This is a genomic window from Streptomyces sp. NPDC056486, from assembly GCF_042795295.1.
GTDB lineage: Bacteria > Actinomycetota > Actinomycetes > Streptomycetales > Streptomycetaceae > Streptomyces.
In genome coordinates, this window is record NZ_JBHTSF010000016.1 from 1 (window position 1) to 54,903 (window position 54,903).

Annotated in this window: 56 protein-coding genes (1 of these 56 only partly in view); 27 read left to right on the forward strand and 29 right to left on the reverse strand. The window is 69.3% G+C overall.

Going from position 1 to position 54,903, the window contains the following annotated elements; all coding sequences use genetic code 11:
- Nucleotides 1-359 precede the first annotated feature (359 nt).
- Complete coding sequence (locus ACFQ7F_RS09500) at nucleotides 360-788, reverse strand: ATP-binding protein (RefSeq protein ID WP_383268589.1); 429 nt, start codon at nucleotides 786-788, stop codon at nucleotides 360-362.
- A 340-nt stretch (nucleotides 789-1,128) separates the two neighbouring features.
- Here ACFQ7F_RS09500 and ACFQ7F_RS09505 point away from each other — a divergent pair, with 340 nt between their 5' ends.
- Nucleotides 1,129-1,980, forward strand: coding sequence for a helix-turn-helix domain-containing protein (locus tag ACFQ7F_RS09505; protein WP_383268592.1), 852 nt, complete (start codon nucleotides 1,129-1,131; stop codon nucleotides 1,978-1,980).
- 14 nt (nucleotides 1,981-1,994) lie between these two features.
- Nucleotides 1,995-2,201 carry a DUF397 domain-containing protein gene (locus ACFQ7F_RS09510; RefSeq protein ID WP_383268595.1) on the forward strand — a complete coding sequence of 69 codons (207 nt, stop codon included), beginning with the start codon at nucleotides 1,995-1,997 and terminating at the stop codon, nucleotides 2,199-2,201.
- Here ACFQ7F_RS09510 and ACFQ7F_RS09515 read toward each other — a convergent pair.
- The 4 genes from ACFQ7F_RS09515 to ACFQ7F_RS09530 all read right to left on the reverse strand — a co-directional run bounded on the left by ACFQ7F_RS09515 (nucleotide 2,191) and on the right by ACFQ7F_RS09530 (nucleotide 7,015).
- Nucleotides 2,191-3,318, reverse strand: a complete 1,128-nt coding sequence (locus ACFQ7F_RS09515; protein WP_383268597.1) for a hypothetical protein — start codon at nucleotides 3,316-3,318, stop codon at nucleotides 2,191-2,193. The two genes, ACFQ7F_RS09510 and ACFQ7F_RS09515, sit on opposite strands and share 11 nt — an antisense overlap.
- Before the next feature lie 69 nt (nucleotides 3,319-3,387).
- Nucleotides 3,388-4,317 carry an N-acetylneuraminate synthase family protein gene (locus tag ACFQ7F_RS09520; protein WP_383268821.1) on the reverse strand — a complete coding sequence of 310 codons (930 nt, stop codon included), beginning with the start codon at nucleotides 4,315-4,317 and terminating at the stop codon, nucleotides 3,388-3,390.
- A gap of 26 nt (nucleotides 4,318-4,343) precedes the next feature.
- The gene (locus ACFQ7F_RS09525) at nucleotides 4,344-5,630 is read right to left on the reverse strand and encodes a cytidylyltransferase domain-containing protein (RefSeq protein ID WP_383268599.1); all 1,287 of its coding nucleotides are present in this window, start codon (nucleotides 5,628-5,630) and stop codon (nucleotides 4,344-4,346) included.
- 44 nt (nucleotides 5,631-5,674) lie between these two features.
- A complete protein-coding gene (locus tag ACFQ7F_RS09530) occupies nucleotides 5,675-7,015 on the reverse strand; it encodes a DUF6716 putative glycosyltransferase (protein WP_383268601.1) in 1,341 nt (446 codons plus the stop codon).
- Nucleotides 7,016-7,213: 198 nt separating this feature from the next.
- Between ACFQ7F_RS09530 and ACFQ7F_RS09535 the strand changes: the two genes are divergently transcribed.
- From ACFQ7F_RS09535 to ACFQ7F_RS09545, 3 genes are read left to right on the forward strand one after another with little or no spacing between them, the layout of a single operon-like run.
- Complete coding sequence (locus ACFQ7F_RS09535) at nucleotides 7,214-8,191, forward strand: glycosyltransferase family 2 protein (RefSeq protein ID WP_383268604.1); 978 nt, start codon at nucleotides 7,214-7,216, stop codon at nucleotides 8,189-8,191.
- Nucleotides 8,191-9,540 carry an alpha-2,8-polysialyltransferase family protein gene (locus tag ACFQ7F_RS09540; RefSeq protein WP_383268607.1) on the forward strand — a complete coding sequence of 450 codons (1,350 nt, stop codon included), beginning with the start codon at nucleotides 8,191-8,193 and terminating at the stop codon, nucleotides 9,538-9,540. Before ACFQ7F_RS09535 ends, ACFQ7F_RS09540 begins: the two co-directional genes overlap by 1 nt.
- On the forward strand, nucleotides 9,537-10,700 hold the full coding sequence (locus tag ACFQ7F_RS09545) for an acyltransferase family protein (protein ID WP_383268610.1): 1,164 nt from the start codon (nucleotides 9,537-9,539) through the stop codon (nucleotides 10,698-10,700). Before ACFQ7F_RS09540 ends, ACFQ7F_RS09545 begins: the two co-directional genes overlap by 4 nt.
- Here ACFQ7F_RS09545 and ACFQ7F_RS09550 read toward each other — a convergent pair.
- Together ACFQ7F_RS09550 and ACFQ7F_RS09555 are read right to left on the reverse strand one after the other, a co-directional pair.
- The gene (locus ACFQ7F_RS09550; RefSeq protein ID WP_383268612.1) at nucleotides 10,684-10,848 is read right to left on the reverse strand and encodes a hypothetical protein; all 165 of its coding nucleotides are present in this window, start codon (nucleotides 10,846-10,848) and stop codon (nucleotides 10,684-10,686) included. The two genes, ACFQ7F_RS09545 and ACFQ7F_RS09550, sit on opposite strands and share 17 nt — an antisense overlap.
- 9 nt (nucleotides 10,849-10,857) lie before the next feature.
- Nucleotides 10,858-11,523, reverse strand: a complete 666-nt coding sequence (locus ACFQ7F_RS09555) for a TetR/AcrR family transcriptional regulator C-terminal domain-containing protein (protein WP_383268823.1) — start codon at nucleotides 11,521-11,523, stop codon at nucleotides 10,858-10,860.
- A gap of 28 nt (nucleotides 11,524-11,551) precedes the next feature.
- Here ACFQ7F_RS09555 and ACFQ7F_RS09560 point away from each other — a divergent pair, with 28 nt between their 5' ends.
- Nucleotides 11,552-13,021 carry an FAD-dependent oxidoreductase gene (locus ACFQ7F_RS09560; RefSeq protein ID WP_383268614.1) on the forward strand — a complete coding sequence of 490 codons (1,470 nt, stop codon included), beginning with the start codon at nucleotides 11,552-11,554 and terminating at the stop codon, nucleotides 13,019-13,021.
- A 33-nt stretch (nucleotides 13,022-13,054) separates the two neighbouring features.
- The gene (locus ACFQ7F_RS09565; RefSeq protein WP_383268617.1) at nucleotides 13,055-13,519 is read left to right on the forward strand and encodes a MarR family winged helix-turn-helix transcriptional regulator; all 465 of its coding nucleotides are present in this window, start codon (nucleotides 13,055-13,057) and stop codon (nucleotides 13,517-13,519) included.
- Between the two features lie 29 nt (nucleotides 13,520-13,548).
- Here the strand turns inward: ACFQ7F_RS09565 and leuE are convergent, their stop codons facing one another.
- Complete coding sequence (gene leuE / locus ACFQ7F_RS09570) at nucleotides 13,549-14,202, reverse strand: leucine efflux protein LeuE (protein ID WP_383268620.1); 654 nt, start codon at nucleotides 14,200-14,202, stop codon at nucleotides 13,549-13,551.
- A gap of 81 nt (nucleotides 14,203-14,283) precedes the next feature.
- Nucleotides 14,284-15,870 carry a methylmalonyl-CoA mutase gene (locus tag ACFQ7F_RS09575; RefSeq protein ID WP_383268623.1) on the reverse strand — a complete coding sequence of 529 codons (1,587 nt, stop codon included), beginning with the start codon at nucleotides 15,868-15,870 and terminating at the stop codon, nucleotides 14,284-14,286.
- A gap of 133 nt (nucleotides 15,871-16,003) precedes the next feature.
- Between ACFQ7F_RS09575 and ACFQ7F_RS09580 the strand changes: the two genes are divergently transcribed.
- Entirely contained in the window at nucleotides 16,004-16,900 is an 897-nt protein-coding gene (locus tag ACFQ7F_RS09580) for a L,D-transpeptidase family protein (protein ID WP_383268626.1), read from the forward strand.
- A 202-nt stretch (nucleotides 16,901-17,102) separates the two neighbouring features.
- Here ACFQ7F_RS09580 and ACFQ7F_RS09585 read toward each other — a convergent pair whose 3' ends face one another.
- The 5 genes from ACFQ7F_RS09585 to ACFQ7F_RS09605 form a co-directional block, all read right to left on the reverse strand.
- Nucleotides 17,103-18,194, reverse strand: a complete 1,092-nt coding sequence (locus ACFQ7F_RS09585) for a hypothetical protein (RefSeq protein WP_383268628.1) — start codon at nucleotides 18,192-18,194, stop codon at nucleotides 17,103-17,105.
- Nucleotides 18,194-18,859, reverse strand: coding sequence for an RNA polymerase sigma factor (locus ACFQ7F_RS09590; RefSeq protein WP_383268631.1), 666 nt, complete (start codon nucleotides 18,857-18,859; stop codon nucleotides 18,194-18,196). Before ACFQ7F_RS09590 ends, ACFQ7F_RS09585 begins: the two co-directional genes overlap by 1 nt.
- A gap of 463 nt (nucleotides 18,860-19,322) precedes the next feature.
- A complete protein-coding gene (locus ACFQ7F_RS09595) occupies nucleotides 19,323-19,607 on the reverse strand; it encodes a hypothetical protein (RefSeq protein ID WP_383268633.1) in 285 nt (94 codons plus the stop codon).
- Nucleotides 19,608-19,620: 13 nt separating this feature from the next.
- Nucleotides 19,621-20,250 carry an RNA polymerase sigma factor gene (locus tag ACFQ7F_RS09600; protein ID WP_383268636.1) on the reverse strand — a complete coding sequence of 210 codons (630 nt, stop codon included), beginning with the start codon at nucleotides 20,248-20,250 and terminating at the stop codon, nucleotides 19,621-19,623.
- Between the two features lie 129 nt (nucleotides 20,251-20,379).
- Entirely contained in the window at nucleotides 20,380-21,132 is a 753-nt protein-coding gene (locus tag ACFQ7F_RS09605; RefSeq protein ID WP_383268639.1) for a hypothetical protein, read from the reverse strand.
- A 295-nt stretch (nucleotides 21,133-21,427) separates the two neighbouring features.
- Here ACFQ7F_RS09605 and ACFQ7F_RS09610 point away from each other — a divergent pair, with 295 nt between their 5' ends.
- On the forward strand, nucleotides 21,428-24,151 hold the full coding sequence (locus tag ACFQ7F_RS09610) for an FG-GAP-like repeat-containing protein (RefSeq protein ID WP_383268641.1): 2,724 nt from the start codon (nucleotides 21,428-21,430) through the stop codon (nucleotides 24,149-24,151).
- Between the two features lie 102 nt (nucleotides 24,152-24,253).
- Here the strand turns inward: ACFQ7F_RS09610 and ACFQ7F_RS09615 are convergent, their stop codons facing one another.
- The 4 genes from ACFQ7F_RS09615 to ACFQ7F_RS09630 all read right to left on the reverse strand — a co-directional run bounded on the left by ACFQ7F_RS09615 (nucleotide 24,254) and on the right by ACFQ7F_RS09630 (nucleotide 28,154).
- Nucleotides 24,254-24,847 (reverse strand): hypothetical protein, encoded by a 594-nt coding sequence (locus ACFQ7F_RS09615; protein ID WP_383268644.1) that lies wholly within the window; start codon nucleotides 24,845-24,847, stop codon nucleotides 24,254-24,256.
- Between the two features lie 61 nt (nucleotides 24,848-24,908).
- Entirely contained in the window at nucleotides 24,909-25,415 is a 507-nt protein-coding gene (locus ACFQ7F_RS09620; protein WP_383268646.1) for a hypothetical protein, read from the reverse strand.
- 145 nt (nucleotides 25,416-25,560) lie between these two features.
- The gene (locus ACFQ7F_RS09625) at nucleotides 25,561-26,427 is read right to left on the reverse strand and encodes a DUF4328 domain-containing protein (protein WP_383268648.1); all 867 of its coding nucleotides are present in this window, start codon (nucleotides 26,425-26,427) and stop codon (nucleotides 25,561-25,563) included.
- Nucleotides 26,428-26,549: 122 nt separating this feature from the next.
- The gene (locus ACFQ7F_RS09630; protein WP_383268651.1) at nucleotides 26,550-28,154 is read right to left on the reverse strand and encodes a glycoside hydrolase family 20 protein; all 1,605 of its coding nucleotides are present in this window, start codon (nucleotides 28,152-28,154) and stop codon (nucleotides 26,550-26,552) included.
- 233 nt (nucleotides 28,155-28,387) lie between these two features.
- Between ACFQ7F_RS09630 and ACFQ7F_RS09635 the strand changes: the two genes are divergently transcribed.
- The 6 genes from ACFQ7F_RS09635 to ACFQ7F_RS09660 all read left to right on the forward strand — a co-directional run bounded on the left by ACFQ7F_RS09635 (nucleotide 28,388) and on the right by ACFQ7F_RS09660 (nucleotide 33,332).
- Nucleotides 28,388-28,930, forward strand: a complete 543-nt coding sequence (locus tag ACFQ7F_RS09635; protein WP_383268654.1) for a 2-oxo-4-hydroxy-4-carboxy-5-ureidoimidazoline decarboxylase — start codon at nucleotides 28,388-28,390, stop codon at nucleotides 28,928-28,930.
- 149 nt (nucleotides 28,931-29,079) lie between these two features.
- Nucleotides 29,080-29,460 carry a succinate dehydrogenase, cytochrome b556 subunit gene (gene sdhC / locus ACFQ7F_RS09640; protein WP_283779093.1) on the forward strand — a complete coding sequence of 127 codons (381 nt, stop codon included), beginning with the start codon at nucleotides 29,080-29,082 and terminating at the stop codon, nucleotides 29,458-29,460.
- An 8-nt stretch (nucleotides 29,461-29,468) separates the two neighbouring features.
- Entirely contained in the window at nucleotides 29,469-29,966 is a 498-nt protein-coding gene (locus ACFQ7F_RS09645; RefSeq protein ID WP_383268656.1) for a succinate dehydrogenase hydrophobic membrane anchor subunit, read from the forward strand.
- A 16-nt stretch (nucleotides 29,967-29,982) separates the two neighbouring features.
- Nucleotides 29,983-31,737: a succinate dehydrogenase flavoprotein subunit gene (sdhA, locus tag ACFQ7F_RS09650; RefSeq protein ID WP_383268659.1), complete on the forward strand. Its 1,755-nt coding sequence runs from the start codon at nucleotides 29,983-29,985 to the stop codon at nucleotides 31,735-31,737.
- Complete coding sequence (locus ACFQ7F_RS09655) at nucleotides 31,737-32,507, forward strand: succinate dehydrogenase iron-sulfur subunit (protein ID WP_383268662.1); 771 nt, start codon at nucleotides 31,737-31,739, stop codon at nucleotides 32,505-32,507. The genes sdhA and ACFQ7F_RS09655 overlap by 1 nt, the downstream gene beginning before the upstream one ends.
- A 189-nt stretch (nucleotides 32,508-32,696) precedes the next feature.
- On the forward strand, nucleotides 32,697-33,332 hold the full coding sequence (locus ACFQ7F_RS09660) for a Uma2 family endonuclease (protein ID WP_383268665.1): 636 nt from the start codon (nucleotides 32,697-32,699) through the stop codon (nucleotides 33,330-33,332).
- Nucleotides 33,333-33,513: 181 nt separating this feature from the next.
- Here ACFQ7F_RS09660 and ACFQ7F_RS09665 read toward each other — a convergent pair whose 3' ends face one another.
- Nucleotides 33,514-33,870 (reverse strand): ATP-binding protein, encoded by a 357-nt coding sequence (locus tag ACFQ7F_RS09665; RefSeq protein WP_383268668.1) that lies wholly within the window; start codon nucleotides 33,868-33,870, stop codon nucleotides 33,514-33,516.
- Nucleotide 33,871: 1 nt separating this feature from the next.
- On the opposite strand from ACFQ7F_RS09665, the gene ACFQ7F_RS09670 reads away from it, so the two are divergent.
- The 7 genes from ACFQ7F_RS09670 to ACFQ7F_RS09700 all read left to right on the forward strand — a co-directional run bounded on the left by ACFQ7F_RS09670 (nucleotide 33,872) and on the right by ACFQ7F_RS09700 (nucleotide 41,445).
- Nucleotides 33,872-34,021 carry a hypothetical protein gene (locus tag ACFQ7F_RS09670; RefSeq protein ID WP_383268671.1) on the forward strand — a complete coding sequence of 50 codons (150 nt, stop codon included), beginning with the start codon at nucleotides 33,872-33,874 and terminating at the stop codon, nucleotides 34,019-34,021.
- Between the two features lie 11 nt (nucleotides 34,022-34,032).
- Nucleotides 34,033-34,230: a DUF397 domain-containing protein gene (locus ACFQ7F_RS09675; RefSeq protein WP_383268673.1), complete on the forward strand. Its 198-nt coding sequence runs from the start codon at nucleotides 34,033-34,035 to the stop codon at nucleotides 34,228-34,230.
- 19 nt (nucleotides 34,231-34,249) lie between these two features.
- Nucleotides 34,250-34,447 carry a DUF397 domain-containing protein gene (locus tag ACFQ7F_RS09680; RefSeq protein WP_383268675.1) on the forward strand — a complete coding sequence of 66 codons (198 nt, stop codon included), beginning with the start codon at nucleotides 34,250-34,252 and terminating at the stop codon, nucleotides 34,445-34,447.
- Between the two features lie 213 nt (nucleotides 34,448-34,660).
- Nucleotides 34,661-35,308 carry a hypothetical protein gene (locus ACFQ7F_RS09685; RefSeq protein WP_383268678.1) on the forward strand — a complete coding sequence of 216 codons (648 nt, stop codon included), beginning with the start codon at nucleotides 34,661-34,663 and terminating at the stop codon, nucleotides 35,306-35,308.
- Nucleotides 35,305-36,378 carry a hypothetical protein gene (locus ACFQ7F_RS09690; RefSeq protein ID WP_383268680.1) on the forward strand — a complete coding sequence of 358 codons (1,074 nt, stop codon included), beginning with the start codon at nucleotides 35,305-35,307 and terminating at the stop codon, nucleotides 36,376-36,378. The genes ACFQ7F_RS09685 and ACFQ7F_RS09690 overlap by 4 nt, the downstream gene beginning before the upstream one ends.
- A gap of 31 nt (nucleotides 36,379-36,409) precedes the next feature.
- Complete coding sequence (locus ACFQ7F_RS09695; RefSeq protein WP_383268683.1) at nucleotides 36,410-40,894, forward strand: RHS repeat-associated core domain-containing protein; 4,485 nt, start codon at nucleotides 36,410-36,412, stop codon at nucleotides 40,892-40,894.
- A gap of 212 nt (nucleotides 40,895-41,106) precedes the next feature.
- Nucleotides 41,107-41,445: a hypothetical protein gene (locus tag ACFQ7F_RS09700; RefSeq protein ID WP_383268686.1), complete on the forward strand. Its 339-nt coding sequence runs from the start codon at nucleotides 41,107-41,109 to the stop codon at nucleotides 41,443-41,445.
- Between the two features lie 32 nt (nucleotides 41,446-41,477).
- Here ACFQ7F_RS09700 and ACFQ7F_RS09705 read toward each other — a convergent pair whose 3' ends face one another.
- Nucleotides 41,478-41,660 carry a hypothetical protein gene (locus tag ACFQ7F_RS09705; RefSeq protein ID WP_383268689.1) on the reverse strand — a complete coding sequence of 61 codons (183 nt, stop codon included), beginning with the start codon at nucleotides 41,658-41,660 and terminating at the stop codon, nucleotides 41,478-41,480.
- Between the two features lie 248 nt (nucleotides 41,661-41,908).
- Between ACFQ7F_RS09705 and ACFQ7F_RS09710 the strand changes: the two genes are divergently transcribed.
- On the forward strand, nucleotides 41,909-42,364 hold the full coding sequence (locus tag ACFQ7F_RS09710) for a VOC family protein (protein WP_383268691.1): 456 nt from the start codon (nucleotides 41,909-41,911) through the stop codon (nucleotides 42,362-42,364).
- 19 nt (nucleotides 42,365-42,383) lie between these two features.
- Here the strand turns inward: ACFQ7F_RS09710 and ACFQ7F_RS09715 are convergent, their stop codons facing one another.
- Entirely contained in the window at nucleotides 42,384-42,827 is a 444-nt protein-coding gene (locus ACFQ7F_RS09715) for an Lrp/AsnC family transcriptional regulator (RefSeq protein WP_383268694.1), read from the reverse strand.
- 118 nt (nucleotides 42,828-42,945) lie between these two features.
- Between ACFQ7F_RS09715 and ACFQ7F_RS09720 the strand changes: the two genes are divergently transcribed.
- Entirely contained in the window at nucleotides 42,946-43,872 is a 927-nt protein-coding gene (locus ACFQ7F_RS09720; RefSeq protein WP_383268695.1) for an SMP-30/gluconolactonase/LRE family protein, read from the forward strand.
- Nucleotides 43,873-43,894: 22 nt separating this feature from the next.
- On the opposite strand, the gene ACFQ7F_RS09725 is transcribed toward ACFQ7F_RS09720, so the two are convergent.
- A complete protein-coding gene (locus ACFQ7F_RS09725; RefSeq protein WP_383268824.1) occupies nucleotides 43,895-46,384 on the reverse strand; it encodes an MMPL family transporter in 2,490 nt (829 codons plus the stop codon).
- Between the two features lie 172 nt (nucleotides 46,385-46,556).
- On the opposite strand from ACFQ7F_RS09725, the gene ACFQ7F_RS09730 reads away from it, so the two are divergent.
- Nucleotides 46,557-47,291 (forward strand): response regulator transcription factor, encoded by a 735-nt coding sequence (locus ACFQ7F_RS09730; protein WP_383268698.1) that lies wholly within the window; start codon nucleotides 46,557-46,559, stop codon nucleotides 47,289-47,291.
- Between the two features lie 17 nt (nucleotides 47,292-47,308).
- A complete protein-coding gene (locus tag ACFQ7F_RS09735; RefSeq protein WP_383268701.1) occupies nucleotides 47,309-48,733 on the forward strand; it encodes an ATP-binding protein in 1,425 nt (474 codons plus the stop codon).
- A 75-nt stretch (nucleotides 48,734-48,808) separates the two neighbouring features.
- Here the strand turns inward: ACFQ7F_RS09735 and ACFQ7F_RS09740 are convergent, their stop codons facing one another.
- The 3 genes from ACFQ7F_RS09740 to ACFQ7F_RS09750 all read right to left on the reverse strand — a co-directional run bounded on the left by ACFQ7F_RS09740 (nucleotide 48,809) and on the right by ACFQ7F_RS09750 (nucleotide 50,942).
- Nucleotides 48,809-49,204, reverse strand: coding sequence for an ATP-binding protein (locus tag ACFQ7F_RS09740; RefSeq protein ID WP_383268703.1), 396 nt, complete (start codon nucleotides 49,202-49,204; stop codon nucleotides 48,809-48,811).
- Between the two features lie 147 nt (nucleotides 49,205-49,351).
- Nucleotides 49,352-50,656, reverse strand: coding sequence for a metallophosphoesterase (locus ACFQ7F_RS09745; RefSeq protein ID WP_383268706.1), 1,305 nt, complete (start codon nucleotides 50,654-50,656; stop codon nucleotides 49,352-49,354).
- 43 nt (nucleotides 50,657-50,699) lie between these two features.
- Entirely contained in the window at nucleotides 50,700-50,942 is a 243-nt protein-coding gene (locus tag ACFQ7F_RS09750; RefSeq protein ID WP_383268708.1) for an SCO4848 family membrane protein, read from the reverse strand.
- A 109-nt stretch (nucleotides 50,943-51,051) separates the two neighbouring features.
- Here ACFQ7F_RS09750 and ACFQ7F_RS09755 point away from each other — a divergent pair, with 109 nt between their 5' ends.
- Nucleotides 51,052-52,311: a D-alanyl-D-alanine carboxypeptidase family protein gene (locus tag ACFQ7F_RS09755; protein WP_383268711.1), complete on the forward strand. Its 1,260-nt coding sequence runs from the start codon at nucleotides 51,052-51,054 to the stop codon at nucleotides 52,309-52,311.
- Here ACFQ7F_RS09755 and ACFQ7F_RS09760 read toward each other — a convergent pair.
- The 4 genes in view from ACFQ7F_RS09760 to ACFQ7F_RS09775 are tightly spaced (at most 26 nt apart) and all read right to left on the reverse strand, a layout consistent with a single transcriptional unit that may run on beyond the window.
- Nucleotides 52,259-53,227 carry a YihY/virulence factor BrkB family protein gene (locus tag ACFQ7F_RS09760; RefSeq protein WP_383268714.1) on the reverse strand — a complete coding sequence of 323 codons (969 nt, stop codon included), beginning with the start codon at nucleotides 53,225-53,227 and terminating at the stop codon, nucleotides 52,259-52,261. The two genes, ACFQ7F_RS09755 and ACFQ7F_RS09760, sit on opposite strands and share 53 nt — an antisense overlap.
- Complete coding sequence (locus ACFQ7F_RS09765; RefSeq protein ID WP_383268826.1) at nucleotides 53,215-53,640, reverse strand: GtrA family protein; 426 nt, start codon at nucleotides 53,638-53,640, stop codon at nucleotides 53,215-53,217. Before ACFQ7F_RS09765 ends, ACFQ7F_RS09760 begins: the two co-directional genes overlap by 13 nt.
- Before the next feature lie 26 nt (nucleotides 53,641-53,666).
- A complete protein-coding gene (locus ACFQ7F_RS09770) occupies nucleotides 53,667-54,620 on the reverse strand; it encodes a decaprenyl-phosphate phosphoribosyltransferase (RefSeq protein ID WP_383268717.1) in 954 nt (317 codons plus the stop codon).
- On the reverse strand, nucleotides 54,613-54,903 hold the 3' portion of the coding sequence (locus ACFQ7F_RS09775; protein ID WP_383268719.1) for a phosphatase PAP2 family protein. Its footprint extends 231 nt past the window's final position; only the last 291 of its 522 coding nucleotides appear in the window; its start codon lies beyond the right edge, outside the window — the gene reads right to left on this strand; it ends in the stop codon at nucleotides 54,613-54,615. The genes ACFQ7F_RS09770 and ACFQ7F_RS09775 overlap by 8 nt, the downstream gene beginning before the upstream one ends.

Sequence of the window (54,903 nt, forward strand, 5' to 3'; positions counted from 1 at the left end):
CCGCCCGATGCCCCTCCACTGCCCCCCTCGACGGCCACCCCCGACGATCCGGCCGCCGGCCGCTTGACGAGACCGCCACCCCTCCCCGAACCGACCGCGCACCCCTCCGCACTCGGGGCGCCCCCCGACGAACCAGTCCGCACCCGGCCGTAAAACCGAACGACCCCACGTGAGTGGTCGAGAGTCCCGCCCCTGGGCCGTCCGGTCGTCTTCCCTCGCGTGGTGGAGGGACGGGTGTCAAGGGTGGCCCGCAGGGCCATCGGCGTAGCCGACGCGACGCAGGAGCGCCCTTTACTCCCGGCCCGCAACCACCAATCTCGGGTCAACCGGACGGCCCCGGCGCCCAGACCAACACCGGATCACCGGCACTCCCCGGGGCCACGGCACTCGACCCACAGCACCTTCCCCCTCTGGCCGAACAAGTCATCCCCCAGAGGAAAGCCGCCCCACGCTGTCGCCCACTCCGCCACCAGGCGGAGCCCTCTGCCCCCCTCGGCTCCCTGGGCAAGGGGCGGGAAGGGCGTCGGTGGGCTGTCGAACGGGGGTGGGATGTATGGATCCGTGTCCCATACGCCGACCCGTACGCCCCGCGCACCCCGTACGCCGCGTCTGCCGGGCAGGCCTCTGAGGCGTAGGGCGGCCGGGCCGCCCGTATGCCGGTAGGCGTTCGTCACCAGTTCCGAGGTCAGGAGTTCAGCGGTGTCCGTCAGCTCCCCCAGGCCGTACCCGGAAAGCACCGCCCGCAGCGTCTGCCGTGCGATACGCGGGGCGCGGGGATCGTGGGGCAAGTGGAGGGCGTACGACCACACTTCGGGTGCGGGTGGATTGGGGGCGGGTGGAGATAGCGTGACGGTGACCATGCATGCCTCCGTGCGTTGTGCGATGCGTGTTGCGTGTCGCGCGTTGGACGGGCTCGGTTCGCTGGGCTACCCGCCTCAGCGGTGGCAGTGCCTCGCACCCATACGGGCGCGCGGTGCGCTTCCGCCTTGCAGAGCAGGGCAGTTGGAGCGGGACATGCCTCACCGTAGGCCCATCGATGGCCTATATTCCATCGATGTAGGGAAAGGGAGGCCATAGCCACTCGTGCGAGTGACTTTGCCGCTCCGCGCCCGCCCTGAAGGGAGATTCATGCCGCCCAGCAAGACGCCCACGCTGCGCCAGCAGCGGCTCGGCTCGGAGCTGCGGAAACTGCGTGACCGGGCCGGGTTGTCCACCGTCCAGGCAGCAGCCCTGCTGGGCGTCAACCAGTCACGCATCAGCAATATCGAGGCCGGTCGGTACGCCGTAGGCGCCGACAGAGTTCGCGCCATCACCCGCAATTACGCCTGCACGGTAGAGACCTTGATCGACGCTCTCGTCGATATGACGGGCGGCCGTACCCGTGGCTGGTGGGAGGAGTACCGGGGGCAGCTCCCGAACGCCTTGCTCGACCTCGCCGAACTGGAGCACCACGCCGCCGCACTGCGCGTGGCCCAGGCCCTCCACATCCCGGGGCTGCTGCAAACCCCCCAGCACGCTCGCGCGCTCTTCGGCGACGCGGTGCCGCCGCTGCTCCCCCATGAGATCGAGCACCGGCTCTCGTACCGGATCAAGCGGCAGGCGGTGCTGTACGGGGATACTCCGCTCCGCTACACCGCCGTAGTACATGAGGCCGCGCTCCGTATGCGGGTCGGGGGCCTCGCCGTGGCCACGGAACAGCTCTCGCACCTCGTAGAGATGAGCGGACTCGACCACGTGAGCATCCTGGTCATCCCCTTCGGGCGGGGCGCATTTCCAGGATCGGGGCAAGGCATCGACTACGCGCACGGGCCTGTCACTCAGCTCGACACCGTGCAGATGGATACTGAACACGGGAGCGAATTCATCGACGCCGCAGCGCAGTTGGAACGCTACGCGACAGTCCTGGACCGACTCGAAAGCCTCGCTCTGTCGGCCGACGAGTCACGCGACCTCATCCAGCGCACGTCCCGACAAGCCTGAAGGACCGCCCTCACATGCCCGTTGAGCCTACCGACGTCTGGCAGAAGTCCTCGTACAGCTCCGAGGCCTCCTCCTGCGTATACATAGCCCCCGGCCCCACCCCCACCAGCATCCGCCTCCGCGAGAGCGACACCCCGGAGGAGATCCTCACCACCGCCCGCCCCCAGCTCGCCGCCCTCATCGCGGCGATCAAGGCGGACGCCCCCGACGTCACGCCGTAGCCGCGAGGCCCTTCGACGGCTTCGTAGAGGCCACCGACGCCAGCCGGTGTACATCGCGCGCCGTGCCCGTGACGCCCGACAAGAAGCCCTCGGCGCGTGGCGACGCGTTCTCCGTCAGCCAGGCCGGGTCGATGTCGCACACCGCGACACGTACCTCCGTGCCCGCCAACGCCAACGGCAGGGTGTGGACCACTGTCGAAGGGAAGCTCAGGATCGTGCGGCCGATCGGGCCTCGGCGGGCGATCAGTTCCAGGGGGAGGTCGGGGCGGACCACCTGTAGGCCCGTCTCGACCGCCAGGCGGTGCAGCTTCTCCGCGCTTTCGCGGCGGTGTGCGAAGTAGCGTGTGGCGCCGTGGGCGCGGGAGAGCGTACGGACCGCTTCCACATAGCTGTCCGGGTCCACCACGCCCGTCTCCACCAGCGACGTGCCCACCAGGTCCGCGCCCTTGGACACGCGCGGCGGGCCGAAACGCTCCCGCGTCCAGGCGAAGGTGTTCGGCGTCACCCGCACCCCCGCCGGTGCCGAGTCGATCGGCATGGAGGAGAAGACCTCCACCGTGCGCTTGCCGCCCGGCGTCAGGCGGCGCCGGGCCGAGGCCGAGACCGGCGCGAAAGCCAAATCCCGGAGACCAGGGCGGCCGCCCCTCCGGTGCCAGCGCACCAGCCGCTCCCCCGCCGCCAGTTGCGCCACGAACTCCATCGTGGCCGTGCCGTCGTCCACGACCACGAGCGAGCGGGCCCGCGTGATGGTCAGGAGCAGCTGTACATAGCGTGAGAACGGGTCGCCGATCACGATCCGGTCCGCCGCACGCAGCGCGCCCGTCAGGCCGCCGATCGTGTGGAAGGGAGCAGCCGCGCCGCCGCGCGCCTCCTCCCAGCGGACGTTCAGGCCCTCGTCGCGGGCCAGCTGGGCCATGCGGCGCAGCTGGCCACGGGTCATGGGGTCCATCGGGGAGAGGACGACGACGGTGAGCCCCCCGGCCGGGCCGGCCGGGCCTGTCGCCCCGGCCGAGTGCGCCCACTCAAGGACGTTGAGGAGCTGCACAGGGCTCTCTACGAACGCCAGAGTGGTGGGCGCCGCATCGGTGGGGGCCGTCGGCCCGGGTCGGGGGCTCATCGTCGTATGACCGTGTCCTGTCCTTGTGGGGGGTCCCGGTGGGAAAACCCGGTAAGAGCGTCAGCGCGCTCAGACCGCGACCGGCTCGCGCTCGGCCGCGTCCGCCTCGGCGACGACGCCCGCGACGCGGCGCAGCTTCTTCATCGGGCCGAGCTCCGACTCGTAGACCTTCTTGACGCCGTCACCGAGGGAGGCCTCGATGGTGCGGATGTCACGGACGAGGCGGGTGAGGCCCTGGGGCTCCACCGACGCGGCCTGGTCCGAGCCCCACATGGCGCGGTCGAGGGTGATGTGGCGCTCCACGAAGGTGGCGCCGAGCGCGACCGCGGCGAGCGTGGTCTGCAGGCCCGTCTCGTGGCCGGAGTAGCCGATCGGGACGTTCGGGAACTCCTGCTGGAGGGTGTTGATGACGCGGAGGTTCAGCTCCTCCGCCTGCGCCGGGTACGTCGACGTGGCGTGGCACATGAGGATGTTGTCCGAGCCGAGGACCTCGACCGCGTGGCGGATCTGCTTCGGGGTCGACATGCCCGTGGAGAGGATGACCGTGCGGCCCGTGGCGCGCAGGGCGCGCAGCAGCTCGTCGTCCGTCAGGGAGGCCGAGGCGACCTTGTGGGCCGGGAGGTCGAACTTCTCCAGGAAGGCGACGGCCTCGGTGTCCCACGGCGATGCGAACCAGTCGATGCCGCGCTTCTTGCAGTGCTCGGTGATGGCCTGGTACTCGGACTCGCCGAACTCCACGCGGTGGCGGTAGTCGATGTACGTCATCCGGCCCCAGGGGGTGTCGCGCTCGATGTCCCACTGGTCGCGCGGGGTGCAGATCTCCGGGGTGCGCTTCTGGAACTTGACCGCGTCGCAGCCGGCGTCGGCGGCCACGTCGATCAGGGCGAGGGCGTTGTCGAGCTCGCCGTTGTGGTTGATGCCGATCTCACCGGTGATGTACACGGGCTGACCGGGGCCTGCGGTCTTCGAACCGAAGGTGCGCAGACGGGAGTTGGAGATCGTGGAGCTCATGGCAGGAACGTTCCTTACTTGTTGAGGGAGGGGCCGAGGATCCATGCGGCGATCTCTCGGATCGCGCCGTCACCACCGGGGAGAGCGGTGACCGCGCGTGCGGCGCCGCGTACGACGTCGTGGGCGCTCGCGACCGCCACGGGCCAGCCGACGAGGCTGAAGCACGGGAGGTCATTGACGTCGTTTCCGACGTAGAGCACGCGCTCGGGAGCGATGCCCTGCTCCTCGCACCACTGCTTGAGTGCGAGGTCCTTGCGGTCGATGCCGTGCAGGACGGGAAGCTTCAGCTTCCTGGCCCGCGCGGCGACGACCGGGTTCTTCTCCGTGGACAGGATCAGCAGCGGAAGGCCCGCATCACGCAGGGCCGCGATGCCGAGGCCGTCTCCGCGGTGTACGGAGACGAACTCCCGTCCATCGGAGTCGATCAGCACCCTGTCGTCGGTCTGGGTGCCGTCGAAGTCGAGTACGACCGCGTCGATGTCGTCGCGCGTCGGAAGGGCGTCGGCCCGGCCGCTGTCGAACAGCGGGGCGAGCGCGCGAGCGCGGGCGAGGTCGTGCGGGTCGTCGATCTCCAGGACGCGCGCCGGGTCCGTACGGACGAGCTCGGTGCGGCCGAAGAAGCGGTGCTTGTGCTCGCGGAAGCCCGCCACCTCCATGGCGTAGACCGCGCCCGTCTCCAGGAGGTCCTGGGGGCGGTCCTGGCGGCGCGGGCGGAAGGACTTGTCGTGGTTGACGCCGTAACCGCCGTCCGTGGCGGTCGCGTTGGCGATCTTCGTGGTGCCGCCCACCTCGCCGGTGCGCCGCGCGTCGAGGGCCGCGGGCTCGTCGTCGGCGTCGCGCCAGACGAAGCCGTGGAAGGGCGCCACTGTCAGTGCCGTGTCCGCGCCGCCGTCGATGATCGAGCCGACCACTCCGTCGACGTCCTCGCGGAGGATGAAGGGGCTGGTGCACTGCACGAGCAGGACGACATCGACGGAGCTGCCGTGCAGCGACTCGTGCGCGTCCATCGCGTGAAGCACCGCCGCCTCGCTGGTCGCGGTGTCCCCCGCGATCGCCGCGGGGCGAAGGACCACTTCGGCGCCCGCCGAGCGCGCGGCCTCCGCGATCACGTGGTCGTCCGTGGAGACGACGACGTCCGTGACGAGCCGCGCGGCCAGGCACTCCCGGATGGCCCGCGCCACCAGGGGCACGCCGCCGACCGGGGCGAGGTTCTTGGCGGGCACGCCCTTCGAGCCGCCGCGGGCCGGGATGACGGCGAGGACGCGGCGTGCGGGCGCGCTCCCTGGGGCGGAGTGGGACATGGGGGCTCCTTGAGAGGGGTGGGGGATCACGGCTCGCCTGCGGTTCACAGCTCGCCCATCCGCCGGATGACGGGGGCCACGCGCTGCACGCCGTGCCGGTAGGCGCCGCGCGCCGCGCTGCGGACCGCCTGGCGCACGGGGCCCGGCTCGCGGTCCGTCGCGGGCGCGCCGGGCAGCGGGGCGCCGTCCGGGCCGAGGTGGTGGCGGGCCAGGATGCCGGGGAGGTATCCGGGGGCGGTGGTGAGGCTGTAGTACGGGGCGATGGGGGGAAGCTGGGGCTGCGCGAGGAGGTTCGCGACGCGCTCACGTGCCGCGTCGAACGCCGTCTCGTACGTCCCGTCGGGCGCGACGCCCTGCCGTGCGACCCACTCCGGAGCGGCCTCGGGGCTGTACCCCGCGTCGATCTCGTCCCAGGACGCCAGGCATCCGGAGCCGATGAAGTGGTGGTTCCCGAGCGCCTCGCGCACCCCGAGGTCGGTGAGGACCGCGGTGGGGATGCGGCGGTGCAGGGATTCGAGCGCGGCGGTGGAGCTGACCGTGACGAGCAGGTCGGTGCGGTCGAGGACCTCGCCCATGTTCCCGTACACAAGACGGCAGTTGGGCGGCAGCTCCTCGGCCTTGGCGAGCTTCTGGTAGGGCAGTTCCTCGATGTGCGTGGTGTGTTCGCCGGGCTTGCTGCGCAGCTTGATCAGGACCTCGCGGTCCGGGTGCAGGCGTGCGTGCTCGACCATGCGGCGCAGCAGGTACGTGCGGTGTGCGCGGCTGTCCGGCACGGAGGGCTGCGCGGCGAAGACGACCGTGTACGGGTCGTGCTTCTGGTCCTTTTCGAGGTAGGCAGTTCCTCCGAGGAACGGCAGCGCGCTCTCCACGACACCCGATGCGTCGGCGCCCACTCCCTCGTACACCGCGCGGAAGCGCTCCGCGTCCTGGCGGGAGTTCGCGAGGACGACGTCCGCGCCGTGCCGCAGGAGCAGGCCGTCGGCGAGCTTCTCGTAGACGACGCCGACGTATCCGGTGACGACGACGGGACGCTTGCCGGAGCCGTCCGCCGCTATCCGGGCGAGCCCGTGCAGGACCGCCTGGACCGCGCCGCCCACGAGGGCGAGCACGATCACGTCGGGCGCTTCGCGCTCCACCTCGCGCAGGAACTCGACCGCGGTGACCTCACGGAGCGTGTCCGCGCGGACACCTACCTCTTCGAGCTGGCGGACGGTGGGTGTCGCCCGGCCCCTCAGGAGGCGTCCGTCGAGGCGCGTGTCCGCTCCCTCGCCCTTGTCCGCTCCCTCACCCGCGAGGCGGCTCGCGGTGAGCGAACCCCATTTCCACCGGGTGTCTGAGTCGGCGAGCACGGTGATCCGTGTCGTCCCGCTGTTGCTTGCTGGCACAGCCAAGACGCTAGGAAGGCATTTCGATTGGCGGCCCAACTCAGGTGCAACAAACGGTTAACAGCACGCCGACGAATGGCGAATCAGCCCGGGAAACCGCCGGTAAGCAGGCGGGTTAACCGTTCCGCCATGCGTCGTTCACCTGAGATCTCACCTTCGGCCAAGACGAATGCCGGGCCGACACCTAACGTCACCCACGTGGTTAAGCTCTCCGTCATCGTGCCGTTCTACAACGTGCAGCAATACGCGCCCGACACATTGAAGAGTCTGCGAGCGAACGCACGCGACGACTTCGAATTCATTCTCGTCGACGACTGTTCGAAGGACGAGACTCCAGAGATCCTGGAGCGTGCCGCGCGCGAGCTGCCCGGCGCCGTCCATCTCAGACATGAGACGAACGGTGGTCTGGCGACCGCCCGCAACACCGGTCTTGACGCGGCGCGCGGCGAGTACCTCACCTTCCTGGACGGTGACGACTGGCTCGCCCCCGGTTACTACGCGCGACTCGTCGAGTCCATAGAGCAGCTGGGCTGCGACTTCGTCCGTACCGACCATGTGCAGTGCACCGCACGTGCCCGCACCATCCACCGTGTCCCGCACGGCCGACGCGATGTCGTCATGGCGCCGCGGGACGTCATCCTGCCCGCCGACCGCTCGACGTCCGTCGACTACGCGTACGCCTGGGCGGGCATCTACCACCGGCGCCTCGCCGACCGGGGTCTGCTGCACTTCACGGACGGCCTGCGCACCGCGGAGGACCGGCCCTGGATCTGGCGCCTGCACCGCGAGGCGGAATCCTTCGCCGCGGTGGGTCACCTCGGCGTGTTCTACCGGCGCGGAGTCGCGTCGTCGCTCACACAGATCGGCGACGTACGGCAGCTCGATTTCATCCGGGCATTCGACCAGGTGGTGCGTGAAACTGCCGCGGACCGCGACGCGGACAAACTCCTGCCGAAGGCAGTCCGTACTTACTGCGCGATCATTTCCCACCATCTGGGATCCATCGAAAGGTTCGAGCCACAAGTGGCGCGGAAATTGAAGTCACTGAGTGCGGCCGCCCTGAAGCGGATGCCGCAGGGCGTTCTCGACGACGCCCTGGACTCCATGGACATACAGCGGGCGACGCGCCTTCGCCGGCTTCGTCGGCGTCCGGTGTCGGCGGAGGTGGCCGCGTAATGGCGACGACGCAGATCTTCATGGCGTCCACGCTGTACGGCACCGCGACGCTCGCCGCCGCGATCGACGCCGACCGCTTCGGTCCCGCCGACCGGCGGCTGCTGCTCGTCAGCAACAACGCGGCGACGCCGGAGACCACGGTCGCCGTGGACGAGATGCCGGGCTTCGCGCGCCTTCGGGACCGCTTCGACGACGTACGTTCCTGGAACGAGGCCATCTCCCCGTTCCATCCGGGCGGCTGGGCTCCCCGGGCGGACGACATCCCCATGTGGGAGCGGTACATCCGGCTCCTGTGGGACCTCGGTGACGACGACATCGAGCTGGCCGTCGAGTCGATCCAGGTCAACCCGGCCCTGGCCCTGGCGCAGATCTTCACGGGCGCGCCCGTGGATGTCTACGCGGACGGCCTGATGAGCTACGGCCCGACCCGCAACAAGATCGACCCGCTGGTCGGCACGCGGGTGCGCCGCCTGCTCCACCTGGACCTGGTGCCGGGCCTGACCCCGCTGCTCCTGACCGAGTTCGACGTGCAGCCGGAGGTCGTGCCGACCGAGGCGTTCGTGAAGGTGCTCGGCCGCCTCGCCGACACCGAGACGGACGTACCGGACATCGACGGGCCCGCCCTGCTTCTCGGCCAGTACCTCTCCGCCCTCGGCATCCTGACCGCCGAGGAAGAGGAGGAGCTGCACGTACGCATGGTGCGCGGCGCCGCCGAACTCGGCCATACGCGCGTGGTGTTCAAGCCGCATCCGACCGCCCCGGCACGCTGGTCGCGCATCCTGGAGAAGGAGGCGGAGGCGATCGGCGTGGAGCTGACCGTCCTCGACTCTCCGGTCCTCGCAGAGGTCCTCTACCAGCGGATGCGTCCCGCGCTCGTCATCGGCTGCTTCTCGACCGCGCTGCTCACCGCATCCGCGCTCTACGACCTGCCGGTCGCCCGCACCGGCACGGAGTCTCTTCTGGAGCGGCTCGCGCCCTACCAGAACAGCAACCGCGTCCCGGTCACCATCGTGGACGCGCTGGTCCCCGACCTCGCCGACAAGGCCGCGGTCACCGGGGGCCGCCCCGGCATGCCGGTCGCCGACCTGGGCGAGCTGCTCGTCGCCGTCGGCTTCGCCATGCAGCCGCAGATCTATCCGCGCCGGCGCACGGCCGCCGAGCGGTACCTCTCGACGCATCTCACCCCGCACACCTGGCGCTACTTCAAGCGGCGCCGTCTCACCGCCCTCGCCCTGCCCGGAGCACTGCCCTCCCAACTCGCGTTCATCCCGCGCAACGCGGCCGTACGCCGGGTCGCACGCCGCGCCCGTTCGGTCCAGCGCTCCATCAAGCGGACCGCACTCGGATGACCTCTCCCCAGACCACGATCCCGAAGCACTCCCCGGGGCCGGACACAACAGACTCCCTCGCGCGCACGATCGCGGCCCCTGCTCCGGCACCGGCCGCCAAGCGTGCGCGGCCCCGCCTCAGAGCCCTGGACGGGCTGCGGCTCATCGCGGCCCTGATGGTCGCGGCCTACCACTACGGCGGCCGCGACGGCGAGATCTCCGAGGCCTGGGGCAGCTCACCGCAGCTCCAGTTCCCCACCGCGCACAGCTGGTTCGCGTACGGCTGCCTCGGCGTGCAGATCTTCTTCGTCATCAGCGGCTTCGTGATCTGCATGAGCGGCTGGGGCCGTCCGCTGCGCGCGTTCTTCGCGTCGCGCGCCTCGCGGCTCCTGCCCTCGTACTGGGCCGCGATCGTCCTGGTGACGGCGGCCTTCGCGCTGCCCGTAGTGGCGTACAAGGCCGTATCGCCCAGTGACGCCCTGGTGAACCTGACCATGTTGCAGCAACCCCTCGGCGTGGACCGGGTGTTGGGAGTCTGCTGGACGCTCTGGGCCGAGCTGCGCTTCTACGCCCTCTTCGCGCTCTTCGTCGTCATGCCGGGCGCGAACCGGGCCCGCGTGATCCTGTTCTGCGCGGTGTGGACGCTTGCCGCGGTCGTCGCGGAGGGCGCGAACGAGCCGCTGCTCGACCTCGTCCTCATGCCCGAGTACGCCCCGTTCTTCATCGGCGGCATCGGCATCTACCTCGTCCACCGCGACCGCAAGGACCTCACGGCCTGGGGCATCGTGGGCGTGAGCTGGCTGATCGGCCAGCACTACGCCGTGGACCGCCTCTGGCACGCACCGAACCCGGACTTCTTCTCCTACCGCACGTCCTTCGGCATCATCGCCGTCGTGACGGCGGGCTTCGCCGCGGTCCTGCTGGTCGCGCTCGGCGCCCTGCACCGGGTCGACTGGAAGTGGCTGACGGTCGCGGGAGCCCTGACGTACCCGTTCTACCTGGTGCACGAGCACCTGGGCTGGGTGACGGTGACCGCGCTGCACCGGGGGCTCGGGCTTCCGTCGTACGCGACCTTCGGTCTGACGATCGCGGCCATGCTGCTGCTCGCCTGGCTCCTGAACCGTTTCGTGGAGGAGCGGCTCACACCGCTGATCCGGAACGGCCTCATGACCCGGAAGTAGCCCCGCCTCCGCCGGTATCGCTCTCGGCGTCGCCCGCCCCCGCGCGGGCGACGTCCATGGCCTCGCCCATGACGACCTCGGCCTCCCCTATCGCGTCCGCCAGTTCCTGGACAAGGCGGTCCAAGGTCTCACCCGGGTCTTCGTTCATGGACCCAGACTATGCTTGCCGGGTTTCCAGCATCGTCGCCCCGATCCCGGCGACCACCGCGGCCAGGCCCTTCTCGAACCCCGCGTCGAAGTCACGGAACATCTCGCCGCCCGCCGCCGCCGCGAGCGGATACGCGGCGAGGCGCTCCGCGCGGGCCGCCAGGTCGTAGCCGCCCTCCTCCTTCACCGGGTCGGGGCCCATGGACTGCTCCTCGGTCACGTACCCGATCGTGTAGCTGTACGCGGTGAACCAGGCACGGGCCGCCCCGCCCGGCGTGAAGCCCCCGCCGGTGAGCGTGCGCAGGTGGGCCTCCATGGGGGCGGCGTACGACAGGTCGGTGAAGTGCGTGCCGCTGTAGACCTTCGCGCCGTCGCGGTACATCAAGAGATGGCGCCGCAGACCCCGCAGTGCGGCGGTGAGGGCGCTCTGCCAGTCGGTGTCAGGGCCCGCGCCCGCCGCGAGCTCCTCGTTCATGCGGCGCATCATCTCCGTCGCCATCTCGTCGAGCAGCGCCTGCTTGTCCTTGAAATGCCAGTACAGAGCGGGCGCCTTGACGTCCAGCTCCTTGGCGATGGCGCGCAGGGAGAGGCCGTCGAGGCCCGTCTCGTTCAGGAGCTTCAGGGCGGCGCGCGCCACGCGGGTGCGGTCCAGGGGTGTCGTAGCCACCTTGACAATTTAACACCGTTAAGTGCAGGCTCCGAGCATGGAACTTAACAGCGTTAAGGACAGCGCGTCCGTGACGGGCGCCCTCATGACGGACGTACTGATCGTGGGCGCGGGCCCCACCGGCCTGACCCTCGCCTGCGACCTCGCCCGGCGCGGGGTGCGCGCCCTGGTCGTGGAGCGGGCCGACGCCCTCTTCCCCGGATCCCGGGGCAAGGGCATCCAGCCCCGCACCCAGGAGGTCTTCGACGACCTCGGGGTCATCGCGGCGGCCGAAGCGGCGGGCGGCACCTACCCGGTCGGCATGGTCTGGCAGGGCGGCGAGCGGCAGGGCGAACACCGGATGTTCGACGAGCAGGAGCTGACGGAGGACGCCCCGTACAACCGGCCGCTGATGCTCCCCCAGTGGCGTACACAGGAGATCCTGTACGCCCGGCTCAAGGAACTCGGCGGCGACGACGTCCTGTTCGGCGCCGGTCTCGCCGACCTCGCCCAGGACGAGGAGGGGGTCACCGCCCGGCTCGCGGACGGCCGCACCGTCCGTGCCGCGTACGCCGTGGCCGCCGACGGCGGGCGCTCGACCGTGCGCGCGGCGCTCGGCATCGGCATGACGGGCGAGACCGTCGACCCGAACCCGGTCCTGGTCGCCGACGTCCGCATCCCCGCCCTGGACCGCGACAACTGGCACATGTTCCCGCCCACTTCCGAGGGCGGGGGCTTCCTGGCGATCTGCCCGCTGGCGGGCACTCCGGACTTCCAGCTGACGGCGCAGTTCACGGACGGGACCGAGCCCGACACCTCGCTCGAAGGCGTACGCAAGGTCGTCGCCGCCCGTACGCATCTCGCCGCCGACGCGGTGACCGAGGTGCGCTGGGCCTCCGACTTCCGGCCGCGCGCGGCGATGGCGGACCGGTTCCGCGACGGCCGCGTGTTCCTGGCCGGGGACGCGGCGCACGTGCACTCACCGGCGGGCGGGCAGGGCCTGAACACCAGCGTGCAGGACGCGTACAACCTGGGCTGGAAGCTGGGCGCGGTCCTGCGGGGCGGCGCGCCGGAGGCACTCCTCGACACGTACGAGGCCGAGCGGCTCCCCAACGCCGCACAGATGCTGGGCCTTTCCACCCGCATCCACCGGGGCGAGGAGCGGCGCGGGGGCGCGACGCGTCAGCTGGGCCTCGGCTACCGGGAAAGCCCCCTGGCGGTGGAGACCCGTACGGACCTGGCGGAGGAGGCGCTGCGGGCGGGGGATCGCGCGCCGGACGGTCCGAACGCCGAAGGGGGAAGGCTGTTCGACGTGTTCAGGGGCCCGCACTTCACGCTGCTCGCGGTCGGCACGGATACGGAACTCCCGTCAGTGGAACAGGAGTTGACGCACGTACACCGCATCAACTCCTACCCGCCCTACGGCGACGGTCTCTTCCTGATCCGCCCCGACGGGTACGTCGGCTGGGCGGGCCACGGCGCGACGGGCCTTGCGGACTACTTCAGGCTCATCAGTCAGGGCAGTTGACCTCAATCAAGCTTGAGGTTCTACGTTCTGGGCATGGACACTTTCACGTACTCCCACAGCGACGAAGACCTCATCGACCAGCCCATCGGCTACTGGGCATCGGCCGCGGGCGAATCCGTCGTCCACCACATCCGCACCATGCTCGCCGAGTCCGGCCTCACCCAGCCGCAGTGGTGGATCCTGAACCAGATCGCCGCCGACGGCGGCCGCGACAAGGCAGCCGTGGTGGCCACCCTGCGCGGCTACCTGAACATCGGCGACGGGGCCCTGCACCACGACATCAGCGCCCTGCACGACCGCGCCCTGCTCACCGAGGACATCGATGGCCGCCTCCGCATCACCGACGAAGGCCGGGGGCTCCGGGACGACACCGCCGTGCGCCAGCAGAAGACCCGCGCGGAGATCCAAGAGGGCATCTCGGACGAGGAGTACATCCGCACCCTCAAGGTGCTCCAGCGCATGATCCACAACGTGGGAGGCGCGGCCTGGCACCACTGAGCCGGGCCCCGGCCCGTTCTCTGTACTGCTCAGCCACCGGCGAGCGAGAGCTTCGCCGCGAACCCCAGGAACAGCGCGCCCGCCGCCGATGTGGCTCCCGCCGAGAGCCGCTTGCGGCGGCGGAAGGCGGCGGACAGCTTGGTGCCGCCGAATATCAGCGCGGTGAGGTAGAGGACGCTCGCCACCTGGGCGAGGACGCCGAGCACGAGGAAGGAGAGCGCGGGATAGGCGTACCCCGGGTCGACGAACTGCACGAAGAAGGCGATGAAGAAGAGGATGGCCTTCGGATTGAGCAGGCTGATCACCAAGGCCCTGCGGAACGGCCGCTCCCCCGAGTCGTCCGGGCTGCTCTCCCCCTGCTCGACGCCCTGCTCACGCCGTGTGCGCCACATCCCCCACGCGGTCCGCAGCATCCCCACCGCGAGCCAGGTCAGATATCCGGCACCGGCGTACTTCACGATCCCGAACAGCACGGCGTTGCCCTGCAGGAGCGAGGCGACACCGGCGGCCGAAAGCGTCATCAGGACGGTGTCACCGCACCAGACTCCCGCGGCAGCCGTATAGCCGGTGCGTACGCCGCGGCGCGCGGCGACAGAGATCACGTACAGCGAGTTCGGCCCCGGAAGGAGAATGATCAGGGCGAGGCCCGCGAGATAGGTCGGAAGATCGGTGACACCCAGCATGGGCGGAGTCTCGCACGCGCGTACGACATAGCGGACGCGGCGTCCGCCAAGCGGACACCCCCGGCCTCGGGCAAGTCGACGTCAGAACGCGTCCGTCGGCACGTACGCCCCCCACACCTCCCGCAGCGCGTCGCACACCTCGCCCACCGTCGCCCGCGCCCGCAGCGCGTCCTTCATCGGGTGCAGGACGTTGGCGTCGCCCTTCGCCGCCTCCTTGAGCGACGAGAGCGCCGCGTCCACGACGGCCTGGTCGCGCTCCTGCCGCAGCTTCGCGAGGCGGGCCGCCTGCTGGGCCTCGATGGCGGGGTCGACGCGGAGGGGTTCGTAGGGCTCTTCCTCGTCCAGCTGGTAGCGGTTGACGCCGACCACGACGCGCTCGCCGGAGTCGGTCTCCTGGGCGATGCGGTAGGCGGATCGCTCGATCTCCGCCTTCTGGAAGCCGTTCTCGATGGCGGCCACCGCGCCGCCCATGTCCTCGACGCGCTCCATCAGTCCGAGGATCGCGGCCTCGATGTCGTCCGTCATCTTCTCGACGACGTACGACCCGGCAAAGGGGTCGACCGTGGCGGTCACGTCCGTCTCGTACGCGAGGACCTGCTGGGTGCGCAGGGCCAGGCGCGCGCTCTTGTCGGTCGGCAGCGCGATCGCCTCGTCGAAGGAGTTCGTGTGCAGGGACTGGGTGCCGCCGAGCACCGCGCCCAGGCCCTGGACCGCGACCCGGACGAGGTTCACCTCGGGCTGCTGGGCGGTCAGCTGGACCCCGGCCGTCTGCGTGTGGAAGCGCAGCATCAGCGACTTGGGGTTCCGGGCGCCGAACTCGTCGCGCATCACGCGGGCCCAGATCCTGCGCGCGGCACGGAACTTGGCGACCTCCTCCAGGAGCGTCGTACGCGCCACGAAGAAGAAGGACAGGCGGGGCGCGAAGTCGTCCACGTCCATGCCCGCCGCGACCGCCGTGCGGACGTACTCGATGCCGTCGGCGAGGGTGAAGGCGATCTCCTGCGCGGGCGTCGCACCCGCCTCCGCCATGTGATAGCCGGAGATGGAGATGGTGTTCCACTTCGGGATCTCGGCCCGGCAGTACTTGAAGATGTCCGCGATCAGGCGCAGCGAGGGCTTGGGCGGGAAGATGTACGTCCCGCGCGCGATGTACTCCTTCAGGACGTCGTTCTGGATCGTGCCCGTCAGCTCGCCCGCGTCGACTCCCTGTTCCTCGCCGACCAGTTGGTACATCAGGAGCAGCAGGGCGGCGGGGGCGTTGATCGTCATCGACGTCGACACCTTGTCCAGCGGGATGCCGCCGAACAGGATGCGCATGTCGTCGATCGAGTCGATCGCGACCCCGACCTTGCCGACCTCACCACTGGCGATCGGGGCGTCCGAGTCGTGGCCCATCTGCGTGGGCAGGTCGAAGGCGACCGACAGACCGGTCGTGCCGTTGGCGATCAGTTGCTTGTAGCGGGCGTTGGACTCGACGGCCGTGCCGAAGCCCGCGTACTGGCGCATCGTCCAGGGGCGCCCTGTGTACATCGAGGGGTAGACGCCGCGCGTGTAGGGATACGCGCCGGGGTCTCCCAGTTTCGTCCCGGGATCCCAGCCGTCGAGGGCCTCAGGGCCGTACACGGGCTCGACGGGCAGTCCGGACTCCGACTCTCGCGCACGCGCCATCGCTCTGTGCCTCCTGCCAGAGATCCTTCTCCGTTACTTCTTTGGTGTAGCGGTCCTCCTCCAGCATGGGGCAACGTTCAGGGGTGGTCACTCGCGGGGAAGATTCTCAGCGGGTCTTTCGAGCAGTCGAGCGATGGCGGGGGTCGTTGTGCGCAGAGGTGCGATAGCCGTGGGGGCCGTGGTCACGGTCGCCCTGGTCGGCGTCGGCGGGTGCAAGGCGCAGCCCGTCGACTCGGACGGCAAGGCGCAACCGGTCCGGATCTCTCCCACGAAGACGGATCCGGGCGGCTCTGATACGCCGTCCGGGACGGAAGAGAAGCCCGACGAGAAATCCGGGGAGCGGTCCGGGGAGACTCCCGAGGGGACGCCGACCCCGGTACCGACCCCGACGCCTGCCCCGAAGACCTTCCTCGCTCCCGGGCAGCGCGGCGACCAGGTGCGGGAACTACAGGCCCGGCTCCGGCAGATCGCCTGGCTCTTCGAGGACCCCTCGGGGACGTACGGGTCGTCCACGACCAACGCGGTCAGGGGGTTCCAGGACAAGCGCGGCCTGCCGAGCACGGGCACGACGGACACGGTCACCTGGCAGAAGCTGGTCGCCATGACGCGCGAGCCGACGAAGTACCAGCTCTACTCCGGGGGCGGCATCCCGGCGTCGAAGCCCGACAAGCGCTGCCTGACCGGCCGCGTCCTGTGCATCAGCAAGGAGAGCCGCACGCTGACCTGGATGGTCGACGGCAAGGCCGTGTCGACGATGGACGTGCGCTTCGGCTCGCAGTACACGCCCACCCGCGACGGCACGTTCACCGTCTACTGGAAGTCCCGGCACCACGTCTCGACGCTGTACGACACCGCCATGCCGTACGCGTTGTTCTTCAGCGGCGGGCAGGCCGTGCACTTCTCGTCGGACTTCGCGGCGACCGGCTACAACGGCGCTTCGCACGGCTGCGTGAACGTACGGGACAAGAAGAAGATCGCGAGCCTGTTCGCGGCGGTCGAGAAGGGCGACAAGGTCGTCGTCTACAAGTGATCCGCGTCTACAAGTGATCCGCGCGGAGATTAATCAGCGTGGGCGGGATCGGGGGAACGTCTCCCGCCCACGCTGGTGGCACGGAGCCAAAGGTACGGGGGGAACCCCTGGCTCGTGCGCGGGCCGATGACCAGTCGGCTCACTTCTTACTGCGTCGCTGCTTCAAAAAACGTCACACCCAGCCAGGACAGGCCGTGACCGGCTAGGACGCGTTGCCCGGGAGTGCGGGCTGCGCGCTGTACGAGCCGGTGGGAGTGGGGGAGGCAGGGGGTGCCGGGTGCGGCACCGAAGGGGCGTCCACCGGCGGGACGAGGGTGCCTCCGCCGTTGCCCCAGTGGTCGTTGCCGCCGCCGTTCGATCCGTCGCCGTCGCCGCTGTCGCCGTCGTTGTCGCCGTCGTCGTCATTGCCGCCACTGCCACTGCCGGCGTTGCCGCCGTAGCCGCCTCCGCCGTTGTGCTCGCGGTCGCTGCCCGATCCGTACAGGACGCGGCCGCAGAACTCGGTCACCCGCTGGGATCCCTTGGCGGCTTCCTCAAGACGGCGCCTCTTCTCGCCCTGGAGCTTTCCGCTGCGGTAGTCACGGCAGGCGACGACCACCTTGCGGTACCAGCCCTTGGCCTCGTCCTTGTGCTGCGGGTCGCCCGATCCTGGCTTCGTGGTGTCCGCGCCGCCCTTGGAAGCGCCCTCGGATTTCTCGGTGTCCGGCGGCGGCGCGCTGGTGCCGGGTTCGCTCGATGGGCCTTCCGGGCTTGTGGTCACGTCGTCGGGCTCCACGTCCGGGGAGCTGCTCGCATCACTGGGCGGGGACGCGAGCGGTTCGGGCGAGGCGACGGACGAGGCGGAGGCCGCGGGGCCCGGCGTGTCCCGGTGACCGAACGGCGAGGGGAGCACGCCCGTGCCCGCTGCCACGGCGACCCCGCCGATCATGCAGCCGGCGAGGACGGCGGCGAGGCCGTAGCGAATGGGGCGGGCCCAGGGTGCGGGGCGCGGCGACTCGGCCTGGCGCCCGATATGCACCGTCTCGCCCGCTCCCACGCGCGTAGACGTCGCCCGTGTCTCAGGGCCGCGAGCCTCCCGGAACGCGGCAAGCGCGGCTGCTTCACCAGGGAGTTCGGCAGAAATGTCGGCGGGTACGACAGAGCCTGCGCGGTCGTCCGCTGCCAGCGCGGCGAGGGCCTTGGCCAGTCGTGCGGCCTGCTCCTGCGTGTGATGGTCGGCGCCGTCGATGGGCTCACCGCTCAGCAAACGCTCCGCCGCGTCGCGGTCCAGCCACCTGTACTCCTCGTCGGCCATCACATGTCCTTCTGCGCCCGGACACGCGAATGCGTCACACTTGCAGGTGACACCGGGTGCCCTCGCCGCTCCCTCTGAGGCGGTACGGCGTCGAGCGCGCCCTCGCTGGGCGGGTCGTCCGCGCCGAGCAGTTCCGCGAGCCGCTTCAGGCCCCGGTGCGCGGCGGTACGGACCGCGCCGGGGCGCTTGCCGAGGGTCTGGGCAGCACTCTTGGCGTCCAGGCCGACGACCACCCGGAGCACGACGGCTTCCGCCTGGTCCTGCGGGAGCTGGGCTATCAGGGCGAGGGCGTCGCCGGTGGCGAGGGACTCGATCGCCTCGCCCGCGGTGTCCGCGTCACCCGGCTTTCCGGTGAGCTCGGTCTCGTCGCCGCCTATCGCCGGGCGGCGGCCCCGCATGCGTATGTGGTCGAGCGCCCGGTTGCGCGCTATGCGCGCGGCCCAGCCGCGGAACCGGTCGGCGTCGCCGCTGAAACGGTCCAGGTCACGGGCTATCTGCAGCCAGGCCTCGGACGCGACGTCCTCCGCGTCCGGGTCTCCGACCAGCGTCCGCACGTAGCCCAGCAGCCGCGGGTGCACGGCGCGGTACACAGTCCGGAACGCGGTCTCGTTCCCGTCCTGCGCCGCAAGCACCGCGGCGGTCAGTTCCGCGTCGTCCCCCAGCACAACTTCTCCCTATGCGCCTACACCGGTTGCGGTCATGCCCCCGCAGAGCCTGGCGCGAAGCAGCACGCTACGGGCTGAAGTGGGCTCACGTCCATGTTTGGTACAACGCGCAACTAGCGCGTGACAGAACGCGGTGTGACAGAAAACGCACGCGCGGCGCTGAAGGGAATACGGGCCGCACGCGGTCCGTGCCGTGTGACGGCCGGGGTCTCTCCTGTGGGGGGTGGCGACCCCGGCCGCTCACCTTGGCGGGGCCTGGCTGTGGGTCTTGGTGCCGCCGCTCTTCTCTTCTTCTGCGGGTGGGCTGTCCCTGCGGGTGCGGTGTCCCTGCGGGTGGGCTGTGGCTGGGCGCGCCGTTCCTCGCACCCCTTTGGGGCGCTGGTCTTCGGTTCTTGCTCTGCGGGTGCTCTGTGGTTGAGCGCGCCGTTCCTCGCGCCCCTTTGGCGGCGCTGATCTTCGGTTCTCAGTCTGCGGGGGGCGCGGCCCTTTGGGGTGCTGCCTTTCGGCCCTCGGTTCTGCTCAGGAGTGCGCTCGTCAGGATTGTGCCCGCCGCTGCTCGCAGCGAGCCCAGTGCGCTGCGTCGTAGGCGGGGGCGCCAGTCGTCGCGGCGTCGGGTGCGTGCACGGTGGATGCCCTCGTCCCGCGCGGAGCGGAACGCGGCGACCGCACGGCGCTGTGCCTCGGCGTCGACGGCGACGGAACGCACCGCCTCGCCGAGCAGAGCGTCCACGCGCTCGTTCACGTCCATCCTGACTCCCCGGTCATCTCGACTCTCCAAGCGGACCGGGGCCGTCATCCGTCACACCCCGGGTATCGCCCAACCGCTCGGCGAGCCGCTTGAGACCCCGGTAGGCGGCGGTACGCACCGCCCCGGGGCGTTTGCCGAGCACCCGTGCCGCCGCCGGGGCGTCCAGGCCGACGACGACTCGCAGCAGCACCGCCTCCGCCTGGTCGTGCGGCAGCTTCGCGATCAGCGCGAGGGCCTCCTCCGTGGAGATCAATTCGAGCGCTTGCTCCGACGTGCTGTGCGGTCCGGGGAGTTCGAGCATGTCCTGCTCAAGGGCGGACGGGCGCGGCCTGACCTTCTGGCGCCGCAGATGGTCGAGGGCCCGGTGGCGCGCGATGGTCGCCGTCCAGCCGCGGAACCCCTCGCCGTCGCCGCGGAACCGCCCCAGATCGCGGGCGATCTCCAGCCAGGCCTCGGCGGCGACGTCCTCGGCGATCTCGCCGTCGTGCCCGACCAGGCCCCGCAGGTAGCCGACGAGCCCCGGCTGCACCAGGCGGTACGCGACCGCGAAAGCCGACTCGTCACCCTCCTGCGCCCGCGCGACCGCGGCGCCCAGCTCCTCGTCCCCCGCCTGCGCTCGACGGGTTTCCCCTCCTCGACCCACGCTTTCCCATCCGTACCGATGCGGCACAGCTCACCGTGTCCATGCCCCCACGCTGAGCTGCGCCACGGCTCACAGAAATGTCACAGGCCCGGATGGTCCTCAGAGTCCCCTCAGAGCTCGGAAGAGGCCTCAGACCTCGAACAGGGAGCCGCCGCCCATGCCGATCGCTTCGAGGTCGAGGACCAAGGACGGGTCGGGGGCCCGCGCGACGACCGGCTTGTCGTAGTCGGACATCTGCATGTCCATGTGGACGCCGTCCTTCGTCTGCGTCATGCCGACGAGGTACGGCTTGTCGCCCGTCGCCAGGTAAACGGTCATGTCCTCTCCGCCGCCCTTCTCTTCGAGCGGCGTCACCCGCCGCCCGTGCCACTGCCGCTCCGGCAGCGCCCGCGTCCCGCTCAGATCGGTGAGCGAGCCGCCGTCAAGGTCGCCGAGCGCCGTGCCCAGATCGCACATCTGCGTAGGCGAGGCCCCGCCCGGCGCCCGGCGCTCCGTCGGGATCCTCATGTACTTGCCGCGCGCGAGCGCCGTACGCTCCCTGGCCGTGGCCGCGGCCTCCGGGCGGCCGCTCGCCTCACCGGCGGCACGCATCGCTGCGAGCGCCTCGTCCGAGAACCGGAAGTAGGCCTCTTTGGCGCTGACCATGAGGATGTCGCCGCTCTTGGCGGGCCCGTCTTCGAACGTCCCCGTGCATTTGTTGTGACGGTCCATGTGCACAGAGATCTTCTGATGCTTGCCGGGGCCGGTGATCTCGGCGCTGAGGCGCAAGGTGTCGGCGTTCTTGAGCAGCTCCATGGCCTCCCCGGAGAGCCGCTCGCCCCGCACCTCGTCGGCTGGCTTCGCCGGTTCCGCCGGCGTCCGTTCGACCAGACCCTCGTACACCTTCCCTTCCCCACCGCAGGACGCGAGCGCCCCCATCACGAGAAGGCAGGCAACCCCCCGCACCCACCGGCGTCTCTTCCCCACCACAAAACCCACAGACCCCACAGTCCCCACCCACGCTCCTCGTTCACAGCTGTCAGGTGACCCAGCGCAATGCTCTGTCCACCTGTCACACCCCCGGGGTGCGGGATACGTCACGTCACATTTCACTCACCCACGTACAACCCTTTGATCCTTCGGGCAGTCGTACGCTCTCGCTTCGGCCAACTCGGCCAACCGGCAATTCCGCTAAGGGGTGGGGCATTTGAGCCCGCGCAAACCGCGCGAATCAGCGCGAAGCTCGCACGCGTACAGACCGCTGAGTCTCAAGCGCAGGGCGTGGCTGACGATCGGGGCCGTCGTCCTTGGCGGCGCGGGGGCCGTCACGTACGCGATGGCGGATCCCGCGACCGGCGATCAGCCGGGCGATGCCTCACGCGGCAAGCGCCCGGTGAGCGTGCACGACATCGCGCTCAAGGCCGACGGCGCCAAGGAGCGGGAGCTGCCGCGCACGTCGACGGAGCAGTTCTCGCTGCTCGGCGTCTCGTGGACCGGCGTCACGAAGGAGCTTGAGGGCACGGCTCAGGTCCGTACGCGCGCCATCGAGAGCGACAAGTGGACCGGCTGGCAGAACCTGGACCTGGAGCTGCATCCGCCCGAGAAGGCCGAGGCGGGCATGCGTGCCGCGTCCGAGCCGTTGTGGGTCGGCCCGTCGGACGGCGTGGAGGTCCGCGTGGTCGCGGCGGACGGCACCTCAAGTGACGTGCTGCCGAAGGGACTTGAGGTCAACCTCGTGGACCCGGGTGTGACGTCCAAGGAGGCGAAGAACCCGGCGCTCGACGGTTCGGCGATGACACCGGTGGCGTTCGCGGCCGATGAGACCGAACCACCGGCCCCGACGGACCCCGAGCCGAGCGATCCCGCGGAGACCTCAGAGCCCGCGGAGCCCTCAGAGCCCACAGAGCCCGCGGAGTCCACAGAGCCCCCGGAGCCCGCGGTTCCGACGGCTCCGCCGTCCACGGTCACCAAGCCGCCCGTCATCAGCAGGGTCGCCTGGGGCGCCGACGAGTCGCAGGTCAAGGACCCGCCGGAGTACATAGACAAGGTCAAGGCGGTCTTCGTCCACCACACGGTCGGCACGAACGACTACAGCTGCGCCCAGTCGACGGCCCTGGTCCGCGGCATCATGACGTACCACGTGGAGACCGAGGGCTGGAACGACCTCGGCTACAACTTCCTCGTGGACAAGTGCGGCCAGATCTTCGAGGGCCGCGGCGGCGGCACCGATCTGCCGGTGCGCGGCGCGCACACGTACGGCTTCAACGGCGATTCCACGGGCATCGCGGTACTCGGCGACTTCGAGGGCAACGAGTCCCCGGCCACGGGCGAGACGTACAAGAAGGCGGGCAAGCCGACCCGCGCCGCCCTCCAGTCGGTCTCCCGCGTCGCGGCCTGGAAGCTCGGCCAGTACGAGGGCAACCCTTCGGGCAAGGTCACGCTGACGGCGGCCGACGACACGGGCGTGTGGAAGAAGGGCGACACTCCCTCCCTCAACACGGTCTCGGGCCACCGGGACGGCTTCGCGACGGCGTGCCCCGGCAAGAACCTGTACTCCAAGCTCGGTGAGATACGCCGCTACGCGTCGAGCGCGGCCCGCAACTCGGCCATCCCCACGTCCGACTTCAACCGCGACGGCATCACGGACCTGGTGGCGGGCACGCCCAAGGCGTCGGGCGGCGTGGGCAGCCTGACGGTCGTCCCCGGCGGCCTCGACGGCCCGGTGAGCGGTTCGAAGAAGACCCTCACCCAGTCGAGCCCCGGCGTCCCCGGCGCCTCCGAGGCGGGCGACAACTGGGCGGCGGCCACGGCCTGGGGCGACATCAACGGCGACGGTTACGCGGACCTGGCGATCGGCGCCCCCGGCGAGGACGACACCACGAACAAGGACCGCGGCGCGGTCACGATGCTCTACGGCCCGGACTTCACCACCGGCACGGACATGCAGCTGGCGGACGACTTCCACTACCCGGGCGCCAAGTTCGGCTCGGCCGTGGCGGTCGGCGACTTCAACGCGGACGGCAAGGCGGACGTCTTCGCGGCGTCCACCGGCACCGGCGGCACATGGGCGGCTCGTTTCAAGTCGGGCAACGAGGTGGGCGGCACCCTGACGTCGGGCGACACGGCCATCTCGTACGCCGATGCCGCGTCCGGCGACTTCAACCGTGACGGCTACGCGGACGTGGCCCTGAACTACCGCGACCAGTCGGGGATCGGCCGCGTCCAGTGGTTCAAGGGCACCAAATCGGGCCTGAGCAGGGTCGGTTCGCTCTCGGTCAAGGGCGGCCGTTCCCTTGCCGTGGGCGATGTGAACGGCAACGGCTACGACGACCTGGTCATAGGCCAGCCGTACACGGCCGAGTCCAAGGCCTTCGCGGGCGGCCAGGTGACCGTGGTCCCGGGCACGTCCACGGGCTTCACGACCACCGGCATGAAGACGGTCCACCAGGACACGTCCGGAGTCCCGGGAGCCGCCGAGTCGGGCGACGCGATGGGCTGGTCGGTCTCGGCGGGCGACTTCAACCTGGACGGTTACGCGGACGTCCTGGCGGGAGCCCCGAACGAGGACATCACGCGTGACGGCAAGTCGAAGCAGGACGCGGGCACGTCACTCCTCCTGAAGGGCACGTCGTCGGGCCTGACGGGCACGGGCGCGCAGGCGTTCAGCCAGGACACGGAGGGCATCACGGGCTCCACGGAGTCCGCGGACCGTCTTGGCTCCTCGGTCATGCTCGCGGACCTGTCGGGCTTCGGCCGCGCGGACCTCGCCATCGGCGTGGACGGCGAGGACGAGGGCAACGGCACGATCCTCCAGCTGGACAGCGGCGCGTCCGGCGTCTCGACGACGGGCGGGGCCTACTACGGCCGTACGCAGCTGGGCACTCCGGCGGGAGCGCACCTGGGCCAGACCCTGACGCCGTAACCCTCCGCCGCACCACATAAATGCGCGGGCCGTCGCACTGCAACGGCCCGCGCATTTCGCTCTCCGCCCACACCGACCGCGGGCCGCTAGGCGCGAACCCCGCTAGACCCGCGAACCCCGCTCCCGGCGCGAGACCACGGCCCGCAGGACACGCCGCCCCTCGGTGGACACGTCAAACGCCTGCCGAAGCCCCCCGGCGCCCGCGCCCTGGTTGGCGAGCAGCTCCAGGATGCGCACCTGGCGCCGCAACTCGGCGGCGACCAGCGGTGACATCCCCTCCGTACGCCCCTCACGCCTCGCACTCACGGGCAACGGCCTGGCACCGCCGTCAAGGGCGGTGTCGAGCAGCCGGTGGATCTGCAGCGCGGCGACGGAGCAGGCGTCGGCCCACTCCCGCAGCTCGGCGGCGGACCGCGTGGAGGGCACGGCGCCGAGCATGCGGTAGGCGAGGGTGATGGCCTCGTCCGCGGAGGAGTCCTCCAGGACGTCCGCGCCCCCCAGCGTCATCCGCGCATCGGCGAGCGCCACGTCCCAGGCCCTGCCCTCAGCGAGACTCGCCCACAGCGGGCGCAGCACGTCGTCACCGCCGCCGCCGCCGAGAAGCGGTACGCAGCGGTCGAGGCAGGCGAGCCCGCTCGCCGCCAGACCCCTCTCGTCGGCTTCGGCCATCAGCTCGACCAGACTCGGGCCACCCATGGTGTACGCCTCCCGTTGCGGACAGTGCTCGTCCCCTTCTGCGTTCGGTCCCCCAGGAACGTCACTGCGGCACCACGCCGAGCCGGTCGAGGAAGCGGAAGAAGAGCTCCTCGGCGGACGGCTCCGCCGAGGCGTTCAGCACGTCAAGGAGCGGCCCCGCTCCCACCGTCCTGCCCGACTCCGCCGCCCACGTCACCGCCCGGTCCGCCGCGTCGCGCGGCTCCAGGAAGTAGTCGTCCAGGCTCAGGCCGTCGTCGCCGAGGTATCCGGTCATCGCCTCGCGGGCCAGGCAGGTGCTCCACGCGCCGCTCTCCGGGGCGGCCGCCTCGACGACCACGCAGTCGCTGTCCATGACGTAGCCGAAGAGGGCGGGCGAACCTGTCTCCAGGGCGAGGGTGTTCATGTTGCCGACGTCACGCGCGCCGTCGCCGCCCGGCACCTCCCACACCTGCCAGCCGTCGTCGCGCTGCACGAGGAGGCTGAGCTCGTCCCGCACCCCCGCCACCGCCGCGAGCTCCACGAGCGGCCGCTCGCTCCTGCCCACGACGTAGTAACCCCAGTAGCCCATGCTCGCGTCTCCCCGTGTACGGCTTCGGTCGGCTTTGGGCGAATACACCACAGACGTAAGCAAGTTCGCCAGCAAAAAGCCGAAAACGGATCTCGCGGACCTCTCAGACGGAACCTCTCGGGCCGAACCCGTCAGGCCGAACCCGTCAGGCAGAACCCGTCAGGCCGAACCCCTCAGTCGGAGTGGACCTCGCCTTCGCGTCCTGCATCCGCGTCAGGCGGCGTACGAAGAGGATCGCCATCACCGCGGCCGCGATGTCCAGGACGTCCGCGAGCATCATCCGGGAGATCGCCGCGTCGATCTCGTCGGCCTCCTCCGCGGCCCAGTACCCCGACGACGCCCACCGCCCGACGACAAGGCTCGCCACCCACAGCGTCCACCAGCCGTTGACGAGCGGGTGCGTGGCGCGCGCCGACGCGTCGCCGAGGGTCATCGTGCGGTCAAGGGCCACGGAGCGGTCGCCGCTCGCGTCCCAGATGTCCAACGCGATCCGCCGCGGGAACCACAGGTTCACGACGGGCACGAACCAGCTGCCCACCGTCCAGCCGCGGGTCTTGCTGTGGATGTGCGGCTCGAACACCTCGGCGTTCACGCGGACGCGGTAGAACCAGCAGAGGAAAACGACGCAGGTGGCCACGAGCGCGGCGGTCTGCAGCCAGCCGGAGACGCTGTACAGCGTGTCGGCCCGCTCGGCCTCCCGCACCAGATCCGTTCCGCCGCCCACCACCCCGTAGCCCACCCCGCGGTCCAGGCTCATCAGGTCGTCCATCACGCCCTGGACGACCGTGCCCGCCCACAGCGAGTACAGGTCGGCGGCGATGACGCCGACGAGCAGCGCGACGGTCGCCCGGGCGAGTGCGACCGGCGAGCGGAGGTAGGCAAAGCTCCCGTTGGACGCGTACCCGGGGCGAGGCGCGGGCGCGGGCTGCGCGTGTGCGGCCGCCGAGACGCAGATGCCGCAGAGGCCGTCCGCTGTGGTCGCGGTATTGAACTGACATTGCGTGCACAGCATGGCTGAGCAACCCCCCACGGGTTCACCGGGACAAGACACCGGCAAGACGCCGGAACAAGACAACGGACAGGACGACAGAGGCCGCCCACGTCCCTCCCCAGGGCGTCGGCGGCCTCCGGAACTTATCCCACCTGGTCGGCCAGCTTCACGAATTCTCCCCAGGACAGACCCGGTTTGCGTGCGTCCCACAGCTTCTGGACCGTCGCCCGCAGCGGCATCCGGACCCCCTTGGCCACCTGCTCCTGCGTCTGCGAACCGGCGAGGTCGCACCAGACGGCGAAGGTGCCGCCGAGGATCTGGTCGTCGTACTTCGCGTTCACCGGCTTCGTCCCGCGGATCACCAGCGGGGTCCACTGCTCGTAGATCCGCTGCCCGGTGGGGTAGCGGAAGGTGTTGGGCTGGCCGAGGACGTAGTAGAGGTACTCGTCGTTGTAGTTGATGACCTTCCGGCCCTCCTTCAGATACTCGACCGGCTCCCTCGCCCCGATCTCCTTGCCCGTCCAGTACGCGACTTCGAGATCGTCGTCGGCCTTCTCCACACCGCCGGGGAAGAACCCGTCGTTCCAGGCCCTGAGCCCGCGCTCGTAGGGGCGCATGGTCTCGGCACGGTCGTTGAGCCAGCCGGTCGCCAGGTCCTGGACGCGGGCGTCGGACCCGTACTTCTCGCGGGCGGCGGCGGCCAGCTGCGGGTAGCTGGCCTCCGGGTTGTCGACCGTGAGGGCTTGGTACTCGTCGGCGCCCAGATGCCAGTAGCGGCCGGGGAAGAGGTCCGCGTACTCCTCCAGGAGGTCGTCGACGATCTCCGCGGCCTGCGGCTTGGAGATGTCGACCGCGCCGCGCGCGGCGACGCCACGGGTGTCGCGGAGCTGGAGCGAGGGGTGCGCTGCGATGACCGTGCCGAGGTGGCCCGGCGAGTCGATCTCGGGCACGACGGTGATGTGGCGGCTCGCCGCGAGCTTGAGGATGCGGCGGACCTGCGCCTTGCTGAGGTGGTCGCGCGAGACGATCTCGGGGTGCGACTTCGACTCGATACGGAAGGCCTGGTCGTCGGAGAAGTGCAGGCCGAGCTCGTTGTACTTGAGGTCGCCGAGCTCCCGGACGCGGTCCTCGATCCACTCCGCGTCGAAGTGCTTGCGCGCGATGTCGATCATGAATCCGCGCCGGGGCTTGGCGGGACGGTCGCGTACGACGCCTTCGGGCGCGGTCCGGTCGCCGCGCACCTCCTGCTTCAGGGTGCGCGTCCCGTAGAAGACGCCCGCTTCGGCAGGGGCGCTGATCTTCACCCGCTGCCCCTTCACGGAGAGGGTGTACGACTCGTCCCTCCCCTCGGACGCGTCGGCCTTCTCCGGCGTGAGCGCGAGCTCCACGTCGCCCTTGCGCGGCTCGGCGTCACCGGCGTACGCGAGCTTCAGCTCCCCGGCGAGCAGCTTGCCCTCGTCGGCGAGGTCGTCGTCACCGACGACGACACGCCCGCCGTCCTTCGGCTTCCAGCCGGGACCGCGCGCCGCGGTGTGCTCGCGTACGGCGGGGATGGTGGCAGGGGCTTTGGACAGGGCGTACGACTTCGAGGGGGTCGGGGAGGCGGCGGACTTGCTGTGGGAGGGCGGCGACGCGCCGGCCGAGGGCGCCCCGTCCCCGCCGTCCCCGTCCGGCCAGACGGCCACGGTCAGGGCGACGGCCCCGGCGGCCACGGCTCCCGCCGCGGCGAGGGCGATGCGGCCGGGCATCACTGGTTACCGCCCTGTGCGGGGCAATACGCTGCGGGGCCGACGGGTGGGCGTTCGCCGAGGACATCAGCGGTCAGAGCCAACATCCGCCCACGGTAAAGCGGGGCCCGCGGCCACCCCGTCCACAACGCGAAGCGAAACTCTCCCATCCGGGTGAAATTCACGCATCCGTCCGACAGCCGCCACCACACCTCGCTAGCGTGACGACAAAATCCCCCACTTCTCCCTCTCCGATGCCCCCTGCCCAGGAGCCCCCGCTGTCCCCGCACCGTTCGACAAGCAACCCCGAGAGCACGCCCGAGCAGCTGAACAACGCTGAGCCCGGCGCGGCCGAAGCCGCGCTGCTCACCTGTTGCGGCAGCCATCTGTGGGCCCGCCGCCTTGTCGCCCACCGGCCGTACCCCGACCTGGACGCCCTGCTCGCCGCGTCCGACGAAGCGGCGTACGACCTCCCGCTCGCGGACCTCGCCGAGGCTCTGGCCTGCGAACCTCTGCGCCCCGTGCTGCCCCGGCAGGGCACTTACACCGCCGCCCACACCGCTCTGCGGGCCGCGCACGCCGCGTACGAGAGCCGCTTCGGTCACGTCTTCGTGATCTGCCTGGACGACGTCCCGCCGACCCAGGCCCTGAACCATCTGCTCGCCGGAATCAGGGGCCGGCTCGCGGGCGATCCGGAGGAAGAGAGGGTCCTGGCGGCCGAGGAATTGAGGAAGCTCGCACGCGGGCGACTCACCCGGCTGGTGCACGACCTGAATAGCCCGTACGTGGCTGTTTGATTGCCTGTTTGATCACACCTGGCTACCCCGCGCGAACGAACCGACAACTCGTCGATACGATGACGAGCGGCCGGTGGACCGTACCCGGCCGGGCCCGTCCGACCACCCAAGCCGGCTGGCCCCAATCCCCGCTCCCGGAGGGTTCTGCCGTGCCGGCTGGAACGCTGTACCGCGGCCGGGAAGGAATGTGGTCCTGGGTGGCTCACCGAGTCACCGGCGTCCTCATCTTCTTCTTCCTGTTCGTGCATGTGCTGGACACCGCTCTCGTCCGCGTCTCTCCGGAGGCGTACGACGATGTCGTCAGCACCTACAAGACGCCCCTCGTCGCACTCCTTGAGTACGGCCTGGTCGCCGCCATCCTCTTCCACGCCCTGAACGGCCTGCGTGTCATCGCCGTCGACTTCTGGTCGAAGGGCCCGCGCTTCCAGAAGCAGATGCTCTGGACCGTCGTGGGCATCTGGGTCGTCCTGATGGTCGGGGCGCTCTACCCGGTCCTCGGCCACGCCGTCCGCGAAGTCTTCGGGAGCTGACGCCAGACATGTCCGACACAGACACCACGCTCGAGAAGTCCGGAGTGTCCGGAGTGGGTCCCGTCGAAGGCGCCTCGCTCTACGACGCCGACAACCCGGCCCCCCTCATCGAGGCCCCGCGCAAGCGCACCTCCAAGACCCCGCGCTCGACCCGCGGCAACTTCGAGATGGCCGCATGGCTCTTCATGCGCCTGTCCGGCGTCGTCCTGGTCGTCCTGGTCCTGGGCCACCTGCTGATCCAGCTGGTGCTCGACGGTGGCGTGAGCAAGATCGGCTTCGCTTTCGTCGCCGGTCGCTGGGCCTCGCCGTTCTGGCAGGTCTGGGACCTGCTGATGCTGTGGCTCGCGATGCTGCACGGGGCCAACGGCCTGCGCACGGTCATCAACGACTACGCGGAGCGCGCCAACACGCGCCTGTGGCTCAAGGGCCTGCTGTACACCGCCACGGTGTTCACCATCCTTCTGGGCACGCTGGTGATCTTCACCTTCGACCCGAACATCCGCTAAAGCCGAGGCGAACCCAGTGAAGATTCACAAGTACGACACTGTCATCGTCGGCGCCGGCGGCGCGGGCATGCGCGCGGCCATCGAGTCGACGAAGCGCAGCCGGACCGCGGTCCTGACGAAGCTCTACCCCACTCGCTCCCACACGGGCGCGGCGCAGGGCGGCATGGCCGCGGCGCTCGCCAACGTGGAAGAGGACAACTGGGAGTGGCACACCTTCGACACGATCAAGGGCGGCGACTACCTGGTCGACCAGGACGCCGCCGAGATCCTGGCGAAGGAGGCCATCGACGCGGTCCTCGACCTGGAGAAGATGGGCCTGCCGTTCGGCCGTACGCCCAAGGGTGAGATCGACCAGCGCCGTTTCGGCGGTCACTCCCGCAACCACGGCGAGGCTCCTGTCCGCCGTGCCTGCTACTCGGGCGACCGCACCGGCCACATGATCCTCCAGACGCTGTACCAGAACTGCATCAAGGAGGGCGTGGAGTTCTTCAACGAGTTCTACGTCCTCGACCAGCTCCTCGTGGAGGTCGACGGCGTCAAGAAGAGCGCGGGCGTCGTCGCCTACGAACTGGCGACCGGCGAGATCCACCTCTTCCAGGCGAAGTCCGTGGTCTACGCGTCGGGCGGCACCGGCAAGTTCTTCAAGGTGACGTCGAACGCGCACACGCTCACGGGTGACGGCCAGGCGGCGTGCTACCGCCGTGGCCTGCCGCTGGAGGACATGGAGTTCTTCCAGTTCCACCCGACCGGCATCTGGCGCATGGGCATCCTTCTTACGGAAGGCGCCCGTGGTGAGGGCGGCATCCTCCGTAACAAGGACGGCGAGCGCTTCATGGAGAAGTACGCGCCGGTCATGAAGGACCTCGCGTCACGTGACGTCGTCTCGCGCTCCATCTACACGGAGATCCGTGAGGGCCGCGGCTGCGGTCCCGAGGGCGACCACGTCTACCTCGACCTCACGCACCTCCCGCCGGAGCAGCTGGACGCCAAGCTCCCGGACATCACGGAGTTCGCGCGCACGTACCTCGGCATCGAGCCCTACACGGACCCGATCCCGATCCAGCCGACCGCGCACTACGCCATGGGCGGCATCCCGACGAACGTCCAGGGTGAGGTCCTCGCGGACAACACCACGGTCGTTCCGGGCCTGTACGCGGCGGGCGAGGTGGCCTGCGTGTCGGTGCACGGCGCCAACCGCCTCGGCACCAACTCGCTCCTGGACATCAACGTCTTCGGCAAGCGCGCGGGCGTCGCCGCTGCGGAGTACTCGGCGAAGAACGATTTCATCGAACTCCCGGAGAACGCCGAGGAGCTCGTCGTCGCCCAGGTCGAGCGCCTGCGCGGCGCCACGGGCAACGAGCGCGTCGCCGAGCTCCGCAAGGAGCTGCAGGAGACCATGGACGCCAACGTCATGGTGTTCCGCACGGAGCAGACGATCAAGACGGCGGTGGAGAAGGTCGCGGAGCTCCGCGAGCGCTACCTCAACGTCTCGATCCAGGACAAGGGCCGTCGCTTCAACACCGACCTTCTTGAGGCCATCGAGCTGGGCAACCTGCTCGACCTGGCCGAGGTCATGGCGCAGTCTGCCCTGGCCCGCAAGGAGTCGCGCGGCGGTCACTACCGCGAGGACTTCCCGAACCGCGACGACGTCAACTTCATGCGCCACACCATGGCGTACCGCGAGGTAGGCGACGACGGCGCCGAGTCGATCCGGCTCGACTACAAGCCGGTCGTGCAGACCCGCTACCAGCCGATGGAGCGTAAGTACTGATGGCAACCCCGACCCTCGACAAGGAAGACGCCAAGCCCGAGGCCGGCTTCGCCGACTCCCCGTACATCACGGCCACCTTCCGCATCCGCCGCTTCAACCCCGAGGTCTCGGCGGACGCGACCTGGGAAGACTTCCAGGTGGAGATCGACCCCAAGGAGCGTGTCCTCGACGCCCTCCACAAGATCAAGTGGGAGCTCGACGGGTCGCTGACCTTCCGCCGCTCCTGCGCCCACGGCATCTGCGGCTCGGATGCCATGCGCATCAACGGCCGCAACCGCCTGGCCTGCAAGACCCTGATCAAGGACTTGAACCCCTCCAAGCCGATCACGGTCGAGGCGATCAAGGGCCTGACGGTCCTGAAGGACCTGATCGTCGACATGGACCCGTTCTTCCAGGCATACCGCGACGTCATGCCGTTCCTGGTGACGACGGGCAATGAGCCGACGCGTGAACGCCTCCAGTCCCCGGAGGACCGCGAGCGCTTCGACGACACCACGAAGTGCATCCTGTGCGCGGCGTGCACGTCGTCGTGCCCGGTCTTCTGGAACGACGGCCAGTACTTCGGCCCCGCGGCGATCGTGAACGCCCACCGCTTCATCTTCGACTCGCGTGACGAGGCGGGCGAGCAGCGCCTGGAGATCCTGAACGACAAGGACGGCGTGTGGCGCTGCCGCACGACGTTCAACTGCACGGACGCGTGCCCGCGTGGCATCGAGGTCACGAAGGCGATCCAGGAAGTGAAGCGGGCGCTGATCACGCGCCGCTTCTGATTTCTTCTTGGTCGGTCGTACGTAGCGTTGCTGAGGGCCCCGTTCCCGGTCTGCCGGGGGTGGGGCCTTCGCACGTACCGGCGGGGGCGGGGGGACCTCACCCGTACCGGTGAACGGGTCGGAACCTGACTCGGGCCCCACGTCCGTCCTACGATGATGCTCTCGACACCAGCCCTCAGGAGGCACGCGATGTCCGCAGCAGCTGCCGAGCGGCCCCATGACGACATGTCCCATGGCGAGCAGTCCCTGACCGCCGAGGCCAACCTCCTCATGGACCGCAACCCGGGCCACCGCGTCGAGATCATCGGAGGTCAGATCACCGTGACCCCGCCCCCCGACGGCGCACATGCCCGCGCCCTGACCGACCTGATGGTCCCCTTCCTCGGCGCCGGTCTCCACGGGGTCGAGAGCAAGGTGCTCCAGGGCATCGGTCTCTGGCTTCCCACCGGCACCGAGGACTACGCGATCCCCGACCTCGCCGTGGTCGACGCCGACTTCGAAGAACACCTCATCGAGAACAACTGCTACGACCCCATCGCCTTCCGTCTGGTTCTCGAAGTCACCTCCACCAACTACCAGAACGACCTCCGCGCGAAGGTCGCGGCATACGCCGCCGCCGAGCTCCCGGTCTACGTCATCGTCGACCGCAAGCACCAGCGCCTCCACGCCCTCACCAACCCGTCGGGCGACGAGTACGCAACGCACCAGGTCCACGCTCCCGGCCAACTCCTCACCCTCCCCGACTCGATCGGCGCCAAGGTGACGCTCGACGTGACGGAGGTCTTGACTGCAGGGCGGGCCGCGCAAACTCAGCCCGGCGGTTGAGCAGGTCAGAGCGCGTGCGAGCGGGCTGTCGCTGATCACGCGTCGCTTCTGAGTTCTTGGCCGGTCGTACCTTGGTCGGTCGTACCTTGGTCGGTCGTACCTTGGTCGGTCGTACGTTGCTGTGGGCCCGCGCCTTCCGAGGCGTGGGCCCACGCGCGTCGGCGACCGAGCGCTTCGCGAGCTATGTGTACGGGGCCCGCCACTCCGCCCAGATCTCCTTGCCGCCGATGGAGCGGCGCCCGTTGACGAGGACGTAGTGCCCCCAGTCGTCGGCGCAGCTGCGAAGGAGCCAGAGGCCGCGCCCGCGCTCGGAGTCGACGTCACTGATACCGAGGGGCGACGGCGGCAGCTGCGGACTGCTGTCCCAGACACTGAGGCGGAGCCCGGTCTGGGTGCGGGCAAGGCGCACGGCGACGGAATCACGTGTGCAGGCGAGGGAGTTGGTCACCAGCTCCGAGACGACGAGCTGGACGTTGTCGAGAACGGCGGCGTGGACGCGGTAGCGGGTGAGGACAGGTCCGGTCCCCCGCCTGGACACCGTGCAGCTCGACGCCGAACATGGATCCGTATTCCTGCATGCGGACCTCCAGTTGGAGAAGTACCGCACCTTCATGACCTACTTCGAAGCGGTAGCCCTAAAGGAGGCCGCTTCACGCGACCTGATCCACACGATCATCCGCGACCTCTGAAAGGCAACGACGTGACCGCCCTCCACTGGCAGAAGTCGTCCTACAGCAGCGAGGGAAACAACTGCCTCGAACTCGCCACCGCCCCGGACAGCACACTGCACCTCCGCGAATCCGACGACCCAGCCGTCATCGTCACGCTACGAGCCACCGCGCTCGGTTCCCTCTTGGGAGAGATACGCCGAGGAAATCTCGAAAACCACAGGGCATAGGCGACCAGAAGGAGCCCACATGGTCACCCTCACCTGGCAGAAGTCGTCCTTCAGCAGCGAGGGAAGCAACTGCGTCGAACTCGCCACCGCGCCGGACGACTCGACGCACCTACGTGAATCCGACGAACCGGCCATCAACCTCACCCTGCGGACCGCCTCCCTCACCTCTCTCCTGAGGGCGATACGCCAAGGAGCCATCGAGGGCCGCGAGGCATAGCCAACGGGACAGGCCCAACACACCACGCCCAGGCCAGCGAAGCCTGCAACGGCAAACGACGCCCGGCGCCGGACATAGAAGCTTTGCTGAGCAATGGACCTGAATCGGCATAATTCCCCGGCCCGCTGGGGGAATACCGCCTGGTGTCCTCCGAAGCCCCAGAGATAGCGTTGGTTCGCTTGCGTTACCCCCCACCTCAAACGGGAGTCCAGAGTGAACCGCCCCACCCGTCTCATGACGGCCGCGCTTGTCGCGTCCGCGGCCCTGCTGTTGACCGCGTGTGGATCGGGAGGTAGCGACGACGACTCCTCCGACAAGATCAAGGGGGCAGGCGGCGAGGGATCCAAGGCTTCCGCGAGCCCGTCGGCGAAGCCGGGCGAGGCGAAGCGGCCGGAGGTGGAGCTGCCAAGCTCATTCCAGGCCAGCTTCGCGGGGTGGCGGAACAGTGATCCGAAGAAGCAGGCGATCCTGGATGACGGCAAGGAACGCCTGAAGGCAGAGTTCTTGGCCATCATCGACGCGGATCCGCAGTCCAAGGGCGTGAGGTTCTACACCTCGCAGCAGGCACTGACGTCGACCGAGACATATGTCAAGGGCTACGTGGACAACAACCACAACCTGGTTGGCAAGGCCAGGGTCTTCAACCCGCAGGTGAGCATCTCCGACACCGGCGGTGGCGTGCTCTTTTACTGCGTGGACGAGAGCAAGGGCTACACCGAGGACCGCAAGACCAAGGAGAAGACGGGCACCCCTGACGATGTGAACCCCGTCCTCCAGTACCGCACCACCCTGAAGAAGACGTCCGAGGGAGTGTGGAACACCGTTTCCCTCGAGACAGTGCGCGGAGGATGCGACAAGTGAGGAAACCTCTGAAGACGCCTCTCACCTTGCTGGCCACGACCGTGCTCACCCTCGGTGCCTGGCCGACGGCAGCGCACGCGTTCGGCGAGGACACCGACCATCCACCCGCAGGCCCGTCCGGCGGCGCCTCCGGCAACTCGCTGACCGCCGGGGCCACTGCCACGAGCGTCACCGTCGAGCAGGTCTCCGGCGGGAAGTCGGGCTCGCCCGCCAAGCCGCTCGCTCCGGTGGATCCGAACTGGAAGCCCCCGGCCTGCTGGTACGAACCTGTGGCGACGTCCGAGCAGGTGAAGGCCGCGACGGACCGGCTCAAGAAGAACCCGAACGAGAACCTGGTCCCCGTCACGCCGACGCTCAGCTGGGGCGAGCAGCTGATGGTGGACAACTACGAGAAGGGCAAGCCGCAGAGCGACGGCACCGAGAGCTACAAGAACTTCAACATCGGCAAGGACGGCAAGTTCTGGCGCGGCGTCGCCAACCCTGACATGAAGGACGATCCGGAGGCGTACGACTGCCAAGAGACGCTCTTCTGGCAGGACGCCGGCACCATCCCGAAGATCGACAATGCCCCCACACCCGAGGTCCTCGCCTCGTACGCGTACGACAAGGTCAAGGTCCCGGACACCAAGGTCGAGCTGAAGCCGGAAGGCAAGTCGACGGTGAACCTGCCCACCTGGATCTGGCTGGACAAGGGCACGTTCGAGGACGTCAAGGTCCGCGCCGAACTGCCCGGTACGGGCCTGTGGGCTGAGACCACGGCCAAGCCGGTCAGCCTCCACCTGGAGCCCGGCACCGGGGACGCGACGACCTTCCCCGCATCCGGTGAGTGCAAGGTCAACGAGGACGGCAGCATCGGCACGCCGTACACGAAGGGCTCCTCCAAGCAGGACCCGCCGTGCGGCATCGCCTACTTGCGAGCCACCGGCGGCAAGCCGTTCCAGCTGAAGGCGTCCATCACCTGGGAGATCACCTGGGAGGGCTCCGGCAACACGGGCGGCGATCTTCCGAACGGAACCTTCGACGGGACACAGGACGTCAACGTCCAAGAGATCCAGTCCATCAACCGATAGACGGCAGTACAAGCACAACGGGGGTTGCGGTATGGCGGGGAATCGTCCGGCGGATTGGCATGTCCTTGACCTGGACAAGGACCCAACGCCCGGCGATCCGGACCGGGTGCGCAACCTGGCGAAGAACCTGCACGACTTCGCCGACGACGTCTCCAAGGTCCTGCGGGACATCAAGGGGATGGCGGGCGAGGACGCGATCCTCACCTGGGCGGGCAAGACGGCCGAATCCTTCACGGCGGAGTTCGAGGATGCCCCGGGCAAGCTGAAGAAGCTCAAGAAGAGCTACGAGATGGCCGGCGACGCCCTGTCCACGTACTGGCCGGAGCTGGAGCGCGCCCAGGCCCTGGCGGACAAGGCCCTGGTCAAGGGCCGCGAGGCTCAAGGCAGCCTGTCCTCCGCCCAGACGCGTCTCACCTCGGCGGACTCGTGGGTGGACAAGGCGGGCAAGGAAGCCGACAAGTACAAGGACGACAAGGACTCCGGTAAGTCCAAGGACGTGCCCAAGCCGGACCCGGACAAGGTCAAGGCCGCCACCCGCAACGCGACCTCCGCCGAGAAGGCGCAGACGGAAGCCAAGTCGGACGTCACCGCCGCCCAGGGCAACCTGGACGCGGCGAAGAAGATGGCCGAGGACGCCCGCAAGATGCGCGAGGACGCCGCGGGCACGGCGAAGAAGAAGCTTGAGGACGCCTCCGACGCGGGCATTCCCAACCGCAAGTGGTGGGAGGAGGTCGGCGACTGGGTCACCGACAACTGGGACACCATCGTCGAGGTCTGCAAGGTCGTCGTCGCCGTCCTCGGCGTCATCGCCATGATCATCGGCGGGCCAATCCTGGGCGCGATCGTCCTCATCGCCGCCCTCGTCGTCCTGGCCGACACCCTCAACAAATACGCCAACGGAGAAGCAGGCCTCCTCGACGTCGCCTTCGCCGCCCTGGACTGTATCCCCGGCATGAAGGGCCTCACCAGCCTCCGCGGCCTCGCCAAAGGCATGAAGGGCCTCAAGGCCGGGCTGAAAGGCCTGAAGGCCGGCCTCAAGGGACTGGGAAAAAACGCGCCGGATGCTCTCGCCGACGGTGCCAAGGGAGCTGACAATCGGGCCGCGGACGCGGTGAGCAGCAAGGGGTCCGACCCGATTGACATGGCCACCGGCTTCATGTTCCTGCCGGAGACCGATGTCGCCCTGCCCGGCTCGCTTCCACTCGCCTTCACTCGGCGGGTCTCCTCCGGCTATCGCACCGGCTGGTGGTTCGGCCCCACCTGGGCCTCGACCATCGATCAGCGCCTCGAGATCCACACCGGCGGGGTCGTGTACGTCACCGAGGATGGGCTTCTCCTGGGCTACCCACACCCCGAGAGCACACTGAACCCGGTCTTTCCCGAAGCCGGGGCCCGTTGCCCCCTGACCCGTCTAGACGACGGCAGCTACCGCGTTGACGACCCGCTCACCGGGCTCACCCGCCGCTTCGGCGTACCTGTCGACGGCATCGCCCTGCTGGAGCGAATATCCGACCGCAACGGCGACAGCATCGACTTCGACTACGCCCCGGACGGCACCCCTCTCGCCATCCGGCACTGCGGCGGCTACCACCTCAAGCTGACGGTCACCGATGGGCGCGTCACCGCCCTGCACCTGGCCGGTGCGGGCGAGGACGGATCGGACGTCGCGCTGCGGAGGTACGAATACTCCGACGACTGCCTCACCGGCGTCGTCAACGCCAACGGCCATACTGCGCAGTTCACTTACGACGACCGGTACCGGATCACCTCCTGGACCGATCGAAATGGCCGCAGCTACAGCTACACGTACGACTCCGAGGACCGCTGTGTCGCGGAGGGCGGCGAGGCCGGGCACATCACCCTCACCTTGGACTACGAAGGCGCCGACCCGGCCTGGCCCCGAGCCCGGGTCACCTCCCTCACCACCGCCGAGGGCGCCGTCACAAAGTTCGTCGTCAACGACAACTGCCAGGTCGTCGCCGAGATCGACCCGCTCGGTGGCACGACCCGCACCACCTGGGACGAGCACCACCACCTGACGTCCTGGACAGATCAGCTCGGTCACACCACGAGCAAGACGTACGACAGCCTCGGCAGGCTCCTCGATGTCACGCGTCCGGACGGCGCGACGGTGCATCTCGCCTACGACGCCCAGGGCGACCCGGTCACTATCACCCGCCCCGATGGGCATGTCTTGCACCGGGAGTACGACACCCGCGGCAACTGCATCACGATCGTCAAGCCCGGTGGCGCCACAACCCGCTACACCTATGACAGAGCAGGTCACCTGTCCTCGGTCACTGACCCCACGGGATACGTCACCCGCGTGCGCTGCGACGCGGCGGGCCTGGCCGAGCACGTCACCGATCCTCTGGGCGGTGTCACGCGATACGGCCATGACGCCTTCGGCCGAGTGGCGACCGTCACCGACCCCCTCGGCAACATCACCCGCATGGAATGGGGCGCGGACGGCGAACTCTTGCGCCGGGTCGGGGCGGATGGACAGGCGGAGGTCTGGACGTACGACCCCGAGGGCAATCGTTCGAGCCACACCGATGCCATGGGCGCGGTGACACAGTTCGAGTACACCCACTTCAACCTGCTCGCGGCGCGCACCGGACCCGACCGTGTCCGTCACACCTTCGATTACGACCCCTCGCTGCGCCTCCTCGGTGTGAACCGCCCGGACGGGCGGCGTTGGAGCTACGCGTACGACATCGCGGGGCGGCTCCTCTCCGAGACGGACTTCGACGGGCGCACACAGTCTTACGGCCACGACTCCAAGGGCCAGGTCATCCTGCGGACCAACGCCGTCGGACAGACCGTCGCCATGACCCTGGATGTGTTCGGGCGCATGATCGCCAAGGATGCGGACGGCGCCGTCAGTACGTACACCTACGACCTGTCCGACCGGCTCTGCGCGGCCGAGGGCCCCGACGCGAGCGTGACGCTGCACCGGGACGTCCAGGGACGCCTCGTCTCGGAGACTGTCAACGGCCGAACACTCACGTTCGCCCTCGATGCCGCGGGCCGGACCCTGAACCGCACTACTCCCACCGGCGCGACAAGCACTTGGGGGTACAACGGCCGGGGTGACCGCACTCGGGTGAGCACCGCGGGCCGGACCCTGGATTTCGGCTACGACGCTGCGGGAAGACTGCTCTCACTCGACGTCGACGACGCCCTGTCACTGACCCGGGCCTACGACAGTCTCGGCAGAGTCACCGCCCAGTCGATCACCGCCGGCGGCGGGCACACGGTACGCGGCCGCTCCTACCGCTACCGCGCCGACGGACACCTCACCGGTATCGACGGCCAGGACGGTCAGAGCCGGACCTATGAGCGTGACGCGGCCGGTCGCGTCACCACCGTCCGAGCAGAAGGCTGGACCGAGTCGTACGCTTACGACGACGACGGCATGCAAGCGACTGCCGACTGGCCGAGCAGGCACCCCGGACAGACGGCAGCGGGGCAACGTGACTCCGAGGGCACCCGGTTGCTCCGGGCCGGCGGCACCCGCTACGGCTACGACGACCAGGGGCGAGTGGTGCGCCGCCACCGACGCCGCCTCTCCCGCAAGCCGGAGACCTGGACGTACATCTGGGACGCGGAGGATCGGCTCACCTCAGTCCGCACCCCGGACGACACATTGTGGAGGTACCGCTACGACCCAATGGGGCGCCGGGTCTCCAAGCAGCGGCTCGGCGCGGACGGCACGACCGTTGTAGAACAAACCGACTTCACCTGGGACGGCACGACCCTCTGCGAGCAGTTCACCACCGATCACTCACGTCCGCACGCCGTAGCTCTGACCTGGGAACACGACGGTCTGCGCCCCATCTCCCAGACCGAGCGGATCCTCACCGCCACCCGCGAGGAAATCGACGCACGGTTCTTCGCCATCGCCACCGATCTCGCGGGCGCCCCCACCGAACTCGTCGATGAGGACGGCCATATCGCCTGGCACGGGCGGAGCACTCTGTGGGGCATCACCGCCTGGCAGGACGGAAACAGCGCCTACACGCCGCTGCGCTTCCCCGGGCAGTATTTCGACCCCGAGACGGGTCTGCACTACAACGTCCTCCGGTACTACGACCCGGAGACAGCCCGCTACACCACCCCAGACCCGCTAGGTCTGGGCCCTTCCCCCAACCCATTCCGTTACGTACTCGATCCACTGCTTCGCTGCGACCCGCTCGGTCTCTACGAGATCGGCAAGCCCGACCCTGCCAGCCAGCAGGGCAATCTACCGATGCTCGCCGACAAGATCGCCGCGCACGGCGACATCAACAGTCGAGGGATCAAGGACGTCGACGACCTGGACGTGGCGGAGCATCTCGAGAACATGATGACCAACACCCCCGGCATCCGAATGCGCAGCACCACTTCAGGGAACGCCCGTTTCGCATGGTGGGACGATGCAAGCGGGACGATGCTGATACGCGAAGGGGACAATGGAACCTTCATGCAACCCGATGACGGGTACGCATATTTCCTGCAGCAATTGAAGGAGTGATTTAGTTGGAGAACCAGAGGGAATGCGGTTCGGCTCGGCACCCCAGGAAGCGGGCACCATTTGACGTGTTCCGGGCGGCGCCGGAAAGCAGAGCCGTGTGGGCTGAATTGCCTACACCGGTGCTTGAGGAGATCGCGCGATGCGATGCGGACCGGCTTGAGGTGGAACGGTCCCGGCTCCCGCCGAGTGGGCGGGAGACGCTGACAGAGCCCGTGTACTCAGTGGCGCACCGGTTCGCCTCCTGGGAGCGTGTGGTGCGCCGGATGGAACCGGGCTGGTCGAGCGAGGATTTCTATCCCGTCAGCGCCTACAGCAACGACCTGGACTCCCGTGATTCCCTTGAGGACGTGATGAGGAGCGCCTTGCCGATCGAGGCACGCGAGGGCGCGTTGGGTCGCCTCCTTGCCCGGCTGGACTCGCGCTTCCGTGCCGAAACCGTCCCCGATCCGGAGCTCTCCTTGCGCCCCTGGGTGCGTCCGACGAAGGAGAAGCCCGAGGCCGAACTCGGGGAGTGGTGGAAACGCAAGCCGGTTCGCGAGCCGTGGGATTGAGTGAAGCGTGTGCCAGGATTCCGTCCGCGACCTCAAAGGCGGACGGAATTGAGGCACTGGTTGCCAATCATCAAGAGCTTGATGTCACGATCAGGATGGTCAGCCCGGTTGGGTCCATCGTGGATTTCGATGGACAGGAGGGCTTCATCGATCAGACCAAGCACCCCTCCTGGTGGCTTGATACAGATCCACCAAAGGTCGACGATCGAGTTCACGTGGTCGTTCTGGACGATTCAAGAACTCCACCGCGCCTCAGTGCGCTCGACGGTGATATTGAGATCGGAAGGAGGCTTCGTGAGAACGGAGCCTGACCTCCCGCATTGAACCTGCCGACTCAAGACACGACAGGCCTCTACCGGCGGGTCCATCAACCACTGATCCAGCCGGGTGACGCCGAGGCCCATGCGGCCGTCAAACAGCGACAGTACGGTTGAAATCGGGCCAGCCAACTTACTCTGACGAAATGTCAGACAACCAGTCGGTCGGCCTGTCCGTTGAGCAGTCCGTTCGTCAATCCGTTGACCCGTCGACCGAGCTGCTCGGCTTCGACAACGTCCTCTTCCCCGTCGGGGACCTCGAAGAAGCCGTCAGCTTCTATGAGCGCGCCGGGTTCCCCGTGGCGCATCGGATCGACGAGATCGGGCTCGCGATCCTGAAGGTGGGCAAGGAGACGCCCGGAATCCTGCTGCGCGTGGAGGAGGGGGTCGAGCATCGGCCGTCCGCGTGGTTCGCGCCCCGGGTGTGGCTCGAAGTGGGGGACGCGCGGGCCGCCGGGCGGGCGCTTGAGGCCGCCGGGATCGAGGCGCTCGCACCGACCTCCTCCGTGGCCACCGGGTGGACCGTGGAGATCGCCGACCCGTGGGGGAACGTCGTGGGGTTCACCGACTACCGCAAGCGGCCTGAGCTGGCGCGGAGTTAGCCGTCGGCCACGGGGGGGATCAGGCGCCGCCCGGCGACACCGGCCTCTCGAAGAACGTCTCCAGTGACACCGTCGCCTGAGTACCGCTCACGCCCTCGATCGCGTACAGCCGCCGCAGCACGTCCTGGAGGCGCTCCGTCGTGGACGTGCGGACCTTGACCAGGACGCTCGCCGCGCCCGCGATGACGTGCGCCTCCTGGATCTCGGGGATCGCGGCGAAGTCCTCGGCCCGGTCCCCCATCCACGCCGTCGAGTCGACCATGACGAAGGCCAGCACGCCCTGGCCCACGGCTGCCGGGTCCACGTCGACCGTCGTGCGGCGGATCACCCCGCGTTCGCGCAGCTTGCGTACCCGCTCGTGGGTCGCGCCCGCCGAGAGGCCCACCGCCTTGCCCAGGTTCGCGTACGACTGGCCGGCGTCCTGTTGCAGCAGCGTCAGCAGTTCTCGGTCGGTGTCGTCCATCAGCTGTGCCGCTCCCGAGCTCCGTATGAGTAGTGAGACTGGTGTACACCATATCTTGTACTGCGTTATCGTCTGTGCGCCGAATGTGGTTCATTCACTGCCTCAGACAGGGGTCCCTATGTCTTCCCAGAAGTTCCCGACGTCGTACGAGATTCTGGACGAGCGTTTCCGCACCGGGCGGTGCGCCAACGGGGATTCCAAGCTGGAAGTCCTTTACGACGACTGCCGGTGGGCCGAAGGGCCGCTCTATGTGCCCGCCTGGCGGCAGCTCGTCTGGAGCGACATCCCCAATGACCGGCTGCTTCGCTGGGACGAGGCGACCGGCGCCGTCGGCGTCTTCCGTACGCCCGCCGGGTACGTCAACGGCAACACCCTCGACCGCGAAGGCCGGTTGATCTGCTGCGAGCAGGGCAACCGGCGCGTCACCCGCACCGAGCACGACGGCCGCGTCACCGTCCTCGCCGACCGCTTCGAGGGCAAGCGGTTCAACAGTCCGAACGACGCCGTGGTCCGCTCCGACGGGTCAGTCTGGTTTTCCGACCCTGACTTCGGGATCACCAGTGACTACGAAGGGTTCCGCGCGCCCGCCGAGATCGGTGCCTGCAACGTCTATCGGATCGACCCCGTGACCGGTGACGTGCGGATCGTCGCCGATGGCTTCGAGGGGCCGAACGGGCTCGTCTTCTCGCCCGACGAGCGCCAGTTGTACGTGTCCGACTCCCGCGCCGCCCAGATCCGCGCCTTTGACGTGCGTGAGGACGGGAGCCTCTCGGACGGGGTCGTCTTCGCCGAGTCCAAGGACTCCGGCTTCGACAACATTCGCTTCGACGACGGGGGGCGGCTGTGGGCCGCCGCCCTCGGGGACGGGGTGCATTGTTACGACCCCGACGGCACCCTCATCGGGCGCATCACCGTCCCCGAGGCCGTCGCCAACATCGCCTTCGGCGGGGCGAAGAACAACCGGCTCTTCATCGCGGCGACGACCTCGCTCTACTCGCTCGTGATGTCCGTGACGGGGCTGCCCCGAGTCCGTTCCACAGCCTGACCCGACGACGCCCCGCCCCGGATCAGTTCACCGCGTCCGCGTCCATCTCGCCGAGCGCCAGCTCCACGTCGTACACCAGCGGTTCGTTGGTCACCGCGATGTGCCGCGCGCGGGCCGCGTAGCCGGAGGCCGTGACGGCCAGCACGTACGCACCTGCCGACGGGGCCGCGACGATGTACGAACCGTCGGCCAGGGAGACGACGCGGTCATGGCGGCGGCCCCCCTTGGAGAGGAGGGTCAGGATCGCGCCGTCCACCGGTTCGCCCTCCGCGGTGCGGATGAAACCGTGCACTACGGAGGCGCCGCCTACGCCGTCGGACTCCGCCACGCGCGCGTGGGGGACGGTTTCCGGTGACGCGGCGGCCGTCCGCCCGGACTCCTGCGGCTCCACCGCCAAGTGCGGAAGGCGCTTCTCCAGGCCCGCGGGCAGCCACCAGTTGGAGCGGCCGAGCAGGTGCATGGCGGCGGGGACGAGGGCCGTGCGCAGGATGAACGCGTCCAGGGCGACCGCCGCCGCAAGGCCGATGCCCGCCATCGCGCCCTCCATGTCACCGCTCAGGACGAACGCGGAGAAGACGCAGATCATGATCAGGGCCGCGCAGTTGATGACCCTGCTCGTCTCGGCGAGACCCACCCTCACCGCGCGGGCGTTGTCCTTCGTGTGCACCCATTCCTCGTGCATGCGGCTCACCAGGAACACCTGGTAGTCCATCGAGAGCCCGAAGAGCAGCGACAGCATGATGACGGGCAGGAAGGCGGTGATCGGGCCCTCCTTGCCGATGCCGAGGATCTCCGTGCCCCAGCCCCACTGGAAGACCGCCACAAGCACGCCGAAGGACGCCGCCGCCGCGATCAGGTTCATCAGGGCCGCCGTCAGCGGCACCACGAGCGAGCGGAACGCGATAAGGAGCAGGAGGAAGCCGAGCGCGATGATCGCTCCTACGAAGTAGGGCAGTCGGTCGCCCGTCACCGCGGCGAAGTCCTTGAAGACAGCGGTGACACCGCCCACGTGGGCGTCGACCCCGGCTTCCGGAATCACCTCTCCCCGTAGACGGTCGATGAGTTGATCCGTCTGCTGGGATTGGGGGGACGTGGTCGGGACCACGTTGATGACCGAGATGCCGTCCGCGGGCGGGGCCGCCGCCACCCTCGCGACGCCCTCCGTCTCGCGGATGGTCGCCACCAGGCCGCCGGTGTCGGCGGTGTCGGCTCCTTCGGCCACTACTTGGAGCGGTCCGTTGAAGCCAGGACCGAAACCGTCGGCCAGCATGTCGTACGCCTGCCGGGTCGTCGTCGACTCCTGGTGGTTGCCCTGGTCGGTCGCACCGAGCCGCAGGGAGAGCAGCGGCAGCGCCAGGAAGGCCATCACCACGAAGGCGAGTGCCGCTATCGAACGCGGACGCTTCTGGACGTACGAGGACCAGCGCGCCGCGAGGCCGCTCGCCTCTGCGGGCTCCGGTCCCGTCGCGGCGAGGTGCCGCCGCTGCCTGCGGCTGAGCACCCGGGGGCCGAGCAGCCCGAGGAGCGAGGGCAGCAGGGTGATGGCCGCGAGGACGCTCAGGACGACCGTCAGGGACGCGGTGATGACCACGCCGTCCAGGAAGCGCATGTTCATCACCAGCATCCCGGCGAGCGCGATGCACACCGTGCCGCCCGCGAAGAGCACCGCGCGGCCCGAGGTGTTCAGGGCCTGCACCGCGGACTTCTCGGGCTCCATGCCGCGCAGGATGCCGCGCCGGTGCCGGGTGACGATGAAGAGCGCGTAGTCGATGCCGACGCCGAGGCCGATCAGCGAGCCGAGCAGCGGGGCCACTTCGGGGATGTCCGTGACGTGGCTGAGCAGCATCGTCGACAGCATGCCGAGGCCCACCCCGAAGACGGCGATGACGATCGGCAGGACCATCGCGAAGAGCGAGCCGAAGGCCAGGAAGAGGACGACGGCAGCCGCCGCGATGCCGACCATCTCGGAGGTGCCGGTGGGCGGCTCCTGGATGCGGGCGATCGCCTGGCCGCCGAGCTCGACCTGCAGGCCGGCCTTCTCTGCGTTCTGGGCGGTGTCCACGACGTCCTGGACGAGGCCCTTGGGGACCACGTTCGCCTGCTCCGTGAAGGTCACCTGGGCGTAGGCGATGCGCCCGTTCTCGCTGATCTGGGCCGCGCCCGCCGCCTTGGAGGCGTACGGGCCCGACACCTCGCCGACGCCCTTCATCCCGGCGATCTCCTTGAGCGCGGGCTCTATCCGGGAACGTACGTCCTGGTCACGGACCGAAGCTCCCTCGTCACTGGCCGAAGCTCCCGCCCCGACGCGCCAGACGACCGTGTCGGTGTCTCCGGAGCGCTCCGGGAAAGCCTTCGTCATCAGGTCGTTCGCGCGCGTGGAATCCGTGTCCGGCAGGGAGAACACATTCGAGTAGTCGGTGCCCGCCGATGTCCCCGCGGCCCCCAGACCGAACAAGGCCCCCGCCCACAGCACAAGGACCACCAGACGATGCCGATAGCACCAACGCGCCAATGCCTCCACAATCCACTCCTCCTCCGCGTCGCCAGGTCCCCCAGGTCCGTGCCTTCAGGGGCCTGAAGCATCGGCGGCGCCAGGCTCCAGCGGCGCGGCGCGGCCATGATTCTCAAGTAACTCCAAGGCACTGACCGAGACTTCGTACAACGGGCGCGCCGATACTGGGGCCATGAGCCACGCCGAAGGCCAACAGGGAACAGATGTCGGAGGGGTGAGCGGTTCGGGTGCCGGAGCCACCGTCCTCGTCGTCGAGGACGAGCCGAGCATCGCCGACGTCCTCGCCATCGCCCTGCGCTACCACCGCTTCGACGTCATGGTCGCGGGCACCGTGCGCGACGCCCTCGCGTTCAACGAGCGCACCCGGCCCGACGTGGCGCTCCTGGACGTGATGCTGCCGGACGGCGACGGCCGCGCCCTGGCCAGGGAGCTGCGCGGCCGGCGTCCCGACATGGCCCCGCTCTTCCTGACCGCGCGGGACGCGCCGTCGGAGGTCGTGGGCGCGCTCAGCTTCGGCGACGACTACATCACCAAGCCGTTCAACATCGACGAGGTCATCGCCCGCGTCGGCGCTGTCCTGCGCCGCACCAGGGCGGGCGACGTGCTCCCCCAGCGCCCGCCGCTGCGCTACGGCGACCTGGAGCTCGACGAGACGACGTACGTGGTGCGCCGCGCGGGCCGCACGGCGCAGCTCACGCCCACCGAGTACGCCCTGCTGCGTTTCCTGGTCCGCAACGGCGGCCGTGTGGTGCCCAAGGAGCAGCTCCTGCGCCATGTGTGGCAGTACGAACACCCGGCCGAGTCGACCGTCGTGGAGACCTACATCAGCTATCTGCGGCGCAAGCTGGCCGCGTTGGGCCCGCCGGTGATCACGACCCGGCGTGGTGTCGGATACGGCCTCGCGTGAGGCGTGCCCGTCGCGGTATGAGCTCGCTGCGGGCCAAGCTCACGTGGGTGAACGTGGCGCTGCTCGCCCTCGGTGTCGTCGTGGCGACCGGCGTGAGCGTCATGGGCATGCGCCACTATCTGCTCGACAGCGTGGACGCCGAGCTGACGCAGTCGCGCAGCTCGCTGCTGAGCACCGGGCTCACCATGAAGGACGTCGAGCGGCTCAGTGAACTGGGCATCGCGCTCGACAAGCTCTCGCCCGGCGGCAAGGAGCGCGCGAGTGCGCTGCCGCGCGGGGACACGGTGTTCGTGGCGGTGGACGAGCGCGGTGAGGCCGTCTCCATCGGATCGCTCGCCCCGACCCCGCTCCAGCGCACCCTGGCCGCGGCCGTCGACGACCCCGAAGCGGTCGCGGGCGAGTCCGAGCCGCAGGACGTCACCCTGGACGGCGACGCCCACCGCATGGTGGGCGCGAAGCTCACCGACGGCACGACGGTCCTGATGGCCGCGGATACGGAGAACGTGGAATCGGGCATCAAGAAGGCGCTCAAGCTCGACGCCGCCTTCGGAGTGGTCCTGTTGGGGCTGCTCGCCGTCCTGACGATGATCTCCGCCCACCACCGCCTCCGCCCCCTGGAGGACATGGTCGAGACCGCGTCCGCCATCGCCGAGGGCGACCTGACCCGGCGCGTGCCGTCGAGCCGCGCTCCGGCGACGGAGACCGAGCAGCTGCGCCTGGCCCTCAACTCCATGCTCCATCAGGTCGAGTCGGCCTTCGAGACCCGCGAGCGCAGCTCGGCACAGCTGCGCCGCTTCGTCGCCGACGCCTCGCACGAGCTGCGTACGCCCTTGTCGGCGATCCGCGGCTATCTCCAGCTGTACGACAAGGGGATGCTCCGCGATCCGGCGGAACGCACGCGCGCGTGGAGCCGCGTCATCGCCGAGACCGACCGGATGGGACGCCTCGTCGACGAGCTGCTCACCCTGGCCCGCCTGGACCAACAGCCGGAACTGCGCTTCAGGAACGTCGATCTGAGCCGCCTGGTACGGGACGCCGCCGACGACCTGCGGGTGCAGGAGCCGGAGCGCCCGCTCACGGTCCGCGCCGACGGGGCGGTCCTCATCCGCGCGGACGAGTCGGGGCTGCGCCAGGTGCTCGGCAATCTCCTTGGCAACGTACGCGTCCACACGCCCGCCGAAGCGCCCGTCACGCTGGGCGTGGAGCGGCAGGACGGGGTGGTGCGGCTGTGCGTCGCCGACCGGGGGCCCGGTCTTGCCCAGGAGGACGCGGCGCGCGTATTCGACCGGTTCTTTCGCGCGGGCGGGGGTGCGGGCAGCGGGCTCGGCATGGCGATCGTGCAGGGGGTCGTCGCGGCGCACGGCGGTGAGGTGGGGGTGGAAACGGCGCCGGGGGCGGGCTTCACGGTGACGGTCACATTGCCTGCGCAAACGGTTGGGTGAAGGTGCTGCGGGCATATGTGTAGACGCCCCCCGGGACGCGGTTCGGCCCCTGGTACGCGGTTCGGGGCATACAGTTCAAGCCCGTACCAACGCCCACACCGTCTTCCCGCTCCGTCCCCGCTGCCACACACCCCACGCCTCGGCGAGCGTGTCGAGCAGGCGCAGGCCTCGGCCGCTCTCCTCCAGAGGGCCCGAGTCCCGCATCTCCGGGCTGGTCGGCGACTCGTCGGAGACCTCGATGAAGCAGTCGCCGTCGGAGAGCACCGTGATCGCCACCTCGAACTCCCGTTCCTGGACGCGGCCGTGGCAGACGGCGTTCGTCACCAGCTCAGAGACGAGGAGCACGGTGTCGTCCTGCGCGGTGCTCTCCTCCTTGTGCCCCCAGGCGGCGAGATGATCACGTACACGGCCCCGGGCGAGCGAGACGGACGCCGGGTGCGGTGGCAGCCGGAAAGCCTGACGTCTCAACACCGTTCCCCCTTTGGCGCACCAAAGCGCCAATAACCGCACACAGTTCCGACACTTAATGCTGCGCAGAGGAAGCGCTTGGTGTCACACCGTCACCGTGCGGCCCGACAGTATCCAGCCAGGTCCGTACCGCATCGAACCATTGCGCGATTACGCCTGGCGCGATGCCAGTTCGACGACCGTGACGTCGGACGGCGCCCCGACCCGCACCGGCGGCCCCCACGCCCCGGCGCCACGCGTCACGTACAGCTGTGTGTCGCCGTACCGCTCAAGGCCCGCGAGCGTCGGGTTGGCCAGGTCGGCGATGAAATTGCCTGGCCACAGCTGTCCGCCGTGGGTGTGCCCGGAGAGCTGGAGGTCGACGCCGTGCTTGACGGCGTCATGGATGACGACCGGCTGGTGGGCCAGAAGGACGGAGGTCCGCGAGCGGTCCCTGTCGCCCAGCGCCTTACCGAAGTCCGGCCCGTGCCCCTCGCTCTCGCCCGCCACGTCGTCCACGCCCGCGAGGTCGAAGCCGGGCAGTTCGGTGCGCGCGTTCTCCAGGGGACGCAGGCCCAGTTCGCGTACGTGATCGATCCATTGCGCGGCTCCCGAGAAGTACTCGTGGTTGCCGGTCACGAAATACGTTCCGTGCCGCGCGCGGAGCTGTGCGAGCGGCGCGGCGGCGGGCCCGAGGTCTTCGACGCTGCCGTCGACCAGGTCGCCGACGACCGCGATGAGGTCGGGCTGTGTGCCGTTGATCGTGTCGACCACACGCTGGGTGAAGCCTCGTCCGAGAATCGGCCCCAGGTGGATGTCGCTGACCACGGCGATCCTGAACCCGTGCGCCCCGCGCGGCAGCTTGGCGAGCGGCACGGTGACGCGCTTGACCCGGGGGCCGCGCAGGACGCCGTACGTGCCGTGGCCGACCGTTCCGACGGCGACGGCCGCGGCGGTCCCGCCGACGATCCGGGAGACGAAGAGGCGGCGCGAGGGGGTGGCCGGTTCTGCGCGCTCTTCCGCGCGAGCGGGGGCCTCCTCCGCGGACTTTCCGGACTCCACTGGCTCTGAGAGCACTACGGGCTCTACGGGCTCCACGGGCTCCACGGGCTCCACGGAGAGAGCTTCCGCCGAACCGGCGTCCTCCGTAGGGGTGAGTTTTGAACGACGCCTCAAGAAGAAGGGCCGTACGAGCTCCCCGACAAGAAGCGCGAGCACGAGGTAGATCGACAGCGCCATCCACATGAAGCCCGGCCAGGCAAGCACCTTCTGCAGCCAGAACGGCGCCCCGGCCCGCTCACCGGCGACCCCCGCGAACATCAGCAGCGGCCCCGCCACGAAGACCACGGCGCCCGCGCGCCGGACGAACCCGGGCCGCGCCGTCGTGTCCCGCACCAGGCGACGCCACATGTACCACTGCATCCCGGCGAGAACCGCGAACGCGGCGAGACCGGCCAGCACGAACAGGATGACCACGGAGCTAGCCCCTCAACAGTGACCGATCAGCGATGACGTACGGCTATGACGTACGGCGCAGAGCACGCACCCCACGGAACCCGATGGTCCCTACCACCGTCCCCAAGACAAAGGAGGCGACGGCGAGCGTCAGGTGGACCCAGAAGTACGCGGTCGGGTCGCCTGCGTCATCGAAGGCGAGCCCGCTGCCGTCCTTCCACAGGTTCTTGACGAAAGTGATCCAGATGAACCAGCTCCACACACCGAAGGCGAGCAGGAACCAGGAGACCGGGCGGCTGAGCTTCATACGTTCAGTATCGCGAGGCTCCGTTCCGCGACGCCGCCGGGGTGGGGAGCCCGACACACAGCCCACCTCGGCGGCGACTTCCACAGCGGCGCCCTGTACGTTCTCGTCCGTGCCTGCCGTAAAAAAGACCGCCTTGTTGGTCACTTCCGCCGCATTGCTGACCATGTCGACCGCAGCTCCCGCATTGGCGGACGGCAAGCCGGGAGAAGAGAAGAAACCCAAGCCACCCGCCTCGATGTCGACCGTCGGCGGTGCCAAGCTCGGCGAGCCCGGCACCCAGGTGAGCCTGAAAGCGGGCGCCCCCGTACTGCCCAAGGACCTGTCGGCGCGCTCATGGCTCGTCTCCGACGCAGAGACGGGCGAGGTGCTCGCCTCGCACAACTCGCACTGGCGGCTGCCTCCGGCGAGCACCCTGAAGATGCTCTTCGCGGACACGGTCCTGCCGAAGTTCCCCAAGTCGCAGAAGCACAAGGTCGAGCTCTCCGACCTGGCGGGCATCGGCGCGGGCAGCAGCATGGTCGGCGTCAAGGAGAACGAGACGTACTCGGTCCACGACCTGTGGCTCGGCGTCTTCCTGCGGTCGGGCAATGACGCGGTGCACGTCCTTTCGGCGATGAACGGCGGCGTCCCGCAGACCGTCAAGGACATGCAGTCGCACGCCGAGGAGCTGCAGGCCCTCGACACGAACGTGGTCAGCCCCGACGGCTACGACGAGAAGAAGCAGGTCTCCTCCGCGTACGACCTGACGCTGTTCGCCCGCTCCGGGCTGCAGAAGAAGGACTTCCGCGAGTACTGCTCGACGGCCACCGCCCAGTTCCCCGGCGAGACCAAGAAGGTCACGAAGGGCAAGGACAAGGGCAAGAAGAAGCGCGAGTCCTTCGCGATCCAGAACACCAACCGGCTCCTCACGGGGGACCTCGGTCTCGACCCCTACAAGGGCATCGCGGGCGTCAAGAACGGCAGCACCACGAACGCGGGCAACACCTTCACCGGTGTCGCCGAGCGCAACGGCAAGGTGCTGCTCGTCACCGTCATGAACCCCGACTCCGGTGAGCAGCACGCGGTCTACAAGGAGACCGAGCGCCTGCTCGACTGGGGCTTCAAGGCCTCGGGCAAGGTCGAGCCCGTGGGCGAACTGGTCGCCCCGAAGGGTGCGGGTACGGGCAGCGGCAAGGGGGCTCCCGGCGCCGGGAAGAGCGATTCGAGCGGGGCCAAGAACGTGGCGCACGCCTCCGACAAGGACTCGGGCGGTGTCGGTATCGCGCTCGGCGTCGCGGGCGGCGTCCTTGCGCTCATCGCCGCCGGCTGGTTCGTGATCAGCCGCCGGATGCCGCTGCCGGACCTGGTGCGGCGGAAGAGCCGCCGCTGACGTCCTCGGCCTCCTCCTCTCGCTGCTCCTCCTGTCGCTGCTCTTCCTGTCCGTCTTCTTCTGTACGTTCCTGCTTCCGCGTCGCCGTCCAGGCGGCGCAGAACAGCAGGAGCTTTGCCGTGAAGTTGATCCACAGGAGGAGCGCGACGGGCACTCCGAAGGCGCCGTACATGCTCTTCGACGCGACGCCCTTCATATAGCCGCCGAGCAGCAGCTTGAGCAGCTCGAACCCTGCCGCGCCGATCAGTCCCGCGGTGATCAGGTGGCGGCGCGGCGGCTGGACGTCCGGCAGCAGCGTCAGGATGTAGAGCAGCAGCAGGAAGTCCGCGAAGACGGCGATGGCGAACGCGATCGCCTGAAGGAGCACTCCGCCCCAGCCGCCCTCGGAGACCCCGATGAGGTCGGCGCTCCAGCCGACGGCGGTCGATGCGAGGGTCGAAGCGGCGACGGACGCGAGGCCCGCGCCACCGAGTCCGAAGAGCACCCCGGCGTCCTTGATCTTGCGCATGACGGGGTTCTCTTCGATGTCCTCCAGCTCCCAGACGGCCCGCAGGCACTCCCGCATCGAACCGACCCAGCCGATACCGGTGAAGAGCAGCAGAGCGCCCGCGACAAGGCCGATGGTGCCCGCGTTGGCGACCAGGGCATCGAGGTTCAGCTGATCGGAGATGCCGGGGACCTGCTGGGAGATGGTGTCCTCGAGCTTGTTCTGCTGGCTCTTGGAGAGCGTCGCCGCGGCGATCGCGGCGGCGACGGTGATCAGCGGGAAGAGCGCCAGGAAGCTGATGAACGTCATCGCGGCCGCAAGGCGGGCCCAGTGCACACTGTCGAGCCGCTCGTACGCGCTCCACGCGTGCGTCCGCATCAGACGCTCCACCAGGGGTCCGATGCCGGGGAGCTTTTTCAGCCAGTCCATGTTGCCTCCCTGCCCACAGAACGGAAGACCAAGGTCCGGGTACCCCAGAAACGCAGAACAGTGGCGAGCGCCATACCGACTCCCGCACCGGAGACAGTGTCCGCGCGCTGTGAGGTGAGGCCTAGGCCATAGTGAGACACCGCGATGCAGAGCAACTGCACCAGGGCGCCCGCGATGTTGACGGCGAAGAAGATCACGTACTGGCGCAGGCGCGAGACGTCCGTCCCCTCGCGTCGCCGGTAGGTGCCGAGCGCGTTGCCCGCGTACGCGACCGAACAACCGGCCACGAAGGAGAGCGCCTTCGCGGTCAGCGGGTCGAGACCGACGGGCCCGCGCAGCCAGATGAAGAGGCCGAGGTCGACGGCGTACGCGCAGATCCCGGCGGCGGCGAAGCCGAGCAGTTCGGGGCCCATGGCCCGAAGGCGCTCCCTGAGGGGGCTCACAAGTCGGCCACCGCAAGGGCGTACATCGCGATCCACACCAGGCCGATGACGGCGAGCGCACGGTCGCGCAGGACGACGTCCTCGGGCTCGCCCGCCGTGCCCCGGTCGGCGAAGACGGCGTACCGCAGGACCGCGAGCACGAAGGCGGCCATCGACAGCTGCCGCCAGGGCAGCGAGCCGCCGTCGGCGGTACCACCGCTCTCCATGGCCCATAGGCAGTACGCGAGGACGGCGACCCCGGCGGCGAGTTGCCAGACGAAGCGGAGGTAGCCGGTGGTGTATTCGGTGAGCAACGCGCGCGTGGCGCCCAGCTTCTCGGAGCTCCCGGACATCTGGACGGCTTCGGAGTAGCGCTTGGCGGAGACCATGAAGAGCGCGCCGAAGCCCGTGGTGATCAGGAACCAGCGCGAGAGCGGGATGCCCAGGGCCACTCCCCCGATCATCGCGCGCATCAGGAAGCCCGTGGTGACGACGGCGAGATCGACGACGAGGATGTGCTTGAGGCTGACGCAGTAGGCCAGTTGCATCACTACGTAGGCGGAGATGAGACCCGCCGTCAGGGGCGTGCAGAACGCGGCGGCGGCCACGGGCGCCAGCACGGCGAGCAGCCCGCCGACCGCGTAGGCGACCGCCACCGGCACCTGCCCTGCGGCGACCGGCCTGCGGCACTTGGTGGGGTGGGCGCGGTCGGCATCGGCGTCGCGCGCGTCGTTGATGAGGTAGACGGCGGACGCGGCTGCGGTGAACAGTGCGAACACCAGAGGGAGTTGGGTCAGCGAGTGGCGCGAGAAGAGCTCGCCCGCGGCGGCGGGGGCCGCGACGACCAGGACGTTCTTCACCCACTGGCGGGGGCGCGCGGTCTTCAGGAGTCCGAGCGGCAGGGCGAGGGTGCCCGGCCCTGACGGCCGTGGCGGCTGGGGGCGTTCGAGCAGGGCGGTGCGGTCAGCCATGCTTGCGGCTCCCGTTCATCCAGGCGGAGCCCATGCGCGCGGTGAGGGCGCCGAGGGCCGCGCCGGCTGCCACGTCACTCGGGTAGTGGACGCCGACGACCATCCGCGAGACGCACATCGCGGCGGCGAGCGGCGGCACGATACGGGCTCCGGCGGGGCTCAGCGCGCCGTACGCGACGGTGGCCGCTGCGGCCGAAGTGGCGTGCGAGCTGGGGAAGGAGTGCCGCCCCGCGGTCCTGACGAGGGGCTCCGCTCCCGTGTCGCCGCCGGGGCGCGGGCGCCG

What these genes read in the sequence shown, in the direction of transcription:
- ACFQ7F_RS09505 (WP_383268592.1), top strand. Translation starts at nt 1,129, where the DNA reads ATGCCGCCCAGCAAGACGCCCACGCTGCGCCAGCAGCGGCTCGGCTCG.
- ACFQ7F_RS09510 (WP_383268595.1), top strand. Translation starts at nt 1,995, where the DNA reads ATGCCCGTTGAGCCTACCGACGTCTGGCAGAAGTCCTCGTACAGCTCC.
- ACFQ7F_RS09515 (WP_383268597.1), bottom strand. Translation starts at nt 3,318, where the DNA reads ATGAGCCCCCGACCCGGGCCGACGGCCCCCACCGATGCGGCGCCCACC.
- ACFQ7F_RS09525 (WP_383268599.1), bottom strand. Translation starts at nt 5,630, where the DNA reads ATGTCCCACTCCGCCCCAGGGAGCGCGCCCGCACGCCGCGTCCTCGCC.
- ACFQ7F_RS09540 (WP_383268607.1), top strand. Translation starts at nt 8,191, where the DNA reads ATGGCGACGACGCAGATCTTCATGGCGTCCACGCTGTACGGCACCGCG.
- ACFQ7F_RS09545 (WP_383268610.1), top strand. Translation starts at nt 9,537, where the DNA reads ATGACCTCTCCCCAGACCACGATCCCGAAGCACTCCCCGGGGCCGGAC.
- ACFQ7F_RS09550 (WP_383268612.1), bottom strand. Translation starts at nt 10,848, where the DNA reads ATGAACGAAGACCCGGGTGAGACCTTGGACCGCCTTGTCCAGGAACTG.
- ACFQ7F_RS09560 (WP_383268614.1), top strand. Translation starts at nt 11,552, where the DNA reads ATGGAACTTAACAGCGTTAAGGACAGCGCGTCCGTGACGGGCGCCCTC.
- ACFQ7F_RS09565 (WP_383268617.1), top strand. Translation starts at nt 13,055, where the DNA reads ATGGACACTTTCACGTACTCCCACAGCGACGAAGACCTCATCGACCAG.
- leuE (WP_383268620.1), bottom strand. Translation starts at nt 14,202, where the DNA reads ATGCTGGGTGTCACCGATCTTCCGACCTATCTCGCGGGCCTCGCCCTG.
- ACFQ7F_RS09575 (WP_383268623.1), bottom strand. Translation starts at nt 15,870, where the DNA reads ATGGCGCGTGCGCGAGAGTCGGAGTCCGGACTGCCCGTCGAGCCCGTG.
- ACFQ7F_RS09580 (WP_383268626.1), top strand. Translation starts at nt 16,004, where the DNA reads ATGGCGGGGGTCGTTGTGCGCAGAGGTGCGATAGCCGTGGGGGCCGTG.
- ACFQ7F_RS09585 (WP_383268628.1), bottom strand. Translation starts at nt 18,194, where the DNA reads ATGGCCGACGAGGAGTACAGGTGGCTGGACCGCGACGCGGCGGAGCGT.
- ACFQ7F_RS09595 (WP_383268633.1), bottom strand. Translation starts at nt 19,607, where the DNA reads ATGGACGTGAACGAGCGCGTGGACGCTCTGCTCGGCGAGGCGGTGCGT.
- ACFQ7F_RS09615 (WP_383268644.1), bottom strand. Translation starts at nt 24,847, where the DNA reads ATGGGTGGCCCGAGTCTGGTCGAGCTGATGGCCGAAGCCGACGAGAGG.
- ACFQ7F_RS09620 (WP_383268646.1), bottom strand. Translation starts at nt 25,415, where the DNA reads ATGGGCTACTGGGGTTACTACGTCGTGGGCAGGAGCGAGCGGCCGCTC.
- ACFQ7F_RS09625 (WP_383268648.1), bottom strand. Translation starts at nt 26,427, where the DNA reads ATGCTGTGCACGCAATGTCAGTTCAATACCGCGACCACAGCGGACGGC.
- ACFQ7F_RS09630 (WP_383268651.1), bottom strand. Translation starts at nt 28,154, where the DNA reads ATGCCCGGCCGCATCGCCCTCGCCGCGGCGGGAGCCGTGGCCGCCGGG.
- ACFQ7F_RS09635 (WP_383268654.1), top strand. Translation starts at nt 28,388, where the DNA reads ATGCCCCCTGCCCAGGAGCCCCCGCTGTCCCCGCACCGTTCGACAAGC.
- ACFQ7F_RS09645 (WP_383268656.1), top strand. Translation starts at nt 29,469, where the DNA reads ATGTCCGACACAGACACCACGCTCGAGAAGTCCGGAGTGTCCGGAGTG.
- ACFQ7F_RS09655 (WP_383268662.1), top strand. Translation starts at nt 31,737, where the DNA reads ATGGCAACCCCGACCCTCGACAAGGAAGACGCCAAGCCCGAGGCCGGC.
- ACFQ7F_RS09660 (WP_383268665.1), top strand. Translation starts at nt 32,697, where the DNA reads ATGTCCGCAGCAGCTGCCGAGCGGCCCCATGACGACATGTCCCATGGC.
- ACFQ7F_RS09680 (WP_383268675.1), top strand. Translation starts at nt 34,250, where the DNA reads ATGGTCACCCTCACCTGGCAGAAGTCGTCCTTCAGCAGCGAGGGAAGC.
- ACFQ7F_RS09695 (WP_383268683.1), top strand. Translation starts at nt 36,410, where the DNA reads ATGGCGGGGAATCGTCCGGCGGATTGGCATGTCCTTGACCTGGACAAG.
- ACFQ7F_RS09710 (WP_383268691.1), top strand. Translation starts at nt 41,909, where the DNA reads ATGTCAGACAACCAGTCGGTCGGCCTGTCCGTTGAGCAGTCCGTTCGT.
- ACFQ7F_RS09715 (WP_383268694.1), bottom strand. Translation starts at nt 42,827, where the DNA reads ATGGACGACACCGACCGAGAACTGCTGACGCTGCTGCAACAGGACGCC.
- ACFQ7F_RS09720 (WP_383268695.1), top strand. Translation starts at nt 42,946, where the DNA reads ATGTCTTCCCAGAAGTTCCCGACGTCGTACGAGATTCTGGACGAGCGT.
- ACFQ7F_RS09730 (WP_383268698.1), top strand. Translation starts at nt 46,557, where the DNA reads ATGAGCCACGCCGAAGGCCAACAGGGAACAGATGTCGGAGGGGTGAGC.
- ACFQ7F_RS09735 (WP_383268701.1), top strand. Translation starts at nt 47,309, where the DNA reads ATGAGCTCGCTGCGGGCCAAGCTCACGTGGGTGAACGTGGCGCTGCTC.
- ACFQ7F_RS09750 (WP_383268708.1), bottom strand. Translation starts at nt 50,942, where the DNA reads ATGAAGCTCAGCCGCCCGGTCTCCTGGTTCCTGCTCGCCTTCGGTGTG.
- ACFQ7F_RS09760 (WP_383268714.1), bottom strand. Translation starts at nt 53,227, where the DNA reads ATGGACTGGCTGAAAAAGCTCCCCGGCATCGGACCCCTGGTGGAGCGT.
- ACFQ7F_RS09765 (WP_383268826.1), bottom strand. Translation starts at nt 53,640, where the DNA reads ATGGGCCCCGAACTGCTCGGCTTCGCCGCCGCCGGGATCTGCGCGTAC.
- ACFQ7F_RS09770 (WP_383268717.1), bottom strand. Translation starts at nt 54,620, where the DNA reads ATGGCTGACCGCACCGCCCTGCTCGAACGCCCCCAGCCGCCACGGCCG.